This is a genomic window from Nocardia jejuensis NBRC 103114 (assembly GCF_001613145.1).
Classification (GTDB): Bacteria; Actinomycetota; Actinomycetes; order Mycobacteriales; family Mycobacteriaceae; genus Nocardia; species Nocardia jejuensis.
In genome coordinates, this window is the sequence record NZ_BDBU01000018.1 from 111,753 (window position 1) to 168,622 (window position 56,870).

The 56,870-nt window shown below is 67.8% G+C and carries 54 protein-coding genes (2 of these 54 cut by a window edge); 30 read left to right on the forward strand and 24 right to left on the reverse strand.

Going from position 1 to position 56,870, the window contains the following annotated elements; genetic code table 11:
* From NJ1_RS14175 to NJ1_RS14210, 8 genes are all read left to right on the forward strand, one after another.
* Positions 1-697, forward strand: the 3' portion of a protein-coding gene (locus NJ1_RS14175; RefSeq protein WP_067693232.1) for an AAA family ATPase. Its footprint begins 536 nt before the window's first position; only the last 697 of its 1,233 coding nucleotides appear in the window; the start codon falls outside the window, past its left edge; its stop codon occupies positions 695-697.
* Positions 698-729: 32 nt separating this feature from the next.
* On the forward strand, positions 730-1,698 hold the full coding sequence (locus tag NJ1_RS14180; protein WP_067693235.1) for a DUF58 domain-containing protein: 969 nt from the start codon (positions 730-732) through the stop codon (positions 1,696-1,698).
* Positions 1,695-2,699, forward strand: a complete 1,005-nt coding sequence (locus tag NJ1_RS14185; RefSeq protein WP_067693238.1) for a VWA domain-containing protein — start codon at positions 1,695-1,697, stop codon at positions 2,697-2,699. Before NJ1_RS14180 ends, NJ1_RS14185 begins: the two co-directional genes overlap by 4 nt.
* A 49-nt stretch (positions 2,700-2,748) precedes the next feature.
* Complete coding sequence (fabG1, locus tag NJ1_RS14190; protein ID WP_067693240.1) at positions 2,749-3,468, forward strand: 3-oxoacyl-ACP reductase FabG1; 720 nt, start codon at positions 2,749-2,751, stop codon at positions 3,466-3,468.
* Between the two features lie 60 nt (positions 3,469-3,528).
* Positions 3,529-4,365: an NADH-dependent enoyl-ACP reductase InhA gene (inhA, locus tag NJ1_RS14195; protein WP_067693243.1), complete on the forward strand. Its 837-nt coding sequence runs from the start codon at positions 3,529-3,531 to the stop codon at positions 4,363-4,365.
* Between the two features lie 22 nt (positions 4,366-4,387).
* The gene (locus tag NJ1_RS14200; RefSeq protein ID WP_174557080.1) at positions 4,388-5,455 is read left to right on the forward strand and encodes a ferrochelatase; all 1,068 of its coding nucleotides are present in this window, start codon (positions 4,388-4,390) and stop codon (positions 5,453-5,455) included.
* A gap of 146 nt (positions 5,456-5,601) precedes the next feature.
* Positions 5,602-5,850 carry a hypothetical protein gene (locus tag NJ1_RS14205; RefSeq protein WP_157573957.1) on the forward strand — a complete coding sequence of 83 codons (249 nt, stop codon included), beginning with the start codon at positions 5,602-5,604 and terminating at the stop codon, positions 5,848-5,850.
* A gap of 149 nt (positions 5,851-5,999) precedes the next feature.
* Positions 6,000-6,659, forward strand: a complete 660-nt coding sequence (locus tag NJ1_RS14210) for a hypothetical protein (protein WP_067693252.1) — start codon at positions 6,000-6,002, stop codon at positions 6,657-6,659.
* 12 nt (positions 6,660-6,671) lie between these two features.
* Here NJ1_RS14210 and NJ1_RS14215 read toward each other — a convergent pair whose 3' ends face one another.
* On the reverse strand, positions 6,672-7,379 hold the full coding sequence (locus tag NJ1_RS14215) for a DUF1345 domain-containing protein (protein WP_067693255.1): 708 nt from the start codon (positions 7,377-7,379) through the stop codon (positions 6,672-6,674).
* Positions 7,380-7,806: 427 nt separating this feature from the next.
* On the opposite strand from NJ1_RS14215, the gene NJ1_RS14220 reads away from it, so the two are divergent.
* Positions 7,807-8,991: a class I SAM-dependent methyltransferase gene (locus tag NJ1_RS14220; protein WP_067693258.1), complete on the forward strand. Its 1,185-nt coding sequence runs from the start codon at positions 7,807-7,809 to the stop codon at positions 8,989-8,991.
* 379 nt (positions 8,992-9,370) lie between these two features.
* Here the strand turns inward: NJ1_RS14220 and NJ1_RS14225 are convergent, their stop codons facing one another.
* Positions 9,371-14,836, reverse strand: coding sequence for an ATP-binding protein (locus NJ1_RS14225; protein ID WP_067693260.1), 5,466 nt, complete (start codon positions 14,834-14,836; stop codon positions 9,371-9,373).
* A gap of 376 nt (positions 14,837-15,212) precedes the next feature.
* On the opposite strand from NJ1_RS14225, the gene NJ1_RS14230 reads away from it, so the two are divergent.
* Entirely contained in the window at positions 15,213-15,572 is a 360-nt protein-coding gene (locus tag NJ1_RS14230) for a hypothetical protein (RefSeq protein WP_157573958.1), read from the forward strand.
* Positions 15,569-16,342, forward strand: coding sequence for a helical backbone metal receptor (locus NJ1_RS14235; protein WP_067693266.1), 774 nt, complete (start codon positions 15,569-15,571; stop codon positions 16,340-16,342). The genes NJ1_RS14230 and NJ1_RS14235 overlap by 4 nt, the downstream gene beginning before the upstream one ends.
* A 7-nt stretch (positions 16,343-16,349) precedes the next feature.
* On the opposite strand, the gene NJ1_RS14240 is transcribed toward NJ1_RS14235, so the two are convergent.
* From NJ1_RS14240 to NJ1_RS14255, 4 genes are all read right to left on the reverse strand, one after another.
* Positions 16,350-16,757 carry a GtrA family protein gene (locus tag NJ1_RS14240; RefSeq protein WP_339380964.1) on the reverse strand — a complete coding sequence of 136 codons (408 nt, stop codon included), beginning with the start codon at positions 16,755-16,757 and terminating at the stop codon, positions 16,350-16,352.
* A 266-nt stretch (positions 16,758-17,023) separates the two neighbouring features.
* The gene (locus tag NJ1_RS14245; protein WP_067693272.1) at positions 17,024-17,935 is read right to left on the reverse strand and encodes an aminoglycoside phosphotransferase family protein; all 912 of its coding nucleotides are present in this window, start codon (positions 17,933-17,935) and stop codon (positions 17,024-17,026) included.
* A gap of 110 nt (positions 17,936-18,045) precedes the next feature.
* Positions 18,046-18,834 (reverse strand): SDR family NAD(P)-dependent oxidoreductase, encoded by a 789-nt coding sequence (locus NJ1_RS14250; protein ID WP_067693275.1) that lies wholly within the window; start codon positions 18,832-18,834, stop codon positions 18,046-18,048.
* Between the two features lie 126 nt (positions 18,835-18,960).
* A complete protein-coding gene (locus tag NJ1_RS14255; protein WP_067693278.1) occupies positions 18,961-19,170 on the reverse strand; it encodes a hypothetical protein in 210 nt (69 codons plus the stop codon).
* Between the two features lie 192 nt (positions 19,171-19,362).
* On the opposite strand from NJ1_RS14255, the gene NJ1_RS14260 reads away from it, so the two are divergent.
* Complete coding sequence (locus NJ1_RS14260) at positions 19,363-20,565, forward strand: cytochrome P450 (protein WP_067693281.1); 1,203 nt, start codon at positions 19,363-19,365, stop codon at positions 20,563-20,565.
* Positions 20,566-20,582: 17 nt separating this feature from the next.
* Here the strand turns inward: NJ1_RS14260 and NJ1_RS14265 are convergent, their stop codons facing one another.
* Positions 20,583-20,924, reverse strand: a complete 342-nt coding sequence (locus tag NJ1_RS14265; protein ID WP_067693284.1) for a hypothetical protein — start codon at positions 20,922-20,924, stop codon at positions 20,583-20,585.
* 501 nt (positions 20,925-21,425) lie between these two features.
* On the opposite strand from NJ1_RS14265, the gene NJ1_RS14275 reads away from it, so the two are divergent.
* The 3 genes from NJ1_RS14275 (at position 21,426) to rph (ending at position 25,667) form a co-directional block, all read left to right on the forward strand.
* Positions 21,426-21,611: a hypothetical protein gene (locus NJ1_RS14275; protein ID WP_067693291.1), complete on the forward strand. Its 186-nt coding sequence runs from the start codon at positions 21,426-21,428 to the stop codon at positions 21,609-21,611.
* Positions 21,612-21,711: 100 nt separating this feature from the next.
* Positions 21,712-22,899, forward strand: a complete 1,188-nt coding sequence (locus tag NJ1_RS14280) for a cytochrome P450 (protein WP_067693293.1) — start codon at positions 21,712-21,714, stop codon at positions 22,897-22,899.
* A gap of 140 nt (positions 22,900-23,039) precedes the next feature.
* The gene (gene rph / locus NJ1_RS14285; RefSeq protein WP_067693296.1) at positions 23,040-25,667 is read left to right on the forward strand and encodes a rifamycin-inactivating phosphotransferase; all 2,628 of its coding nucleotides are present in this window, start codon (positions 23,040-23,042) and stop codon (positions 25,665-25,667) included.
* 68 nt (positions 25,668-25,735) lie between these two features.
* On the opposite strand, the gene NJ1_RS14290 is transcribed toward rph, so the two are convergent.
* Complete coding sequence (locus NJ1_RS14290; protein ID WP_067693298.1) at positions 25,736-26,719, reverse strand: zinc-binding dehydrogenase; 984 nt, start codon at positions 26,717-26,719, stop codon at positions 25,736-25,738.
* Between the two features lie 182 nt (positions 26,720-26,901).
* Here NJ1_RS14290 and NJ1_RS14295 point away from each other — a divergent pair, with 182 nt between their 5' ends.
* Positions 26,902-27,882 carry an alpha/beta hydrolase gene (locus NJ1_RS14295; RefSeq protein ID WP_218025196.1) on the forward strand — a complete coding sequence of 327 codons (981 nt, stop codon included), beginning with the start codon at positions 26,902-26,904 and terminating at the stop codon, positions 27,880-27,882.
* A 154-nt stretch (positions 27,883-28,036) separates the two neighbouring features.
* On the opposite strand, the gene NJ1_RS14300 is transcribed toward NJ1_RS14295, so the two are convergent.
* On the reverse strand, positions 28,037-28,702 hold the full coding sequence (locus NJ1_RS14300; RefSeq protein WP_067693301.1) for a TetR/AcrR family transcriptional regulator: 666 nt from the start codon (positions 28,700-28,702) through the stop codon (positions 28,037-28,039).
* Between the two features lie 82 nt (positions 28,703-28,784).
* On the opposite strand from NJ1_RS14300, the gene NJ1_RS14305 reads away from it, so the two are divergent.
* The 3 genes from NJ1_RS14305 to NJ1_RS14315 all read left to right on the forward strand — a co-directional run bounded on the left by NJ1_RS14305 (position 28,785) and on the right by NJ1_RS14315 (position 31,890).
* Complete coding sequence (locus tag NJ1_RS14305) at positions 28,785-29,750, forward strand: zinc-binding dehydrogenase (RefSeq protein WP_067693304.1); 966 nt, start codon at positions 28,785-28,787, stop codon at positions 29,748-29,750.
* A gap of 77 nt (positions 29,751-29,827) precedes the next feature.
* Positions 29,828-30,625 (forward strand): alpha/beta fold hydrolase, encoded by a 798-nt coding sequence (locus NJ1_RS14310; protein WP_067693917.1) that lies wholly within the window; start codon positions 29,828-29,830, stop codon positions 30,623-30,625.
* Positions 30,622-31,890 carry a SpoIIE family protein phosphatase gene (locus NJ1_RS14315; protein WP_245717385.1) on the forward strand — a complete coding sequence of 423 codons (1,269 nt, stop codon included), beginning with the start codon at positions 30,622-30,624 and terminating at the stop codon, positions 31,888-31,890. The genes NJ1_RS14310 and NJ1_RS14315 overlap by 4 nt, the downstream gene beginning before the upstream one ends.
* 6 nt (positions 31,891-31,896) lie before the next feature.
* Here the strand turns inward: NJ1_RS14315 and NJ1_RS14320 are convergent, their stop codons facing one another.
* Positions 31,897-33,039, reverse strand: a complete 1,143-nt coding sequence (locus tag NJ1_RS14320; RefSeq protein ID WP_067693923.1) for an acyl-CoA dehydrogenase family protein — start codon at positions 33,037-33,039, stop codon at positions 31,897-31,899.
* A gap of 166 nt (positions 33,040-33,205) precedes the next feature.
* Between NJ1_RS14320 and NJ1_RS14325 the strand changes: the two genes are divergently transcribed.
* The 5 genes from NJ1_RS14325 (at position 33,206) to NJ1_RS14345 (ending at position 38,078) form a co-directional block, all read left to right on the forward strand.
* Complete coding sequence (locus NJ1_RS14325; RefSeq protein WP_067693307.1) at positions 33,206-33,802, forward strand: TetR family transcriptional regulator; 597 nt, start codon at positions 33,206-33,208, stop codon at positions 33,800-33,802.
* Positions 33,803-33,910: 108 nt separating this feature from the next.
* Complete coding sequence (locus NJ1_RS14330; RefSeq protein WP_067693926.1) at positions 33,911-35,389, forward strand: FAD-binding oxidoreductase; 1,479 nt, start codon at positions 33,911-33,913, stop codon at positions 35,387-35,389.
* A gap of 74 nt (positions 35,390-35,463) precedes the next feature.
* Complete coding sequence (locus NJ1_RS14335) at positions 35,464-36,768, forward strand: class I SAM-dependent methyltransferase (RefSeq protein WP_067693310.1); 1,305 nt, start codon at positions 35,464-35,466, stop codon at positions 36,766-36,768.
* A 48-nt stretch (positions 36,769-36,816) separates the two neighbouring features.
* Positions 36,817-37,308: a pyridoxamine 5'-phosphate oxidase family protein gene (locus NJ1_RS14340; protein ID WP_067693313.1), complete on the forward strand. Its 492-nt coding sequence runs from the start codon at positions 36,817-36,819 to the stop codon at positions 37,306-37,308.
* Positions 37,309-37,364: 56 nt separating this feature from the next.
* The gene (locus NJ1_RS14345) at positions 37,365-38,078 is read left to right on the forward strand and encodes a helix-turn-helix domain-containing protein (RefSeq protein WP_067693316.1); all 714 of its coding nucleotides are present in this window, start codon (positions 37,365-37,367) and stop codon (positions 38,076-38,078) included.
* Between the two features lie 5 nt (positions 38,079-38,083).
* On the opposite strand, the gene NJ1_RS14350 is transcribed toward NJ1_RS14345, so the two are convergent.
* The 3 genes from NJ1_RS14350 to NJ1_RS14360 all read right to left on the reverse strand — a co-directional run bounded on the left by NJ1_RS14350 (position 38,084) and on the right by NJ1_RS14360 (position 40,376).
* Positions 38,084-38,476: a VOC family protein gene (locus NJ1_RS14350; protein WP_067693319.1), complete on the reverse strand. Its 393-nt coding sequence runs from the start codon at positions 38,474-38,476 to the stop codon at positions 38,084-38,086.
* A gap of 241 nt (positions 38,477-38,717) precedes the next feature.
* Positions 38,718-39,527, reverse strand: coding sequence for an Rv1486c family protein (locus NJ1_RS14355; RefSeq protein WP_067693321.1), 810 nt, complete (start codon positions 39,525-39,527; stop codon positions 38,718-38,720).
* A 21-nt stretch (positions 39,528-39,548) separates the two neighbouring features.
* Entirely contained in the window at positions 39,549-40,376 is an 828-nt protein-coding gene (locus NJ1_RS14360) for a DUF3097 domain-containing protein (protein ID WP_067693324.1), read from the reverse strand.
* Between the two features lie 102 nt (positions 40,377-40,478).
* Here NJ1_RS14360 and NJ1_RS14365 point away from each other — a divergent pair, with 102 nt between their 5' ends.
* Both NJ1_RS14365 and NJ1_RS14370 read left to right on the forward strand, forming a co-directional pair.
* The gene (locus tag NJ1_RS14365; RefSeq protein ID WP_067693326.1) at positions 40,479-40,910 is read left to right on the forward strand and encodes an NfeD family protein; all 432 of its coding nucleotides are present in this window, start codon (positions 40,479-40,481) and stop codon (positions 40,908-40,910) included.
* Positions 40,910-42,190 carry an SPFH domain-containing protein gene (locus NJ1_RS14370; RefSeq protein ID WP_067693329.1) on the forward strand — a complete coding sequence of 427 codons (1,281 nt, stop codon included), beginning with the start codon at positions 40,910-40,912 and terminating at the stop codon, positions 42,188-42,190. Before NJ1_RS14365 ends, NJ1_RS14370 begins: the two co-directional genes overlap by 1 nt.
* A 125-nt stretch (positions 42,191-42,315) precedes the next feature.
* On the opposite strand, the gene NJ1_RS14375 is transcribed toward NJ1_RS14370, so the two are convergent.
* On the reverse strand, positions 42,316-43,767 hold the full coding sequence (locus NJ1_RS14375) for an amidase (protein ID WP_067693332.1): 1,452 nt from the start codon (positions 43,765-43,767) through the stop codon (positions 42,316-42,318).
* 347 nt (positions 43,768-44,114) lie between these two features.
* Between NJ1_RS14375 and NJ1_RS14380 the strand changes: the two genes are divergently transcribed.
* Positions 44,115-44,531, forward strand: a complete 417-nt coding sequence (locus NJ1_RS14380; RefSeq protein ID WP_067693335.1) for a VOC family protein — start codon at positions 44,115-44,117, stop codon at positions 44,529-44,531.
* Between the two features lie 109 nt (positions 44,532-44,640).
* On the opposite strand, the gene NJ1_RS14385 is transcribed toward NJ1_RS14380, so the two are convergent.
* The 6 genes from NJ1_RS14385 to NJ1_RS14410 form a co-directional block, all read right to left on the reverse strand.
* The gene (locus NJ1_RS14385) at positions 44,641-45,579 is read right to left on the reverse strand and encodes a TauD/TfdA dioxygenase family protein (RefSeq protein ID WP_067693338.1); all 939 of its coding nucleotides are present in this window, start codon (positions 45,577-45,579) and stop codon (positions 44,641-44,643) included.
* Between the two features lie 38 nt (positions 45,580-45,617).
* The gene (locus tag NJ1_RS14390) at positions 45,618-46,964 is read right to left on the reverse strand and encodes an LLM class flavin-dependent oxidoreductase (RefSeq protein ID WP_067693341.1); all 1,347 of its coding nucleotides are present in this window, start codon (positions 46,962-46,964) and stop codon (positions 45,618-45,620) included.
* Between the two features lie 24 nt (positions 46,965-46,988).
* Complete coding sequence (locus NJ1_RS14395; RefSeq protein ID WP_084478193.1) at positions 46,989-48,020, reverse strand: ABC transporter permease subunit; 1,032 nt, start codon at positions 48,018-48,020, stop codon at positions 46,989-46,991.
* The gene (locus NJ1_RS14400; RefSeq protein ID WP_067693344.1) at positions 48,013-48,846 is read right to left on the reverse strand and encodes an ABC transporter ATP-binding protein; all 834 of its coding nucleotides are present in this window, start codon (positions 48,844-48,846) and stop codon (positions 48,013-48,015) included. The genes NJ1_RS14395 and NJ1_RS14400 overlap by 8 nt, the downstream gene beginning before the upstream one ends.
* On the reverse strand, positions 48,843-49,922 hold the full coding sequence (locus NJ1_RS14405) for an ABC transporter substrate-binding protein (protein ID WP_067693347.1): 1,080 nt from the start codon (positions 49,920-49,922) through the stop codon (positions 48,843-48,845). The genes NJ1_RS14400 and NJ1_RS14405 overlap by 4 nt, the downstream gene beginning before the upstream one ends.
* 349 nt (positions 49,923-50,271) lie before the next feature.
* Positions 50,272-51,048, reverse strand: coding sequence for an IclR family transcriptional regulator (locus NJ1_RS14410; protein ID WP_067693349.1), 777 nt, complete (start codon positions 51,046-51,048; stop codon positions 50,272-50,274).
* A gap of 515 nt (positions 51,049-51,563) precedes the next feature.
* On the opposite strand from NJ1_RS14410, the gene NJ1_RS14415 reads away from it, so the two are divergent.
* On the forward strand, positions 51,564-51,896 hold the full coding sequence (locus NJ1_RS14415; RefSeq protein WP_067693351.1) for a transglycosylase family protein: 333 nt from the start codon (positions 51,564-51,566) through the stop codon (positions 51,894-51,896).
* 151 nt (positions 51,897-52,047) lie between these two features.
* On the opposite strand, the gene NJ1_RS14420 is transcribed toward NJ1_RS14415, so the two are convergent.
* A complete protein-coding gene (locus NJ1_RS14420) occupies positions 52,048-53,256 on the reverse strand; it encodes a helix-turn-helix domain-containing protein (protein WP_067693353.1) in 1,209 nt (402 codons plus the stop codon).
* 339 nt (positions 53,257-53,595) lie between these two features.
* Here NJ1_RS14420 and NJ1_RS14425 point away from each other — a divergent pair, with 339 nt between their 5' ends.
* Positions 53,596-53,907 carry an MDR/zinc-dependent alcohol dehydrogenase-like family protein gene (locus tag NJ1_RS14425; protein ID WP_067693932.1) on the forward strand — a complete coding sequence of 104 codons (312 nt, stop codon included), beginning with the start codon at positions 53,596-53,598 and terminating at the stop codon, positions 53,905-53,907.
* 102 nt (positions 53,908-54,009) lie between these two features.
* Positions 54,010-54,363 (forward strand): hypothetical protein, encoded by a 354-nt coding sequence (locus NJ1_RS14430; RefSeq protein ID WP_067693935.1) that lies wholly within the window; start codon positions 54,010-54,012, stop codon positions 54,361-54,363.
* A gap of 71 nt (positions 54,364-54,434) precedes the next feature.
* On the opposite strand, the gene NJ1_RS14435 is transcribed toward NJ1_RS14430, so the two are convergent.
* The 3 genes from NJ1_RS14435 to NJ1_RS14445 form a co-directional block, all read right to left on the reverse strand.
* On the reverse strand, positions 54,435-55,232 hold the full coding sequence (locus NJ1_RS14435) for an ABC transporter ATP-binding protein (RefSeq protein ID WP_067693355.1): 798 nt from the start codon (positions 55,230-55,232) through the stop codon (positions 54,435-54,437).
* The gene (locus NJ1_RS14440) at positions 55,229-56,287 is read right to left on the reverse strand and encodes a taurine ABC transporter substrate-binding protein (RefSeq protein ID WP_067693357.1); all 1,059 of its coding nucleotides are present in this window, start codon (positions 56,285-56,287) and stop codon (positions 55,229-55,231) included. Before NJ1_RS14440 ends, NJ1_RS14435 begins: the two co-directional genes overlap by 4 nt.
* 122 nt (positions 56,288-56,409) lie before the next feature.
* Positions 56,410-56,870: the 3' portion of an ABC transporter permease gene (locus NJ1_RS14445; RefSeq protein ID WP_067693938.1), read on the reverse strand. Its footprint extends 361 nt past the window's final position; only the last 461 of its 822 coding nucleotides appear in the window; its start codon lies beyond the right edge, outside the window — the gene reads right to left on this strand; it ends in the stop codon at positions 56,410-56,412.

Sequence of the window (56,870 nt, forward strand, 5' to 3'; positions counted from 1 at the left end):
CTACCCGCTGCCCGAGGCGCAGCGCGACCGCTTCCTGTTCAAGGTCGTCGTGGACTACCCCTCGGTCGAGGAAGAGCGCGAGATCATCTACCGGATGGGCGTCACCCCGCCGGAGCCCAAGGCGATCCTGGATCCCGTCGAGGTGGTGCGCCTGCAGCAGGTGGCCGCCAACAACTTCGTGCACCACGCGCTGGTGGACTACGTGGTCCGCGTGATCGCCGCGACCCGTAATCCGGCCGAGTTCGGCATGAACGACGTGGCCGGGTGGATCTCCTACGGCGCTTCCCCGCGTGCCAGCCTCGGCATCATCGCCGCGGCCCGCGCGGTGGCGCTGATCCGCGGCCGCGACTACGTGGTCCCGCAGGACGTCGTCGAGGTGGTGCCGGACGTGCTGCGTCACCGCCTGGTGCTGTCCTACGACGCGCTGGCGGACGAGGTGACTCCCGACGACGTGATCCGTCGTGTGCTGCAGACCGTCGGTCTGCCGCAGGTGGCCCCGCAAGCCGTCGCTCCCGGTGCCGCGGCGCCGCAGGCCGCCCCGATGCCCGCGCCCGCCAACCCGGCCATGGGTCCGCACGGCGGTCAGCAGCATCCCGCGCCGCAGGGCATCCCGCAGCCGCCGCATGCGCAGCAGGGTATTCCGCAGCCGCCCAACGGTCAGATGTCCGGAGTGCCCGGCCAGCCGCAGCAGAAGTGAGGCGGGCCTCGGATTCGGTTGCGCCCGTGACGATGTCAACTCCCAGCGGTACTCCACATGCCCCGCCCTCCTTCGAGTCGGGCGACCTGACCGACCCACGGTTGTCGGCGGCGCTCAAGACGCTCGAACTCACCGTGCGCCGCCGCCTGGACGGTGTGCTGCACGGTGATCATCTCGGTCTGATTCCCGGACCGGGTTCCGATGCCGGTGACGCCCGCATGTACCAGCCGGGCGACGATGTGCGCCAGATGGATTGGTCGGTGACCGCGCGCACGACCCATCCGCACGTGCGGATGTCGATCGCGGACCGGGAACTCGAGACCTGGTTGGTGGTGGACCTGTCCGCCAGCCTGGACTTCGGTACCGCCGCCTGCCAGAAGCGTGATCTGGTGGTCGCCGCCGCGGCCGCGGTCACCCATCTGACCAGCGGTGGCGGTAATCGGATCGGCGCGGTGGTCGCCAATGGCGAACAGCTGATCCGTATTCCGGCCCGCAGCGGCCGGGTGCACGCGCAGACCATGCTGCGCAAGATCGCCACCACCCCGCACGCCCGTGACGGCGTGCGCGGGGATCTGAGCGGCGCCATCGAGTCACTGCGGCGGCCACAGCGCAAACGTGGTCTGGCCGTGGTGATCTCGGACTTCCTCGGCGATATCGATTGGCAGCGCAGTCTGCGCGCCATTTCCGGCCGGCACGATCTGCTGGCGGTCGAGGTGCTCGACCCCCTGGATACGGCGCTGCCCGATATCGGGGACGTGGTGCTGCACGATCCGGAAACCGGTCGTACCCGCGAATTCAGCGTGACCCCCACCCTGCGCGCGGACTACGCGAAAGCGTCTCGGCGCCACCGGGAACAGGTCGAGCTGGCGATGCGCAGTTGCGGTGCGCCGGTGATGGAGTTGAGTACCGACCGGGACTGGATCACCGATGTGGTCAAATTCGTATCCACTCGGCGCCACACCTTCGGCGCCTCCAATGCCGGGCGGGTGCCGCGCCAGTGAGCATTTCGCATTTCACCTCCCAGTATTGGCTGGGGTTCCTGTTCGTGGTCGCGCTCATCGCGCTGATCTATGTGCTCGTGCAGCGCCGGCGGCAGAAACACGTCCTGCGTTTCTCGAATATGGAGATGCTGGAAAAGGTCGCGCCGAGTCGGCCCGGCGCGTTCCGGCACGTTCCGATCGCGCTCATGCTGGTCGGCCTGATTCTGCTGACCGTCGCGGCGGCCGGTCCGACCGCGGCCAAGAAGATTCCCCGCAACCGCGCCACGGTGATCCTGGTGATCGACGTATCGCTGTCCATGGAGGCGACCGATGTGCCGCCGACGCGAATTCAGGTGGCCAAGAAGGCCGCCAAGGAATTCGCGGACGGTCTCACCCCCGGTATCAACCTCGGCCTGGTGACCTTCGCCGGTACCGCGTCGGTGCAGATGTCGCCGACCACGAATCGCGAAGCCGTCAAGGCGGCGATCGACAATATGAAACTCGCCGAGCGCACCGCGACCGGTGAGGGCATCCTGACGGCGCTGCAGTCGATCGACACGCTCGCCTCGGTGCTGGGTGGCGCGGAGAAACCGCCGCCGGCGCGCATCGTGCTCATGTCCGACGGCAAGCAGACCGTGCCGGACGACAAGGATGTCGACAATCCTCGCCACGGCTTCACCGCCGCGCGTCTGGCGAAGGAGAAAGGCGTTCCGGTGTCGACCATTTCGTTCGGAACCACCTGGGGCACCGTGGAGATCCCGGACCAGGACGGAACGGGTTCGCAACGAGTGCGGGTGCCGGTGGACGACGATTCGCTGCGCGAGATCGCCAAACTCTCCGGCGGCGACTTCTATACCGCCTCCAGTCTCGAAGAGTTGAACGCCGTCTACGACACGCTGGAACAGCAAATCGGGTACGAGATGACGATGGGCGATGCCAGCCGGCCGTGGCTGCTGCTGGGTCTGTTGGTGACCGCCACCGGCGTTGTTACCGCGTTGCTCTATCGTCAGCGTCTGCCGTAATTCGGTACCGCGCGCCGAGGCCCGAACTCGAACAGATAGGTTTGCTTCTATGTCGAACATCACATCCCGGTCGGTACTGGTGACCGGAGGTAACCGCGGGATCGGCCTCGCGGTTGCTCAGCGCCTGCTCGCCGACGGACACAAGGTCGCCGTCACCCATCGCGGTTCCGGTGTGCCGGAGGGTCTCTTCGGCGTGAAGTGCGATGTCACCGATTCGGCCGCGGTCGATCGGGCGTTCAGCGAGGTCGAGGCGCATCAGGGTCCGGTCGAGGTCGTCGTGGCCAACGCGGGCATCGTGGACAACACGCTGTTCATGCGGATGAGCGAGGACTCCTTCACGAAGGTCATCGACGCGAACCTGACCGGTGCGTGGCGAGTTGCCCAGCGCGCCAACCGCAATATGCTCAAGGGCCGCTGGGGCCGGGTCATCTTCCTGGGCTCGGTGGTCGGGCAGATCGGCGCGCCCGGACAGGTCAACTACGCGGCGGCCAAGGCCGGTCTGGTCGGTATGGCACGTGCCATCACCCGTGAGGTCGGCAAGCGCAACATCACCGCGAACGTGGTGGCGCCGGGCCTGATCGACACGGACATGACCCGCGAGGACATGACCCCGGAGATGCGCAAGGCCGCACTCGAATTCATTCCGGCGGGTCGTATCGGCCAGGCCGAGGACGTCGCCGCGGCGATCAGCTTCCTCGCCTCCGACGACGCCTCCTACATCTCGGGCGCAGTCATTCCCGTCGACGGCGGCATGGGCATGGGCCACTAGTCTCTGCGTTCCAACTCCCTGGCCATTCAGCACTTTTCAACGAGGAGAACCGACCAACCCATGGGTGGATTGCTCGAAGGCAAGACCGTACTCATCACCGGCATCATCACCGACTCGTCCATCGCTTTCCACGCGGCCGCTGTCGCGCAGGAGCAGGGCGCCAAGGTGATCATCACCGGTATTCCGGAGCGGCTGCGGCTGATCGACCGGATCGCCAAGCGGCTGCCGCAGGAGGTTCCCCCCGCCATCGGCCTCGATGTCACCAACGAGGAGAACCTGGCGGAGCTGGCGGACAAGGTCCGCGAGCTGGCCCCCGAGGGCGTCGACGGCGTGCTGCACTCCATCGCGTTCGCACCCCGCACCCTGATGGGTCCGGAAGCCAAGCCGTTCCTGGACGGTCCGGGTCCCGATGCCGCCAAGGCGTTCGAGATCTCGGCCTGGTCGTACGCCTCGCTCGCGCGTGCCGTGCTCCCGGTCATGAACGAGGGCGGCTCCATCGTGGGCATGGACTTCGATCCGCGCACCGCGATGCCGTACTACAACTGGATGGGTGTGGCCAAAGCCGCGCTCGAGTCCGTGAACCGCTACGTGGCGCGGGAGGTGGGCGAGGCCAAGCGGATTCGCTCCAACCTGATCGCCGCCGGTCCCATCAAGACCCTGGCGGCCAAGGCCATCGCGGGCACCGCCACCGATGACGCCAAGCAGCTCACCATGCTGAACACGTACTGGGACGGCGCATCCCCGATCGGCTGGGACGTCGACGACCCGACGGTGGTCGCCAAGTCCATCGTGGCCATGCTGTCCGATTGGCTGCCCGGCACCACCGGTTCGATCATCTACGTGGACGGTGGCGCCAGCCACAACACGTGGTTCCCCGCCGACGGTTTCACCAACTGATTCAGTGAAGGAGGCCGTGGCGGTGGAGTCCACTGCACTCGAGGTGGATGCGCTGCTGCTGCTGTCCTTCGGCGGCCCCGAGCGCCCCGAAGACGTGATGCCGTTCCTGGAGAACGTCACTCGGGGCCGGGGCGTGCCGCCCGAGCGCCTCGCCGAAGTCGCGGAACACTATCTGCACTTCGGCGGGGTCTCGCCGATCAATGCCCTCAATCTCGACATCATCAAGGCGATCGAGGCCGAATTCGCTTCGCGCGGAATCGATCTGCCGGTGTACTTCGGCAATCGCAACTGGCATCCGATGATCGAGGCGACCGTCGAGCGGATGCACGCGGACGGCATCCGTTCCGCCGTGGTGTTTCCCACCTCGGCCTGGGGCGGTTACTCCGGATGCAAGCAGTACCACGAGGACATCGTGCGGGCGCGTGCCGCCGTCACCGATGCCCCCGATCTGATCAAGCTGCGCCAGTACTTCGATCATCCGCTGCTGATCGACTCCTTCGCCGACGCGATTCGCGCGGCCGTGCACGAGCTACCCGGGGACCGGCGTGAGCGCGCCCGGCTGGTCTTCACCGCGCACTCCATTCCGGTCGTCGCCGATACCGCCTCCGGGCCGCCGGACGAACCCGGGCTGTACAGCCGTCAGGTCGCCGAGGCGGCCCGTTTGTGTGCCGCGGCAACCGGTTTCGCCGAGCACGATCTGGTGTGGCAGTCCCGGTCCGGGCCGCCGCAGGTGCCGTGGCTGGACCCCGACATCGTCGATCACCTCGACACGCTCGCCGAGCAGGGCGTGGACGCGGTCGTGGTGTGCCCGGTCGGATTCGTCTCGGACCACCTCGAGGTGATCTGGGACCTGGACAACGAGGCCCGCGAACGTGCCGCCGAACTCGGCATCGCCTTCGCGCGGGCGGCCACTCCCGGCCCCGACCCGCGTTTCGCCCGGATGGTCGCCGATCTCGTGAGTGAACTCGTCGCCGGTGCAAAGCCGTTGGCGCTCAGCGACTTCCCGCGTCTGGGTTGCACCGCGAACGGTGTGGAGTGCGTGCCGGGCTGCTGTGCGATGCCCCCGGCGGGCCGTCGTCCGGCGCGCTGAGACTTCGGTTCCGCTCCTCGCCTCGAACTCTTCTCGGCGGATGTTTTGGGACTGTTGTGCCGAAACGGATCTCGTGACGGCGGGTGCGAACATCGTTGCCTGCCCTGGGTTCTCGCGTGAAGTTCACCGTGGGTATTCTCTCGCCGGTGAACAGTGAGAATAGAGGTCCGGCCCGGCGAGCGCCGGCCGCGGGTTCCGGGGGTTCGCGCAATGGTGGGGCAACAGGGTCCAAGCGCCTACTCGGGCCACCGGATTGGTTCGTCTGGATTCCGATCGTCGGAATCGTGGAGGCGGCCTGGATCTGTGCCACCATCGCCGCCTCCACGCTGGTGGCCGGAGTCCTGATCGCCGTCGGCGTGCTGCTCGTGCTCGTCGACTGCTGGTTCAATCGCTGAGCGAACCCCTCGTTCGCCGGTGCGGGAATCGGGCGTCCGGAGCTGTGCTCCGGGCGCCGAGATTCCATCCTGTGAACATTCGGCGTACCGCTTCGGCGGCGGTGCGGATACCATCGCGGGGCACAATCTTCGAGAGGGGAAGCCCCACCTTGTCCAGGCTCGCCGAAGGCGCCAAGTCACCGCAGCTAGATCTTCAGCCGCAACCGTTTCCACAGCCGCCGCCGTTTCCCGGTCCCCGGAAGCGCTCGGTCAACCCGCTCGTCGCGGCCGCGTCCGCGGCCGGCGCCGTCGCGGTGCTCGGTGTGGCCGCCGCGGCCACCTTCTACATCCAGGCCTCCGACGCGGAGCAGACCGCGGACGATCGCGGCGCCACCATCACCGAACTGCGCCAGCAGGTTTCGGATGCGACCGCGACCGACAAGCGGCGCGCGGCGGCCCTGCGCGCGGCGTCGGAGTTCTCCGTGCAGTTCAGCACCTATGACGTGAACGACCTCGACACCTACGTGAACAAGGTGCTCGACGCGTCCACGGGGAGCTTCAAGCAGGACTTCGCCAACAACTCCGGGGCGATGCGCGACGGCATCAATTTCTGGCAGATGCGGATGCACTCGCTCGAAAACAATTGCGGCCTGACCTCTTTGGACGGCAAGAAGGCGCAGACGGTGGCGATCGTGAAGCAGTCGCTGACCAATATCGACACCCCGGACCCCAACCTGCCGATCGTCACCACCGTGACCATGCTGCTGACCCTGGAGGAGCAGTCGGACGGGTCCTGGAAGGTCAGCGGTATGAAGGCGCCGGCGCTCTGAGGGCCCCGGTCGTCACTTGAGCACGTTCACCGCGCGGGCGATGACCAGGCTCACCGTGATCAGCGAGATCCCGGACTGAGCCATCATCGCCAGCTTGGCCCACCGTGACATCGGCATCACGTCGGTGGGGCTGAAGGCGGTGGCGTTGGTGAAGGACATGTAGAAGTAGTCGACGAAGCCCGGTTCCCATTCCGGGTCGGTCAGTTCGGGATTCTGCATCTGCACGAAAAGGAAATCCGGGTACGGCTCGCGCGCGTGCGCCCGTGCCGCGGGCCCGCCGCGATCCATCTCCCAGTAGCCCAGCGCGAACACCAGCACATTGGTGAGCCACACCTCCACCCCGGAGGTCAGGAGCTCGCGCGGATCGTTGCTGATCGATCCGTCGACCAGGGCGAAGATCAAGTGGTAGACGGACCAGAACATCGCGAAGGCCAGCAGGACCGCGAGGGTGAGGCTGCATCGCCGCAGCCACACCTCCTCGCGGTCCAGCCGCCACGGGCTTCCGATCACGAGCACCCCCAGCAGCACCGCGCCGAGCGCGGGAATCAGCCACGCCGGATTCGGGGTGAACTGGTTCGGCAGGATGAACTGCAGGGCGATGATGCCCGCCACCGCGATCGTCGCGAGCAGCCGTGATTCGCCCGTGGTCCGGCGCGCCCACGCGGGAACCTGATCGTCGTCGTTCGCCGCGTTCGCGGGGGTGCTGTCGGGGCTGCTCACGCCAGCAGTATGCCCCGATCGGCCGCTCGCGTCCGCGACCAACACCGCCGGGACGGGCTCGGGAACGCAGGTCCGGAGCGGTCCGTGATCGGTCGCTCGGCCCGTCCCCGGAGACCGTGTCCACTACGGGCGACAAGGCTCGAGTAGAACTGCCCGTGCAGTTTGCTTCCCGGTCGCACGCCTGGTCGCCGCCCTGTCCAGGGTGCCGGGTGCCGGCGAGCGGGTGGGGGCGTGCGAGCATGGAGTGCTCGTGACGAACGATGTGCACGTGGGCACGGTCTCGGGGATCATCGCTCTCGTGTTCAGGCGCGGGGCATCGCGATGCCGTCGATCTGGTCGCGGGCCGTCGTCGCCGCACTCCATGTCGAAGTGCCGCCGCCACCGCGTCCCGCCGCCACCGCACACCTTCGACCCGCAGGAGTAGTTCATGTCCACGGTTCACTGGACCGAGAATGACGAGACATGTTCCGCTCGTTGGCATTCGGAGAACGGGACCGGCGCGCCGTCGCGGATCGTCGTCGTCGATGACGAGCTGACAGCGAATGCCGCCCATCGGCTGGCGCGAGCGGGCACCGGGATGCTGTGGCGCGGCGATTACCACAACGCGCGGCAGCTGCTGCGTGCGCTGGATCGGCGGGTGCAGCGCGACACCGAGCGGAAGAACACCGAGCGGAAGAACACGGAGCGGAAGAACACGGAGCGGAAGAACACCGAGCGGAAGAACACCGGCGCGGAGAGCTTTTCGGACTATCGGGCGGCGCGCTCCGCGCGTGCCCGGATGCTCGGGATGCTCCTGGTGGAGGTGGAGTCGGACTATTCGCTCGCCCTGCGTCGCGCGCCGGACATCCGGCAGGCGTGCGTGGAAGCCTACGGGGAGCCCGACGGGGCGAGGGTGATCGCGCTGACCGAGCTGCAGGGCGTGCTCAGCGCGCAGCAGTGGCACGAGAAGGGGGTCGAGGTCCCTGCCCTCGGAGCGCGGATTCACGCCTCCTACGGGGTGTTCTCCCCGGTGCGCGGTGAGTACGTCGACCTCGCGGCCGATGCGCCGCTGCCCGGCACCACCCCGCGAGTCGCGTTCGACCTCGGCACCGGGACGGGGGTGCTCGCGGCGGTCCTGGCGCGGCGCGGCGTCGGGCAGGTGGTCGCCACCGATATCAATCCGCGCGCGGTGGAGTGCGCACGGGCGAATATCGCCCGGCTGGGGCTGGGGGAGTCGGTGCGGGTCGTGCGGGCCGATCTGTATCCGGAGGGCACGGCGGATCTCATCGTGTGCAATCCGCCCTGGTTGCCCGCGGATCCGACCTCGGCGCTGGAAGCCGGTGTCTACGACCCGAACTCGGACATGCTGCACCGCTTCCTCGACGGCCTGACCGCGCATCTCACGCCGGGCGGCGAAGGCTGGCTGATCCTGTCGGACCTCGCCGAGCATCTGGAGCTCCGCGCGAGCGGTGAACTCCTGGAGCGGATTTCAGCGGCCGGACTGCGAGTCGTCGACAAATACGACACCGCGCCGAGGCATCCGCGCGCCCGCGACACCACCGACGGCCTGCACGCCGCACGTGGTCGCGAGATCACCTCGCTGTGGCGACTGGCGCCGAAGGACGCCTCCTGACGCGTCTGCGACCATCCTCGAACACCGAGGGGTTCCGGACAGTCGAGTTCCGAGGCGTCCCGCACGGTCCGCGCTTCGGGGCCATTCGGGTGATCCGACCCTCGAGGCATCCTGAACGGCCGAACGACGACGCGTCCCGCCCGGCCTGAATCCTGACGCGTGCCGTCCGGCCTGAATCCTGACGCGTGCCGCCCGGCCTGAACCCTGACGCGTGCCGCCCGGCCCGAACGCGACGCGCCCCGGACGGCCTGAGCCCACGAGGCGTCCCGCACGGCCTGAAACCTGGAGGGCGGCAACCGAACCCCCGAACGCGACTCGGCCGGTCGGGTCCCGATATCGGGACCCGACCGGCCGAGTCTACGAGCGGCGTGCCGGGGGATTACCCGGGCAGACCCGCCTCGATCGCGCTGATGATGCGCGGCCGCATCTCCGCCGCGCTGATGATCGCGTCCACCGACCCGACCTCCACCGCACGCTGGATGTTGTGCACGCGGTCGAACTCCGCGGCCACCTCACCGAGCTTCTCCGCACGCACCGAGGAGCGCACCTCGTCCAGCTCGGCGAGTATCGCGACACGGTCCGCGCCGGTCGCGTTGGACGCGCGGGCCTCGAGGTCGCGCACGCGCTGATCGGCGGCCGTGCGGGTGTTGACGTCGTTGGAGAACACCACCGCCGCGGCGGGGGCGCCACCCAGCACGGAGGCGAACGAGCCCTCCAGTGCCAGCACTGTCATGTTCGGGTTGAGCGCCTTGGAGAACACCACGAACGCACCGCCGTGGTAGCGCGAGATCACGCAGAACACGATGGGGCCCTGGAAGTTCACGATGGCACGCCCGATTTCGGCGCCGTATTCGAGCTGCAGCTTGCGCATCGACTCCGGAGAGCCGTCGAAGCCCGACAGGTTGGCCAGCACCACCAGGGGGCGGTTTCCGCTGGCCGCGTTGATGGCCCGCGCGGCCTTCTTCGACGAGCGGGGGAAAAGCGTTCCCGCCGTGTAGGTGTCGGGTCCGTCGGTGGAGGGGAAGCCGCGGCGCGGCACGCTCCGGGACTCGATGCCCAGCAGGCACACCGGGATTCCGCCCAGTCGCGCGTCCTGCACGACGGCGGTCTCGGCGTCCGCCATGCCCGCCCAGCGCTCCAGCACCGGATGGTCCTGGTCGGACAGCGCGCGCATGACACTGCGAATGTCGAAGGGCTTCTTGCGATCCGGGTTGGCCGTCGCGGAGAAGATCTCCCCGACGGTGCGGAAGTCGCTGTCCGCCAGATCGTGCGGGAAGCTCGACACGTCGCGATCGACGGGATCGGCGGTGTGCGAGCGACGCGGTGACTGCTCACCCGGGGCCACATAGGTGTGGTCGTAGTGCGACATCAGCACGTTGCGCGCGGCGTGCAGGTTCGGCGCCCAGTACTGCGCCTGACCGTTGGGCCCCATGATCCGGTCGTGGCCGCCGATGCCGAAGTTGTCCTCGGCCGAGACACCACCGGAGAAGTCGAGCGACTGCTTGCCGGTCAGCACCATCGCCGAATCCGGGGTCATCACCAGCACGCCCTTGGTGTGCATGAGCATGGTGGCTTCGGCGTTCCAGTACGGCTGCGCACCGACATTGATGCCCGCGACGACGATATTGATCTCGCCGCCGTCCTGGGTGAACTCGACGATCCGCTTGAGCGCGGCCGCGACCCAGTCCATGTTCTCGGTGCCGGACTTCATCGAGATGCGCGCGCCCGAGGACAACGCGTACCACTCCAGCGGCACCTGCATCTGCTGCGCGAGATCCAGCGCCGCGATCACCCGGCGGCACTCCGGCTCCGAGAGCGCGCCGAGGGATTTGGTCGGATCACCCAGCAGCAGAACGCGGGTCACGCCGTCCGGATGCTGCGGTGTCGCGGTGGTGACCACACCGGCCACGATGGCGGCCGAGTTGTGGCCCTTGGGCCGATTCACCGGCACCAGCACGTGGTCGACGTCGAGGTCGTATTCGGTGAAATCGCCGAGCAGACCGGTCAATTCGTAGGGGTACACGGTGTTGCGGGCACTGGCGCGCAGCACCTTCTGGCGGTACTCGTCGAGCGGCTCGACGGCATCGTCGGAACGCTCGTCGATGGTCACCGAGGTGCCGCCGGTGGCGTCGAAGGCCACGCGCACGGCGACCTTCTTCAGCTCACCGGACTTGGGATCACGATGCCGTGCGATGAGCAGGATCTCCTCCAGCCCCGCCCCGGCGGTCGTGGCCGCCACCCGATCCACGATCGTCTGCAGTTCGGCGCGGGTGATGTCCACCGGCGGCCACACGTACATGACGATGCGGTTGGTGTGGAATCGCTTGGCCGAGGGCCGCAGCGACTGCGCCCGGCGGATCGAGTCCAGGCAGGTCGCGATCGTGGTCTCCGCCGTCGGCAGCGCGAGCAGCCGGCCGTCGTGCTCACGCAGCGACGCCAGGTCGCGCACCTGAGCGAACGCGATGAGCCGCTCGTCGGAGGGGTTCTCCTTGGCCACACAGCGGAACAGGTAGATCTCCTCGTCGTCCGAGGAGGACAGGCGGGTGAGATCGAACTTGCGCAGGCGCGTCATCTGCATGCGCTGCGCGATGTACGGGTGCAGACCGCGGATCAGGCGTTCCTCGGCCATCCCGGTGGTGGAGGGCCGGAAGGTGAAGTGGTGGTGCATGACCGCGCCGCCGCTGCCCGCGACCGTCGCGGTGATCCGGTGCACCTGGGTGGGCAGCGGATACGCGCTGAGCGCCTCCTGCAGGGTCAGGGCCATCGCGTCGAAGTCCTCGGGCTGCTCTTCCCAGCTGAGGTAGATATCGGCCTCGATGGAGGCTCCGCCCTTGGCCAGTCCGGCCAGGCCGCGCACCATGGCATCGAGTGCGTCGAAGCGCACCGCGGCCGAAACCAGGCTCACCCCACGGCGTTCCGCGATCACGAAGGTGCAGCCGCCGACATCCTGGGTGTGGACATCGGACAGGTCCTTGTTGCCGTAGTAGCGGCGGGTCAGGACCTCGAGCATGGCGGTGTTGTCCGCGCTGCCGCGCTCGAGGCGCTGACCGAGCAGACGCACCAGCGGCTCGGTGCTGCGCACCATGTCCGAGATGCGCTCGACGCGATCGGGCGCCTGCGGGTTGGCGTCGAGGTGGCGCAGCTGCTTGCGGACGTTGGTGTAGACGCGAGCGCGGTTGCGCCGCAGCAGCGGCAGGCCGTACCAGGCGTACACCACGCCGCGGGTCAGGTCGGCGACCGCGGGGAATCGCACCTGCGTCGCGGCCACCAGACGCTCGAGCGTCAGGCCGACCGGCTCGCGCAGCGCGCGCTCGGGCACCGGCTCGCGCAGCCACTCACGCAGCAGGGTCGTGATGATCGTGACGGTGTCCGCCGGGCGCTGCTGTGCGAGGAAGATCCGGAACACCGCGGCTTCGAGCTCCGGGGTGCGCTCCAGATCGGTGACGCCGTAATGCCCGAGCGCCTTGGTGAGCTTGGCCTGGTACGCCGCCGGCAGACCGGCCCGCTCCACATCCAGGCTCTGCAGGTAGGTGTGGAAGTACTCGCGGGCACTGTGGACGTGGCTCTGACCGCCGTCCTCCTCCCACGAGCGGTTATGGCTCAGCTCGGCGAGATCGGCGAAGACCTCGAGCAGGCTGAGTTCCTCCGCGAGCGGGCGGCGGTTGTCGGCGACGGCGTCGCGGCGGATGGCGAGGTAGTCCTCGACCACGCGGCGGTCGTCGTGCGGGTCGACGTCGAAGCCGAGCAGCAGGCTGCGCAGATCCTGCTGGCCGCGCGCGATGCGAATGTGCGCCTGCACGGGCGCGACCTCGTCGGCCAGGTCCAGCTCGACCGCTCCGGCCGCCGCGTCCTCGGTGTCCGCGCCGTCCTCGACGATCGGTTCCAGGCGCATCAGCGGTGCGCCGGTCTCGACCTGGGTGCCGACCGAGACGCCGCATTCCTTCAGACGAGCCCGGAACGGTGCGCGCAGAACGGTTTCCATCTTCATGCTCTCGAGCACGAGCACCGGTGCGCCGGCCTCGACCTCGTCGCCGACCTGCAGCGGGGTCGCCACGACCAGCGCGGGCGCGGGGGAGCGCACGACGCCACCCTCGTCACGGCTGATGCGGTGCGTGACGCCGTCGACGTCGACCACGTGCATGGCGCCGTGGGTGCCGGTGATCAGGCGGTAGCGCGCGCCGTTGACGACGATCTGACCGGCATGCCGGTCGAAACGCTCGAGATCGACGTCCGCGGTGCGGATATCGCCGCCCGCCTCGACCCCGACGCGGAAGCGGTGCGCGCCGATGCGGGCCACGCGCACGCGGTAGCCGACGCCGCGCAGTTTCAGATCGCGCGGGCGGCCGCTCTCGTGCTGCACCTGCGGGCGGCCACCGGCGGCGGTGGAGAGCAGCCGGTGTCGTTCGACGCTCTCCTCTTCCTCGTACGCGTCGATGGCGGCGGCGGCCAGCGCGATGGTGGAGTGCTTGTGCGAGACCAGCCGGCCCTCGCCGCGCACGCGGTCGATCCAGCCGGTGTCGGCGCTGGCGTCGAGCACCTCGGGCTGGATCAGCAGGTCGAGCACGAAGCTCTTGTTGGTCGCGCCACCCTCGATCACCACGCGGGTCTCGGTCATGGCGCGACGCAAACGGCCGAGGGCCTCTTCACGATTGCGGCCGTAGGCGATGATCTTGGCGATCATGGAGTCGAAGTCGGCGGGGATGGTGTCACCCTCGCTGACGCCGGTGTCGACGCGAATGCCCGGGCCCGCGGGCAGATCCAGGCGCGCGATGCGACCCGGGGCGGGTGCGAAGTCGCGGTCCGGATCCTCGGCGTTGAGGCGGGCCTCGATGGCGTGGCCGCGCTCGACCGGGGGCGTGCCCTCGAGCCGGCCGCCCTCGGCCACGTGCAGCTGCGCGCGAACCAGGTCGAAACCGGTGGTGGACTCGGTGATCGGATGCTCGACCTGCAGGCGGGTGTTCACCTCGAGGAAGGCGAACTGCTTGTCACCCGGGTGGTAGAGGAATTCCACGGTGGCCGCGCCGCGGTAATCGACCGCGATCGCGAGCCGCTCGGCCGAGGCCTTGAGATCCGCGGACTGCTCGGCGGACAGCACCGGCGACGCGGATTCCTCGATGACCTTCTGATTGCGGCGCTGCACCGAGCAGTCGCGCACGCCGAGCGCCCACGCGGTGCCCTGACCGTCCGCGATCACCTGGACCTCGACGTGGCGCGCGCCCGTGACCAGGCGCTCGAGGAAGACCACGCCACTGCCGAAGGCGCGGGCGGCTTCCTGGCGGGTGCGCTCGTAGGCATCGACGAGGTCGGCCTCGTTGCTGACCATGCGAATGCCGCGTCCGCCGCCGCCGGCGGTCGCCTTGAGCATCAGGGGGTAGCCGATCGAGGCGGCCGACTCGATGGCCTCCTCCACGGTCTCGACGCCGCCGCGGCTCCAGGGCGCGACCGGGACGCCGACCTCTTCGGCGATCAGCTTCGCGCCGATCTTGTCACCCAGCTTGCGCATGGCATCCGGGCTCGGGCCGATGAAGGTGACGCCGATCTGCGCGCAGAGTTCGGCGAACGCCGGATCCTCCGCGACGAATCCCCAACCGACCCAGGCGGAGTCGGCCTCGGTCTCGAGCAGGGCTTTTTCGAGAAGTTTGAGATCCAGATACGGACGTGCGGACGCCGCACCGAGGTCGTAGGCGATATCGGCCTCGCGCACGAACGTCGCGTTCCGATCGACATCGGTATAGAGGGCGACGGTTTCAATCGTGCGACCGGTTTCCGCTGCCAGATCTCGGGCTGCGTGGATGAGGCGCATGGCGGCCTCACCCCGGTTCACGATGGCGATGCGGCTCAACACTCGCCGGCTCCTTCCACTGCACTGGGCCCGGTAGGGCAGGGTTGTGACAACGCGTTGCGCGTAGTCTGCACCTCTATCGCGCGCGGGTACACAGCGTTCCGGGGTTACTGGCACGTATCGTGGGAAATACCTCACGTGTGGGTTGACAATGGTGCGAGAATTCCCCGTTCGTTCGGCTGCTCGTGGTCCGACGGTGCGTCGAGGAAGGTAGTCCGAACGCGGCGGGGGCCTCTGTCGTTGCCCGGCGCTTGCCGGATACATTGACCCGCAAGGTTTCTCTTGTACTCCAGGCTCGTCACGGCGAGCCGTGTCCGATTCGGCGGGGATGTTCGAGCTTCTCCCGGATGCTCACGCCGCAGTGTGGGAGGTGATCTGTGTGCCTGACATTCTCGAAGTACTGCACGCTCGTTGCGCCGAGATCGCGGGCGACGCGATCCTCTCGGGTGAGGAGCACCCGAACCTCACACTGACCACTCACGAGGTCGAGGATCTGCTGAATCTGATCGCCGATCTGCATCACCGGTACGGAGAACTGGACCTGGGCTACCACGATCTCGACGATCGGTACGAGACTCTGCGGCAGGCGGCGGGCAAGGCGGCGCTGTCACTGGAACGCATACGCGCCGCGCTGGAGCAGCGGTCGGCGCATCCGGAAGCCACCGCGCGGCAGGCATTGACGATCGCACGGTACGCGGCGGAGAACCTGGCGGACGCCGGGGTGATCGCGGAGGGATGAATTCGTTCGACGATCTCGGTGCGGCCGTTGCCCTTCCACGGCCGGTGCGCCGGGTCGTATCCCTGGTGCCGTCACTGACCGAGGCGATCGCGATGAGTTGCCCGGGTGTGCTGGTCGGTGCGACGCAATGGTGCACGCACCCCGGTGATCTGGAGGTTGCTCGCGTGCGCGGCACCAAGAATCCGAATTGTCGGGAAATCGTCTCGATCGCACCGGATCTGGTGGTGTGCAACGAGGAGGAGAATCGGCGGATCGACGTCGAGCGGCTGCGGGATGCGGGAATCGCGGTGTGGGTGACCAGGATCCGCACCCTGGACGAGGCGTTCGCGTCCATGACCAGGTTGTTCACCGTGGCGCTGAACGTCCCGGCACCGGAGTGGTTGCGGCAGGCCGAGATCGAATGGGAGGCGCCGCCGTCCGCACCGATGATCGATGCGGTGATTCCGATTTGGCGCGATCCGTGGATGGTCGTCGGACGAGACACGTTCACCGGTGACCTCGCGCGCCGTCTCGGCCTGCGGCTGGTTCATCTGGACCGGCCCGGCCGCTACCCGACGGTGTCGCTGGAAGAACTCACGGAAGGGGTCTCGCTCGCCGTTCTCCCCGACGAGCCGTATCGCTTCACCGAAACCGATGGGCCCGAGTCGTTCCCGGGCCTACCGGTCGCCCTGGTCGAAGGTCGCGGCCTCACCTGGTACGGACCTTCGCTCCGTACCTCACGCGGTGTACTGACCCGTCAACTGTCGCGAGCGTTGGGCAACTCCGGGTAGCTGCGTCTCAGCGCCGGAACACGATCCACCGCATCGCGCTGTACATATAGACGCCCTCACCGAGTCCGCCGAGAATCCGGGCCAGGTGATATTCGACGCCGAGCGCGGACAGGCCGCTGGTCACACCGAGAATGAAGATCAGATAGTTCACCGCGACCACCACCACGTAGATCGCGACCTGCGGTCCCACCGGTGCGTGCGACGCGAAATTCAGCGTCCGATTCAACAGATACGCCAGCCCGAACGCGATCACGTAGGCGACGGTGATCGCGACCGGCAACGCCACTCGCAACACCGTGTGCAGCAGGGTCAGCATCAGCAGATCCGCCGCGAACGTCACCGAACTGACCAGCAGATACCCCACCACGGTCGCCGGCGCCACCCGATCCAACCCGAACGGCAGTCGTGCGGTCACCCCTTCGCACAACGCATGGAACCACCGAACCAGGTGAATTCGTTCAGCCCTCGCAACCTCCCGCACCCCTCGAGGGTCGCATCGAAAAGTGGCATGTAGGTGATCAGTGGGCGAACGATCGTTCGTGAGGTGCCGGGAGTGTGCCGGCGGCTCCGAACCGGCCTGAACCTCCACTCCGAGGACGATTTCGGCGGGAAACCGTCGGTAGGTGCGCGAAAATGGAGCAGGAGGCCGGGTGGCACCTCCCGCACAACGGACACTCCGCACTAGGCACCACCCACAAGCCGTTGCAACGACGCACACCCCGGAGGTCCCCAGGTCGCCTTACCCCCGGGGAGGCCGTGAACCCCCGCGTCACCGATGAGCATCCCCGCAAGTGCGCGCAGGACGGCGTTTCCGCGAGCGCGGCGCAGGGTCGCGGCATCTGCGGTTGGCTGGTAGGCGTCCTGGAAATGATCGTCCGGTCCGTTCGGCAGGAGGATCCAGGCGGAGGCGAGGTCGCAGGCCGGATCACCGGCGCAGAGATCGCCGAAATCGATCACGCCGCTGATGGTGCCCGCGGTGGTGAGGACGTTGGCCGGGTGCAGGTCGCCGTGCAGCCAGATGGGCGGACCGTCCCAGACCGGTGCTGCCACAGCGTCTTCCCAGACCGCGCGAACCGCGTCCGGGGCGGGGACGAGCCCCTTGCCGGTAGTCGAGGCGAGCAGTTTCTCGAAACCGCTCGAATACCGCGCCAACGGTCCGCCGCGGTCCCTGCCTGCGGGTGCTTCGCCGGTGGCCGGTTGGTGCAGCGCGGTCAAGAACGTGGCCAGGATGGCGGCCGACTCGGACCCGTTCGTCACCGGGGCGCGATCGGCGGGTGTGCCCGGCACCCACGTCGTGACGATCCACGGGCGCGGGAACCTCTCGGACGGTTCGCCCAGGCGCTGTGGCACCGGGATCGGGAGCGGAAGCCGCGGTGCGATCCCGGGGACCAGGTCATATTCCTTGTGCAGCAACGCATCCGCGGATTCGGTCGCCCACGGTAGCCGCACGGCGAGCTCATCGCCGACCCGCCAGATCTGGTTGTCCCACCCTCGCGCTCCGAGTCGCACGGTGAGCCCGGCCAGGTCGGGATGCTGCTCTCGCAACAGATCCCGCACCAACTCCGCAGTGACCTCGATATCGGCGTGTGTCATGAGAACCAACGTAATCAGGGCACCGTTACCAGCGGCTCACTCATAGACGCGCTCGATCGCCGGAAGTGCTTGTCGCGATGCGGGTTCGGACGGGGCGGTCGTGGAAGTCGTTACGGAAGGATCGAGTCGACGTAGCCGCCGTCGACGCGCAGGGCGCCCCCGGTGGTGGCGGAGGCGAAGGAAGAACTGAGATAGACCACCATATTGGCGATTTCTTCCGGTTCGATCAAGCGCTGGATCAGCGATTGCGGGCGGTGCGTGCGCATGAATTCGCGCTGAGCCTGATCCCAGGGGAGGGTGCGGTCCACGAGTTGGTAGACGAAGTCCTCGACACCGGCGGTGTGGGTCGGGCCCGCGATGACGGAGTTGACCGTGACCCCGGTTCCGGCGGCGGCCTTGGCGAAGCCGCGGGACACCGAGAGCAGGGCGGTCTTGGAGACTCCGTAGTGGATCATCTCCTCGGGAATCACCACGGCCGAGTCACTGGCGATCTGAATCGCGCGCCCCCAGCCCCGCTCGATCATGCCGGGCAGGTAGGCGCGCAGCAATCGCGTCGCCGCGAGCACATTGACCTCGAGCATCGTGCTCCACTGCTCGTCGGTGATCTCGAATGCGGGCACCGCCCCGAAGATTCCGAGGTTGTTCACCAGAACATCCACGGCGGGAAGCTCTTTCACCAGCCGATCGACTCCGGCGGCGGAGGCGACATCGGCCGTCAGCCCGGAGGCGTCCGCCCCGGTCGCCCGCAGTTCCGCCACCGCCTTCTCGACGCGGTCGGGCGTGCGCCCGTTCACCACGACCCGAGCTCCGCTGCCCGCCAGCCCCGCGGCGATGGCCAGCCCGATGCCCTGGGTGGAGCCGGTGACGAGTGCGGTCTTGCCGGTCAGATCGATCTTCACGAGCGTGACTCCCTCGCAGTTGGGGGACCGCACGGGTGCACGGCGGGTGTGTCCATCGCCGCCGAGTCTATTGTCGCGGCCGGATCAGCTCCCGGATGTGATCCGCGAACCGCACCGCGAGTCTCGCTACAGCAGTTCGACCTCGTCGAATCCGACCGTCAGCTGATGCCGTCGCTCTCGCAGCACGTTGCCCTCGCGATGGGTGAGGCCCTCGCTGAAGTCGATGCGCAGCTCGGCGTTTCGGATGTCGACTTCGCGGACGACGCCGCAGACTCCGACGAAGGGGCCCTCCGGGAAGTGGATGACATCGCCGGGCGCGTATTCGGTGGATCCCACGCGGCCACTGTAATCGACCCGCATTGCCGTGGATGCGCTGTCGCGCGGAAGCGCCGGGTTTCCTGCGTCGACGCGAATTGCCCAGCCGGGTAGACGAATTCGCTCGTTGACGCGCCTGTCTAAGCGGTTTAGCTTAGCTAGAGAAACGATTCACCCGTGAGGGGCCCGCTCGACACCTGAGGGGAGAGCGCGATGACCACCGACTTCGAGGTGCGGAACTATCCATTCGGCGCACCGGTTCGTCTCGACATCCATCCGCTGCTGGCGCGGCTGCGGCGTGAGGAACCGGTAGCGCGGATCCGCCTGCCCTACGGTGGGGACGGCTGGCTGATCACCCGCTACGACGACGTCCGCCAGGTGCTGGCCGATCCGCGTTTCAGCCGGGCGAGGGCAGTCGGTCGGGAGGATGTTCCCCGTGCGACACCCGAACCGCCACGTCCGGATTCGCTGCTCAGCATGGATCCGCCGGAACACACTCGATTGCGCAAACTGGTCGCCAAAGCCTTCACCGGCCGGCGGGTCCAGCAATTGCGTCCGCGCGCCCAGCAGATAGTGGACGAGCGGCTGGACGCGATCGAGAGGGCCGGTGCGCCCGCGGATATCGTGCGGGACTTCGCATTACCGCTGCCTGTCACCGTGATCTGCGAAATGCTCGGCGTGCCCGCCGACGAGCAGCATCGCTTCCGGGATTTCTCGGATGCGATTCTGTCGACCACCGCCTACACCCGCGAGCAGATCACCGCCGCTCGCGCCGAGCTGGAAAAGTATCTGGCGGAGTTGGTCGCGCACCGCCGCGTCGAACCCACCGGTGATCTGCTGGGCGCTCTCGTCGAGGCGCGCGACAACGGCGACCGCCTCAGCGAAACCGAACTCGTCAACCTCGGCATCGGAATCCTCATCGCGGGACACGAGACCACGGCCAACCAGATCGCCAACTTCACCTACGTGCTTCTCACCGAGCCCGAGCAGTGGGATCTGTTGCGGCGCAATCTCGATCTACTGCCGTCCGCCCTCGAGGAGCTACTCCGCCACGTTCAGCTCGGCTCCGGCGGCGCGTTCGCCCGAATAGCCACCGAGGACGTGGAACTCAGCGGCATCACGATCCGAGCCGGCGAGGCGGTGTTCGTCAACACCCAGTCCGCCAACCGCGACGACTCCGTCTTCACCGATCCCGAACATCTCGACCTGACCCGAATCGACAACCCCCACATGGCATTCGGCCACGGCGCCCACCACTGCCTCGGCGCCCAACTCGCCCGCCTCGAACTCCAGGTGGCGATGGGTACCCTGCTGCGCCGCTTCCCGACCCTGCGGCTGGCGATACCGGTCGACGAGGTGCCCTGGAAGACGGGCCTACTCGTTCGCGGTCCCGAGGCGCTGCCTGTCGCCTGGTAGGGCGCAGGGGAGAAGCATCACGTGGCCGGGAGGGCGTCTCCCGGAAAGCCGTGACACGGATGCACCTCGACGGTCATCATCGCGGCTCGCACGCAAGGATCCTCGCTCATGATCTCCGCGGCCGCGTCGGCCGACACCGTCATGATCGCCACGCCCGCCACCGAGTCCGAGGCGACCGGGCACAGCACGGCGATCACTCCGTCCGCACGCAATGACACCATTCGTCGCTGGTGTTCGAGTTCGATCGAGTCCGCGTCGGACCTTCCGCGTTCCGGACCCCACCGCAGCAGCGCCAGACTGAACGGTTTCGCGGTCGCCGCCAGAGCCTGAATCTGCTCATCGGTCACCGTCGTGCCCATCGATACCTCCCGGGATCTGGATGCGCCGGCCCTCGGCAGGCGGTGCCGACCTCCTGGACGGGCCGGTCGAACGCACTGTACTTCCGAGTCGTCCTTCCGGTGCCGAAGCCGATCCTCGGCAGCCTCAGGTTCTCTGGTTCGGCACGGTTGCCGGAACCGGATCCGTCGACCGGGCCCCAGGATTCGGTACGGCCGAATCAGTGCAACTCCTCGCGGATTCGGGTCATCTCGCCGTTGATATTGCGGTCGCGGGCCTCGATGTCTGATGGGTTGCCGGTCGGCTGCGCGCGGGCGATTTGGCCACTTCCACCCCAGCAAACCGGTCTTTTCGGACATTAGCTGGGATGTCGATGTTTTCGTGGTTAGAGTGATCGTCGATCTTGCGTTGGTGGGCTGGCGTCCAGATCGGTCGAGGGGTGGAGGTCCGGGAGTCTTTCGGGTGAAACCGGGCCTCCCTCAACCTCTTCGCAGGGATGAGCCGTGAGAACAGGTGGGGAATCGATGTCGGACATAGAGAAGCTGCTGACCGAAGTCCAGGCCCGATACGGCTCCGTCGACGCGTTCTGCGCGCGACTGCACGCCCTGGTCGAGGACCCCACCATCGAACTGCCCGTGGTCGACCCGTCGTCGACGACCTCGGCTCCGGGGCGGCACCGGCGCATCGACGAGCATCCGGAAGCCGCCTGAGCGCCATTGCCGAGGCGACTACGTGCGAAACGTGAGCGGCGGTGTGGGCGAGTCGCTGAATCCATCCGGTTGTGCGAACCGGCTGTGAAAAGAGAATTCCATGAGGCCGTCCGATCTTCCCCGTGATTCCCGCTTCTACTGCGCGACCGAGCCGTTCCAGGAACAGGGGATACTGCATTTCACTCGTATGTCGGATGTGGTGGAGATCTTCCGACTGGAGAAGAAGGGCGCGTTCACAACGGATTTCAGCTATCTACTCGACTTCGTCGGGGGATTGGGCATGCCGACGCCCGCGCGGCCGCATCTCAATATGCTCTTTCCGTGGACTCAGGGCGATCAGCGGGTGGATGGGTCGCCCGGCAGGCATGCGGTCCTGCACGGGCTGCTCGCTGACTATTTCGGCAGGCGATCCATCGCGGATCTGGAGACGACCGTCCGCGAGCTGACCACGCGGGGCGTGCGCGAAGGTCTCGAGAACGGTTCCGGTGAGTTCGATCTGGTGGAATTCTCCTCGACGCTGTCGTCGCGAGTCGTCTCCTCGCTGCTGGGTTTGCCGCTCGACGTGGCGGCGATCGTCCGGGAGGAGGTGCAGGCCTATGAACGGCGACCGGGGTTCGAGGCGCTCGAGCCGGAGTCGCCCGCGCTGCGAGCGTTCTTCCAGAGGCTGTTCGACCAGGAGCCGGACAGTGGTCTGCTGAGCGATCTTTCGGCCGCCTGCGCCGCGGGGACCATCGATCGGGACGAGCGCGACGCATTGGTGTGGGGCTGCTGGGCGGCCGGGCTGAGCACCACGGCGACGGCCATCTGCCTGCTGCTCGGCCTCGCGGTCGAGTTCGATGTGCTCCACACGGCCGCTGCCGCCGACGATCGCTGGCTCGACGCGGTCGCACACGAGACCCTGCGCTACGCAACCCCTTTCACGCTGGTGCCGATGTACGCCACCCGTGCGGTCACCCTCACCGGTGGTACCGCGCTCAGCGCCGGTCAGCCGATCCACCTCGCGCTGGGCGCGGCCAATCGCGATCCGGCGGTGTTCGGCCTCGACGCCGACACGTTCGAGCCCGCGCGAGCGAACGCCGGCGGGCACATCGCATTCGGTGTGGGGATGCATCGGTGTCTGGGGGACAGCCTGGCTCGTCTCGAGATGCGGACCGCGCTGAGGGAACTCGCACGGAATCTCGGACCGGCGAGAGTGGGTGAATGGCGGCGCGACGCCGGACTGCTTGACCGGGTCGCGGTCGCGCGGCTCGATTTGCGGCCGGGCCACGTCGGCAACGCCGTGGAGTGATGAGGCACGCGTGACTGCGTATGAGCCTGCTGTTCCCCATCCCCTTTTCATTTTATACACGATCCGGGGGCCTCATGAGGAAGCGGGTTGTGGTTCATAATCGCTCGCGAACGCCGAAACCACCAGGTGAGGAGTAGCGAATGAGCTATGTGCTCGGCTTCGAGGAGATCGACCGGACGCGGGTCGCGGTGGTCGGGGGGAAGGGTGCGAATCTCGGTGAATTGTCACGCGTAGAGGGTGTGGAGGTGCCCGAGGGGTTCTGCGTGACAACGGATGCTTTCGTGCGGTTCATGGAGGGCGCACCGGCGATCGAGGGGCGGATCGACGCGCTGTCGCGGGTGGAGCCGGACGATCGGGACGCGATTCGGGTGTCGAGTGCGGAGATCCGGGACGCGATCGAGGAACTCGCGATCCCCGAGGAGGTGGCGGCCGCGATCGTCGGGGCGCATGCGCGCCTCGGTGTGGACGGCGCCTATGCGGTCCGGTCCAGTGCGACGGCCGAGGATCTGCCCACCGCGTCGTTCGCCGGGCAGCAGGACACCTATCTGAATGTGGTGGGACCGGAGGCGATTCTCGAGCATGTCCGGCGGTGCTGGGGCTCGCTGTTCACCGAGCGCGCGGTCACCTATCGGTTGCGAAACGGGTTCGGCCACTCGATGATTCGGATGGGTGTGGTCGTGCAGCGGATGGTGTTCCCGCGTGCGGCCGGCATCGCGGTCACCGCGGATCCCGTCACCTCCGACCGGACGGTCGTCTCCATCGACGCGGGCTTCGGCCTCGGCGAGGCGCTGGTATCGGGCCTCGTGAACGCGGACGTCTACCGGGTGCGCGACGGTGACATCGTCGACAGAACGGTCGCGACCAAGAAACTCCTGATCGAACCGGTGCCGACCGGCGGAACTCGGGTGCGGGAGATCGAGTCGGCCCGTCGCGACGAACCGGTGCTGTCGGATGCGGAGGTGCTCGGACTCGCGCGATCGGCGCGCCGCATCGAAGCGCATTTCGGCAGCCCGCAGGACATCGAATGGTGTCTCGACGGCCCGAATTTCCGCATCGTGCAGAGCCGGCCGATCACCACGCTGTTCCCGATTCCGGTCGCCGCCGATCGCGGGAATCGCGTCTATGTCTCGGTCGGACATCAGCAGATGATGACCGATGCGATGAAGCCGCTGGGGATTTCGGTGTGGCAGCTCACGAGCCGCGCGCCGATGCGCGAGGCGGGCGGCCGACTGTTCGTGGATGTCACCGACATGCTGTCGTCGGCGAAGACCCGCACCGCTCTGGTCGAGGGGCTCGGCACATCCGATCCGCTGATGGGCGACGCACTGCGAATCGTGCTCGATGATGCCGACTTCATTCCTGCTGCGACACAGGAAGACTCGGCCGTCGCCCCCGCCGCGCTGGCCGCTTCCGCCGCCGAGCCGCTCGCGGCCGATCCCGAGATCGTCGCCGAACTCACCGCCGCCGCCGAAGCCTCCATCGCCGCGCTGACACGAGACATCCGGACCGTGTCCGGTCCGGACCTGCTCGATTTCATTCACGCCGATATCCAGCACTTGCAGCGGGTGCTGTTCACTCCGCGCAGTCTGCAGGTGATCACGACCGCGATGAACGCCTCGACGTGGCTCAACGACCGGCTGCGAGAATGGCTGGGGGAGAAGAACTCCGCCGACGCGCTCACCCAATCGGTCCCCGGGAACGTGACCTCGGAGATGGGGCTGGCGCTGCTGGATGTCGCCGATGCCATCCGGCCCCATCCGGCCGTGGTCGCGCACCTGCGGCAGATCGAACAGCACGGTGCGACCGACCACGACTTCCTGGACGAGCTGGCCGGATATCCCGGCGGCGACGAGGCGCGAGCCGCGTTCGACGGCTTCCTCGAGAAGTTCGGCATGCGCTGCGCCGGCGAGATCGACATCACCAGGCCGCGCTGGAGCGAAAACCCGGCCACGCTCGTGCCCACGATTCTCGGCAATATCAAGAACTTCGGGCCCGGAGCGGGCCCGCAGCGCTTCCAGGACGGTCTGCGCGACGCCGAGCAGAACAAGGCGCGGATCCTCGAATGCCTGCGCGCGCTGCCGGACGGGGAGCGAAAAGCTGAGGAGACCGAGCAGATGATCGATCGGGTGCGGACGTTCTCCGGCTATCGGGAGTATCCGAAGTACGCCATGATCGTCCGCTACTTCCTCTACAAACAGGCCCTCATGGGCGAGGCCGGCCGTCTGGTGGCGGCGGACGTTTTGCGCGATCCCGAGGACATCTTCTACCTGCGATTCGACGAGCTGCGCGAGGTGGTCCGCACCCGCAGCGTGAGCGCGGAGCTCATCACCGAACGGAAGGCGGCATTTCGCTCGTACCAGGCACTCACCGCGCCGCGAGTGCTCACCTCCGACGGCCGAGCCCTCACCGGCGCGTATCGCCACCAGGACCTGCCCGCGGGCGCGCTGCCCGGGATGGCGGTGTCCGCCGGAACGATCGAAGGTCGCGCCCGCGTTATCTCGGACATCGCGCAGGCCGATCTCGACCCGGGCGACATTCTGGTCACCGCGTACACCGACCCGAGCTGGACCCCGCTGTTCGTCGCGATCGCGGGCCTGGTGACCGAGGTCGGCGGCCTGATGACGCATGGTGCGGTCATCGCCCGCGAATACGGCCTGCCCGCCGTCGTCGGCGTGGAACACGCCACCAGCCTGATCCGTGACGGCCAGCGCATCCGGGTCGACGGCACGGAGGGATACGTGCAAATCCTGTCACAGCCGGACGAATGAGGCGCACCGTGTGCGCGTGATGAAAGCCGAACCGCTGCCGAACCTTTCGGGTTCGGCAGCGGTCACGGTCATCGTCCCGCGGTGAGCACCACCTTGGCGTTGCGCCCGGGCCGCTCGCTGGCAGCGGCCGCCTCCGCCGCCGATTCCAGCGGGTACGCGGTCTCGACCTCGAGCCGCAGCACACCGCGCGCTGCCATGCCGAGCAGTTCGCCGATCAGGCGTCGTCGCTCGGTGGCGCCGATCTCCTCGATCCGCTTCGAACCCCAGAATCCCTTCACCACAGCCTGTTTGAAGATCATCGTGCCGGTGTTGAGCGTGAGCGGCTGCCCGGACAGCGCCCCGAAGGACACGAGCTCGCCGTGCGGCGCGAGCAGCGAGAGCAGGTCGTCGGCCGCGCGGCCGCCCACCTGGTCCACCGCCCGCACGATCGGCTCGCCACCGCTCATCGCGGCTGCCCGCTCCAGCCAGCCCACCGACCCGGTGTCCACGACCGGCTCGAAACCTATGTCCTGCAACGCTTTCACGGCCTCGGGGCTGCGAACCAGATTGAGCACGTGCAGGCCGCGTTCGCGCGCGAGGGTGTTCAACAACCGCCCCACCGCACCGTTGGCGGCGTTGATCGCCACCCATCGACCGGGTTCCACCGCCAGGTCCTCCAGCAGCATCAAAGTGCTCAACGGCATGGCGAGCAGCTGCCCGGCGGTCTCGTCGGGCACCGCGTCGGGCACCGGCACCACCTGCGTCGCCTTGGCGAGAAACTGCTCGGCCCAGGTGCCGTTCACTCCCGAGACGGTCACCCGCTGACCGGCCTCGAGCCCGGTCACGCCGGATCCGACGGCATCGATCCTGCCGACGGCCTCGGTGCCCGGTATCGCGGGCAGCTCGGGCCGGTAGCCGTACACGCCGCGCACGATGGCCAGGTCGTGATTGTGGATCGGGGACAGGATCATCGCGATCCGAACCTCGTCCGGGCCGGGCTCGGGCACCGCCCGGTCCGCCGCCACCAGCACATCCTCCGGCTCGCCGAACCGATCGATCACAACCGCTCGCATTCGTCCTCCTCAGCCTGCCTCGGATCGGATCGGAACTCAGCCTATCGGTCACGGTGTCCGTCCCGGCGTGACCCGCGCTCGCCGCACGCGCCGATCGGTGTCTGGACAGATGTCTGTCATCGGTTCGGGCCCGTGATAGCGTCGCCCAGAGTTTCGGGAGGTTTGTGTTGCATACCGGCGACATGACGATGGACCAGCAATTGCGGCGCACCGGTGGATGGATTCGCCGACTGATGTCCTCGCCGGACGAACGGCGATTGCGCCGCATCGCATCGCTCGTCGACGCGGTCGTTCCCCTGGCGCGCCTCGGTGTATCGCGAACGATGCGGGTGCGGCGGTTCCGCATCGAGCGGGGCGACGGCACCCGGCTGCGGATACTCGTCTACTCGCCGCGGCAACCGGTTTCCGACGCCACCGGCGTGCTGTGGCTGCACGGTGGCGGCTATTTTCTGGGCCGGCCCGAACAGGATGTCGCGGTGTATCGCCGAATGGTCCGCGAGACCGGATGCGTCATCCTCGCCCCCGACTATCGGCGAAGCGTCGACGAGCCGTACCCCGCGGCGCTCGATGATTGCTACACCGCGCTGATCTGGATGCGCGACAACGCATCCGGGCTCGGTCTTCGTCTCGACCAACTGGTCGTCGCGGGTGAGAGCGCCGGCGGCGGACTCACGGCCGCGCTGACACTGCTCGCGCGCGACCGCGGTGAAGTGAACATCGCCTTCCAGATGCCGATCTACCCGATGATCGACGATCGGGTGTGCACGGCGTCCTCTCGTGACAATGACGCGCCCCTGCTCGACACTGCCACCTTGGTGGCCGCCTGGAAGATGTACCTTCGCGATCTGCACGGGACACAGCGTGTTCCGATATACGCCGCACCGGCCCGCGCGGTCGACCTGCGCGGCCTGCCGCCGACATTCACCTATGTCGGCGAACTGGAACCTTTCCGGGACGAGACGCTCGCCTACGTGGATGGATTGCGCGCCTGCGGCGTACCGGTGGACTTCGAGATCTATCCGGGCTGCTGGCACGGATTCGACCGTCTGGTGCCGCGCGCGGAGGTGAGCAGGCGAGCCCTGCGGTCGCGGGAACGCTGGTTCCGGCACGCGGCCGCCACCTATTTCGCCCCGCAACCCGACCAGGACCGAAATCGCGCCTGAGCGGGCCGGTCGACGGACCGTCCGGCGCGGCGTGATCCGGTTCGGACGATGACGGGGGGACTCGCGAGCGCGGTCAGCGGCTGATCCGAGGTCGCGCGCGCGGACTCCCTCGGCCGTTCGATGATGACACCGGCGTTCCCGGGCCGCTCCCAGGTCAGGGCCGAGGGATCGTGCTGCACAACGGGTTCGGCCCGGGCGGCAACAATGCGGGTATCAGGTGTGCCACGGGCGGCAGGGGTGAGGGATCGGGGGAGGTGCGGAAGGCATTGATCATGAGCGCCGCGAAGCGGCGGGACGCGGCTATCCGGGCCGACCGGCTGGGGGCGTGAATGCCGTTGTTGGCCATGATCATCAGGACGAAATCGTCGGCGGCGATGTCGGCGCGGAGGTGGCCGCTGGTTTTGGCGCGCCGGATGAGTTCGGCGGCGGCGGTCAGGGATGAGGAGCGGATCGCGGTGAAATCCACCGCGCGGGGATAGGTGGCCATGAAGGCTGCGGTGAAGCCCTGGTCGCCTGCCTGCAGTTCGCAGAGTTTCTCGACGGTGCCGCAGAACCCGCGCCATGGATCGGGATCGGCCAGCCCTTCCTCGATGATCGAGCGGCAGGCGTGCATCTGCTCGGTGAAGGCCTCGGCGACGAGTAGTTCCTTGGTGGGGAAGTGGCGGTAGAGGGTGGCGGGGCCGACGTCGGCGCGGCGGGCTATCTCGCGCATCGGAACCTCCAGGCCGGCGGTGACGAACACCTCGCGCGCCGCGTCGAGGATGCGTTCGCGGTTGTCGCGGGCATCCGAACGCTGGGTGTGAGGCAAACGGGTGGTCATCGCTCTCACTTTAGCTAAACGGACGGGGGTGTCCGTTACGGTCCGCTGATCGATTCCGTTCGCAAACACCATGGAGGCAGCAGTGCGGGCAGTGATGAATCAGGCGTTCGGTGGGCCCGAGGTGCTCGCGGTGGTCGAGCTCCCGGATCCGGTTCCGGCGCCCGGGCAGGTGTTGATCCGGACCGAGGCGATCGGCGTGGGTGGGGTGGATTCCCTGATCCGCAGTGGCGTCCTCGCCGCCTACGGCGTCACGCCGGGCCGGATTCCGGGCAGCGAGGTCGCGGGAACGGTGGTCGAGGTGGGGGAGGGCGCCGACACCGCGTGGATCGGTCGGCGGGTGTGGGCGTTCACCGGCGAGAGCGGGGGCTACGCCGAACTCGCCGTCGCCCCCGCGGCGACGATCGTCGCGCTTCCGCCGAACGTGGCCCCGGCCGACGCGGTGACCCTCGGCAGTTCCGCGATGGTGGCCCACTTCGCTTTGCGCCATGGGCATTTCGTTCGCGGTGAGTCGGTGCTGGTGCGCGGCGCGGCCGGCGGAATCGGCGTCGCGGCGGTTCAGCTCGCGGCGCGCGCCGGCGCCGGTTCGGTGACGGTCACGACCTCCTCATCCGCGCGCGGCGAGCGTCTGCGCCGGCTCGGCGCCACGCATGTGCTCGATCGTGCCGGTGAGGGAGCGCGGAGCGCGGCCTACGACGTCATCATCGATATCGTCGCGGGTCCTGATCTGCCGTCCTTCCTCGGCAGACTCGAGCCGAACGGCCGCATGGTGGTCGTCGGCGTGATGGCGGGCCCGCCGCCGGCGGACTTCGGCACGGCGATGATCGCGGCGTTTCGCCAATCGCTGTCGTTCGCGACGTTCAGCGCCGATACCGTGCCCGCGCTCGATCGCCGCGCCGCGACCGCCGACCTGTTCGCCGCCGCGAGCCGCGGTGAGCTGAAAGCGGTTGTGCACGAAGTACTTTCCTTGGTCCAGGCCGTCCTGGCGCATCGAAAGATGGAGGCCGGCGAGGTGTTCGGCAGGATCGTGCTCACCCCCTCGGGGGCATGACCGGCCTCCGGAGGCCGTTGCGGGAACGGCGGCCGAGCATCGGCCGCCGGAATCCCCGTGGTGGCAGTATGGGGTCGGTGAGTGTGAAGGAGAAGAACAATGTCGTGATCTCCGGCGTTGCGGGTGCGCCGACAGTGGTGCTGGCACATGGGTTCGGGTGTGATCAGCACCTGTGGCGGCTGGTCGCTCCGGTTCTTGCCGAACGGTTCCGGGTGGTGCTGTTCGACCATGTGGGCGCGGGTGGCTCGGACACCTCGGCGTGGACCTGGGAACGGTACTCCGATCTGGGGGCCTACGCGCAGGACATTCTCGATCTGTGCGCGGAGTTGGACCTGCGCGAGGTGGTGCTGGTCGGGCATTCGGTCGCGGCGATGATGGCGGTGCTGGCCGCCAACCGATCGCCCGAACGATTCGCGAAGCTGGTGCTGCTGACGCCCTCGCCCCGCTACATCGACGACGGCGCGTACCGGGGCGGTTTCAGCCGCGCCGATATCGACGAACTGCTCGACTCCCTCGATTCCAATTACCTGGGCTGGTCCGCGACGATGGCGCCGGTGATCATGGGCAACCCCGAGCGTCCCGAGCTCGGCGGGGAACTGACCGAGAGCTTCTGCCGCACCGATCCGCAGATCGCGCGCGTCTTCGCGCGCACGACGTTCCTGTCCGACAACCGCGAGGACCTGACCGACGTCTCCGTGCCCACTCTGATCATCCAGACCGCCCACGATGCCATCGCACCCGTGGAAGTCGGTGCGTTCGTTCACGACCGGATCCGAGGCAGTGAGCTGGTCACCTTGGCCGCGACCGGGCATTGCCCGCAGCTCAGCGCGCCCGAACTCACCGCCGCGACGATCGCGGAGTTCGCCGGCCGATGATGGCCCCGACCGGAGACGAGGTGAGCGGCGAGATCGGCGACGCCTATCACGAGCCGCTGCCCGGCGGCCCCGCGAGCCCGGAGTTCTCGGCGCTGCTGGAGGACAGTGCCGAGGACCTGTACGAGAACGCGCCGTGCGGATACCTGTCCACCCTGATGGACGGCACCATCGCCAAGGTCAACGCGAGGTTGCTGGAGTGGCTCGGCTACCGCCGCGAGGATTTGGTCGGTCGCCGCAGATTCAGCGATCTGCTTACCGTGGGCGGGCGGATGTATTACGAAACCCATATCGCGCCCATGCTGGCCATGCACGGTCAGGTCGGTGGCCTGGCCCTGGAATTGCGGCGAGCGGACCGATCCCGACTACCGATCCTGGTGACCTCGGTGGTGAAATCCGGTCCCGACGGCACCGCGCAGCTCATTCGCACCACTATCTTCGATGCCAGTGACCGCCGCGCCTACGAGCAGGAATTGTTGCGCGCCCGCCGTACCGCGGAACTCGAGCGCGAGCGAGTACAGAAATTCGCGTCGACCCTGCAGCGCACCCTGTTGCCTCCCACCCTGCCGGTCGTCCCGGGGGTGGACGTCGCGGCCTATTTCCATCCGGCCTCCCGCGACGAAGTCGGCGGGGACTTCTACGATCTGTTCCCCCTCACCGGGCAGACGTGGGGATTGTTCCTGGGCGACGTCTCGGGCAAAGGGCCCGAGGCCGCCGCGGTGACCTCCCTGACCCGCTACACCCTGCGCGCGGCGGCGGTCTACGACCCGGACCCGGTCGAAGTGCTGCACAACCTCAACACCGTGCTCAATCAGGAATATCACGGCAGCGACCCTCGGTTCTGCACCGTCATCTACGGCTCCCTGACCCCCGACGCCTCCGGTGCCACCCTCACCCTCGCCAGCGGTGGCCACCCGCCCGCGCTGCTGATTCGCGCCGATGGCACGACACGATTCGTCGAGACGCCCGGCGGGATGCTGGTCGGACCCATCCCTGAGGCTGTATTCGCCAGCGCCGAAATACATCTGGGCCCCGGAGACACGCTGCTGTTCTACACCGACGGCCTCACCGAAGCCCGCGTCAACGGCCGGGAACGGTTCGACGAGGACCAGCTCATGGATATCCTCGCCGCGGCCGGCCCGACCGACGCGGCGACCCTGATCGCGGCACTGGTCGAACTGCTGCGCGGATTCGGGGACGGCGTCGAGGACGATACGGCCCTGCTCGCCCTCAGCGTCCCGGTGACAACCGGCGACCGGCACACCTGAGGCGGCTCAGTTGTTCGCCAGGGATCGCGCGATCACCAGACGCTGAATCTGGTTGGTGCCCTCGAAGATCTGGGTGATCTTGGCTTCGCGCATGTAGCGCTCCACGGGGAAGTCCTGGGTGTAGCCGTAGCCGCCGAAGACCTGGACCGCATCGGTGGTCACCTTCATGGCGGCATCGGTGGCGACGAGTTTGGCGACGCTGGCCTGGCGGGAATAGGGCAGGGCGGCGTCCCGGCGGCGGGCGGCGTCGAGATAGGTGGCCCGGGCGGAGTCGACGGCGGCGGCCATATCGGCGAGCAGGAAGCCCAGGCCCTGGTGATCGATGATGGGGTGGCCGAACGCCTCTCGCGATTTCGCGTAGGCGACGGCGTCGTCGAGGGCGCGCTGGGCGATGCCGGTGGCCACCGCGGCGATGCCCAGGCGTCCGGAATCCAGGGCGCTGAAGGCGATGGACAGGCCCTGGCCGGGAGCGCCGATGAGGCGGTCGGCGGGCAGGAAGGCGTCGTCGTACGCGGCGGTGGTGGTGGGGACGGCGCGCAGACCCATCTTCTCCTCGGGCTTGCCGAAGGACAGCCCCGCGGTGTCGGCGGGCACCAGGAAGCTGGAGATGCCGCGCGAGCCCTCGCCGGTACGGGCGAACAGGGTGTAGTAATCGGCCTTGCCGCCGTTGGTGATCCACGCCTTCTGGCCGGTGATGCGGAAGCCGCCGTCGACCTCGACGGCCCGGCAGCGCAGGGCCGCGGCATCGGAACCCGCGTGCGCCTCCGAGAGGCTGTACGCGCCGATCAGGTTGCCGGACAACATGTCCGGAAGCCACTTCGCGCGCTGCTCATCGCTGCCGTAGGCGAAGAGCGGATGGCACGAGAGGCTGTGCACGCTCACCGCGACGGCCACCGCGGCCCAGCGCGCGGCGAGTTCCTCCAGCACCTGCAGGTACACCTCGTACGGTTGACCGCCGCCGCCGAACTCCTCCGGATACGGCAGGCTCAGCAACCCGGCCGCGCCCAGCGCGCGAAACGCCTCCTCGGGATAGCGCTCCTGCTTCTCGAATTCGACGACATTCGGCTCCAGCACCTTGTCGGCGATGTCGCGGGTCAGCTCGAGCAGATCGCGGGCCTCGGACGTGGGCAGCAGGCGGTCGACAGGCATGGCTTCCATTCTCCGGTGAGCGGGCGCGGCAGGGCGTGCGGCGTCGGCCGGTGGTCTCGCGGCCGTCGAGCGGTCCCTGCCTGTCGCGGGTGCACGTCACATTACGTGTTGCATCCAATTGCGTGCAAGGCAGCACGCAATTATCGGCGGCAGATACACTGACCGGGTGGTATCGGACCTACCCCCGAACAAGCATCAGGAGAAGAGCCTGCGCACGCGGGCCCTGCTGCTGGACGCCGCCATCGACAGCCTCGCGGAGGTGGGGTACGCCAGCGCGTCGATCGCCGACATCACCGCGCGGGCGGGTGTCACCCGGGGCGCGCAGCTGCACCACTTCCACACGCGGCAGGAACTTTTCGCGCAGACCATCGAACATCTCACCCAGCGTCAGCGAGAAGCGCTGGCGCGGCGCACCAAGACGTTGTCCGCCACGGCGTCCGCGGGCGAGGTGCTGGTCGAATGCGTGACCGCGCCGTTCGCCGGAAAACTCGGCAAGGCCTCGGTGGAGCTGTACGTGGGCATCGCCAACGACCGCGAACTGCGCCGCAATATGCTTCGCGTGCAACATGATCTGACGATCGAGATCATGGACGCCTGCGGCCTCCTGGTCGAGGTGCCCAGGGAGCGCCTGGAAACGGCGTTCTGGCTCACCATCAACCTGGTCCGCGGCGCGACCCTCGACGAGATGGTCGGCCGAGACCGCCTGCGCCGCAAGCAGGTTCTCGCCGACTGGACTCGATTGGCCGACGGAATTCTCGGCTGAGTCGAAACGCCCTTGCCGGACAACGCGATACAGGACCATAAGAGTTCGTATCTGCGCCCGGCCACCGCGTACCGCACCGGTCGGCGCAGCCTCGGGGGAGGCATTGCGATGGCTGTTTCTCGGCGACATGTCCTGCGGGCGGCCGGGCTGGGGGCCGGCTGCGCGGCGCTCGGCGTGTCCTGGCGGATGAGTGGACCCTCGGCAGAACCGGTTGGGGCAGAAGTGGATTGGGGCGCGCTGCGGCAGCGGCTGACCGGCGCGCTGACTCTGCCCGCCGATCCCGGCTACGCCGTCGCGAAACTGGCCTACAACCCGATGTTCGACACCCGGCAACCGGCCGGGGTGGTGCGCTGCGCGAACGTCTCGGACGTGCAGGCGTGCATCGAGGCCGCCGCGACCCGAATTCCGCTGGCGGCGCGCGGCGGCGGACACAGCTACGCGGGCTACTCGACCCCGGACGGCGGCTTGATCGCCGATATGGGCGAGCTGAAATCAGTCGAGGTCCGCGCGGACGGCACCGCCGTGATCGGCGCCGGCGCCCGGCTGATCGACGTGTACGCCGGACTCGCGCAGCAGGGCCGATGCCTGCCCGGCGGGTCGTGCCCGACCGTGGGCATCACCGGACTCACCCTCGGCGGCGGCATCGGTGTCCTGGCCGGAAAGTACGGATTGACCTGTGACAGCCTGCTTTCGGCCGAGATCGTGACCGCCGACGGTGTGATCCGCACCGCCTGCGCCGACTCCGAACCCGACCTGTACTGGGCGCTGCGCGGTGGCGGCGGCGGAAACTTCGGCATCGTCACCTCGTTGACCTTCCGCACAGTTCCGGCGCAGCGACTGGCCGTATTCCAGATCCGATTCCCCGCCGGATCGCTGAGCGCGGTGCTGGGCGCGTGGCAGTCCTTCATTGCGAACGCCCCGGACGAATTCTGGTCCACCCTGGGCATTTCCGCCGGATCGCCACCGACCTGCCGGATCAACGGCTGTTTCGTCGGCGCCGAAGCCGAGATGAACACCCAGATCGACCGGCTGATCGCCGCGACCGGAGCCACGACCACCGCCCGCTACACCGACACCCTGGACTATCTGCCCGCCATGCGCTATTTCGGCGGATGCGCGAATTACTCGGTGGCCCAGTGCCGACCGAGCTGGAACGACACCGGAGTGCTCGGCCGCGAATCGTTCATGGCCTCGTCCCGAATGCTGACCGGACCGATCGCGGATCCGGACCGATTCACCGCGCTGCTCACCGGACGCACGGGGCTGGATGTACTGCTCGACAGCCTGATGGGCGCTCCGGCCCGAGTCCCGGCCGCCGACACGGCTTTCGCCTACCGGGGCGCGCTGGCCTCGGCGCAGATCTACGTCGGCGCGACCACCCCGCAGGCGCGTGCGGCGGTGAGCGACGTGCGGGACGGGCTGGGGGATCTGGTCGGCGGCACCGGGGTGGTGAACTACATCGACACCACCATGTCGAACTGGCCGAGCGCGTACTACGGCGGCAACGCACAGCGACTGTCCGAGATCTCCCGGCACTACGACCCGGACGGCGTATTCACCTTCGCCCAATCGGTGTCGAAGATCTGAGCACCGGTCGGGCACGGCCGACATCCGAGCGTCAACTCCACGGAATCGACCTGGGATCGGTTCATAGTGGACAAATGGGAAACGAGGCATCTGTCGCCGACGCGTTCCGGCCGCTCCTGCGCGCCGCGCTCGGTCCTGCACCCGCCATCGCCTTCGAGTTCTGGGACGGCAGCTCCATCAAGCCCGACGGTGATTATCCGGGCACCATGCGACTGCGGTCGAAGGAGGCGCTGGGCCATCTGGTCTGGGCGCCAGGGGAACTCGGCCTGGGCCGGGCGTTCGTGTCCGGCACTGTGGATCTGGACGGCAATATCTTCCAGATGTTGCGCGCACTGCAATCGACCGCGCCGCGCGATGCCCGCCTCGGGGTAGGCGCGGCGTGGCACGCCCTGGGCGCGGCCAGGCAGCTGGGTGCGCTCGGTCGCCGCCCCGAGCTCCCGCCCGAAGAGGCACGGCCGCAACGACAATTGCACACCCGGCGCACCGACGCCGCCGCGATCAGCCACCACTACGACGTCGGCAACGATTTCTATCGCCTCGTGCTCGGCCCGAGCATGACCTACTCCTGCGCCCGATTCGTCGCGCCCGAGGATAGGGGCGGCGCCCCGAACCCGAGCCTCACCCTGCAGGACGCGCAACGCGAGAAGCACGACCTGATCTGCCGCAAACTCGGGCTGGCGCAGCAGCCGGGCATGCGGCTGCTGGACGTCGGGTGCGGATGGGGCTCGATGGCACTGCATGCGGCATCGACCTACGGTGCACAGGTGGTCGGGGTGACCATCAGCCGGGAGCAGGCCGAACTGGCCCGGCAGCGGGTGGCCGCGGCCGGAATGTCCGGCCAGGTCGAGATCCGGCTGTCGGATTACCGGGATCTGCGCGGGGAGCGGTTCGACGCCATCTCCTCGATCGGCATGTTCGAGCACGTCGGCACCAAGCGGGCCGCCGAGTATTTCCGGACGCTGCGCGCGCTGCTGCGGCCCGAGGGGCGACTGCTCAATCACGCGATCTCCTCGGTCGGCGGATCCACGATGACCTCACGCGGCTTCGTGGGCCGCTACGTGTTCCCGGACGGAGAACTCGTCGACGTGGGTGAGGTCCTGCTGGCCATGGAGCGCGCGGGATTCGAAGTGCGCGATGTGGAGGCGCTGCGCGAGCACTACGCGCTCACCCTGCGGCAGTGGGTCGCCAATCTCGAGGACGGGTGGGAGCAGGCGGTCGCGCTGGTCGGGGAAGGGCGGGCTCGGATCTGGCGCATCTACATGGCGGCGTCCGCGCTCGGATTCGAGGACGGCGGACTGGGATTGCATCAGGTGCTGGGAGTGGTTCCCGACCCGGAGGGCGCCACCGGCATGCCCGCGAATCGGCGCCTGTGGGGCTGAGGATCCCACGACGGGACCGTGTCACACCCCGGGAGTACCGTCGCCTGCATGACCACGTGGACGGAGTTCGTGCAAGGGGCGCCGCACATCGCCGAGATCTTCCTCCGGCGACACGCGGCCACCGGCAACCTGTGCATGCTCGGCACGCTGAGGTCCGACGGCTTCCCGCGGATCAGTCCGATCGAGCCGCGCATCTTCGACGGTGAGCTGGTGGTGGCCGGGATGCCCGGCACCACCAAGTTCAACGACCTGGCCCGCGATCCGCGGTTCTGCCTGCACACCGCCACGGTCGACACGAACGTCGGGGACGGGGACGTCAAGCTCTTCGGCGAGGTGCGCGACCTACAGGACCCGGCGCTGCATCAGCGATTCGCCGACGCGCTGTTCGCCGAGACCGGGCTCGATCTGCGCGGGCGGGAGTTCCGGCCGTTCTATGTGGCGGACCTGTCCAGCGCGTCGTCGGTGGAGGTCATCGACGGGCATATGGACGTCACCATCTGGAAGCCCGGCGAGGCGGAACGTGTGGTGCGCAAGCACTGATGGCCGCGATGACGACCGGGCGGACCGTGCAATCGTGCAGCGAGTGCACTGATGCAATGCCTGCGAACAGCGCTCCGCCACAGGGATATCGGGAGCGGCCCGCCCTGGTGAGCGGCGCGGTGCTGTGGACCCGCACGATGGCCGGCGACTCCGATACCCCTGTGCTGCCGGACGGTTCGATGGATCTGCTCTGGATCGACGGTGAACTGTTCGTCGCCGGACCCGACACCACGGCGCACCATCCGAGCGCCGCGCCGCACGCGCGGATCGCGGGCATTCGCTTCTACCCCGGCAGCGCTCCGGCGCTGCTCGGTTTCCCGGCGCACGAAATCCGCGACCGCCGCGTGGAACTCGCCGATATGTGGTCCGCGGCCGATACCCGCCGCGCCGCCGAGATCGTCGCGACCGCGTCGAGTCCGGCGATCGGGCTCGAACAGGTCGCCCGATGGCGAAGTGCCGTCACCGATCCCGGTGACCCGATCCTGCGCCGTATCGTGACGGAACTGCGCGCGGGTTCCGCGGTGTCCGCGCTCGCCGACTCCCTCGAACTGGGTCCGCGCCGATTGCACCGAATGTCGCTCTCGGCGTTCGGGTACGGACCCAAGACGCTCGCGCGGGTCCTGCGCATGCAGCGCGCGCTCGCCCTGGCGCGGGCGGGTGTCCCGTTCGCGGACACCGCCGCTCGCACCGGCTACTCCGATCAAGCGCATCTGGCCCGGGACATCCGCGATCTGAGCGGCATGCCCCTGAGCCGATTGCTGCGTGCCTGAGGCGATCAGCTCAGCGCGGCATACAGATCCACGCCGTTCCCGTCCGGATCCTGCACGGCCGCGTATCGCTGGCCCCAGAACGCGTCGAACGGCTTCAGCTCGCCGTGGTGGCCCGCGGTGGTCAGGGCCTCGAACGCGGCATCGACGGCGGCGGGCGACTCGCATTCGACCGCCAGACCGATCCGGCCCGCACCCGCCACCGCCGTCCACTCCGGGTGGAACGAGCGAATGGTCTCCTCGGTGTCGAGCGTCAAGCGCACTCCGCCCCCGAGCGCCGCCTCCGCATGCCGCTCCTGCTCGGCCCCGGGTGCGAACTCGACCCCGAGCAGTCGGTAGAACGCGACGGACGCGGCCATATCGGCCACGATCAGGCCCACAACATTCAATCGAAAAGTCATACATCGACCGTAGGCCGCGCCGGGCTCCACGGTCTTGAAGAAATCGGACAGCGCGCTCGTTTCGGCGGAACACCCGAGTCCCTACCGAGTGCGCGGTAGCGACCACAGACCGGTCTTCCAGCGATTCGGCCGTTCCGTGGGGCGGGCGGGTGAACCGAATCAGGAGACCGGCGAGGCAACGAAGCCGATCGTTCACCTCTCCCGCACGAAGCGACCGCCGAGCGAGCCACTGACATCCGCGTCAGCGGGCGTGTACCGCGGCCAATCTGGCGGCGCGGATCGCGTTCCACAGCGGGCGCAGCAGGGATTCCTGTGCGGCGGCCGCGGTGGCGGAGCTGGGAGCGGAGGCGGGTTCGCGCTCGGCGACGGTGAGGATGGCCGCGACCTGATCGGCGGTATCGAGGATTCGGCGGGCGCGCAGGGGCATCGAATCGGGGTACTGATGTCGGGAATGGGCTTCGAGTTCGTCCTCGACCAGATCGCGCGGGGAAGGGCCGCCGGAGTCCAGTCGGGTGGTGTGCAGTTGTTGCAGCGCGTCCGCGGCTTCGCGCACGGCCTCGCGCATGGTGAACTCGGCCTCGCCCAGTGGCATATCGGGTTCGGTGCCGAAGGGGACCGCAGTCGAGTAGACGCGCCACTGCAGGCTCTCGTCATCGGTCCAGATCGGGACGAGTCCGACACCGGTTCGCCCTGGACTTCCGACCAGCAGGCCCTCGCTCGCTTCGGTTGCGGCAGCGGCGAATTCGGTGCCCACCGGCAGTCCCCGGACATCGCCCGAGACCGGCAACACCAGTCGCAACTGCGCGTCGGGACCCTCCAGGGTCTCCCGGATCAGCTTGAGCAGCACCATGATTCCCGCGCCGCGCGTGATGTCGGCGGTCTCGTCGTCCGCCCACGGCAACCCGGTGTGACCACCGGTCACCGGGTCTCCGGCCGCCACGGTCTGCTGCGGAGCCCAGGTGCGCAGGGCATCCAGCACATCATCGGGGGCGCTGCGGCCGGCCAGCCAAGAGCCGGCCCACACCGTCAGCGTGGCACTGGGGGAACTCATGATTAGAGAATAACTGGCCGACTACTGTGGTTCGGTGACGAAGTCGATCAGGCGCTCCACCGCACCGATGAGGGGGGTTTCCAGATCGCGGTAGGACTCGACGGCGTTGTAGACCCGGCGCCAGCCCTCTTGCGGTGTGCCCCAGCGCAAACGGCGGCAGATTCCGCTCTTCCAGTCCTCGCCGCGTGGTACCTCGGGCCATGCGGCGATACCGACCGCGGACGGTCGCACCGCCTGCCAGACATCGATGTACGGATGCCCGGTGACCAGCACATGCTCACCGAGTCCGGTGGTGAGGCTGGTCTCCTTGGACCCGGTGACCAGGTGATCGACCAGCACGCCGACGCGGCGGCCGGGACCGGGCCGGAATTCACCGAGGCGGACCGCGAGATGGTCGAGGCCCTCGAGCTGTTCGACCACGACGCCTTCGACGCGCAGATCGTGCCCCCACACGCGTTCCACGAGAGCGGCGTCGTGCACGCCTTCGACCCAGATCCGGCTGGCCTTGGCGACCTGCGCTCTGAGGCCCCCGACACGCGTCGAACCGGAGGCGGAGCGCACGGGTTCGCGCGGTGGCGCGGCCGCGGTGGGCCGGACCAGGGTGACCGGCTGACCGTCGATGAGAAACGCGGCTTCGCGCAGTGCGAAGAGGCGCACACGCCCCTTGCCGTCTTCGAGTTTCACGAATTCGCCGTCGTAACTTCGGTCGAAACCGACTACGGCGCCGCAGAATCCGGTGGCCGCGTCCTCGGCGACCAGATCGCGTTCGGCGACCACGCGGGGCACCTGTCTCGGCTGTTTTCTGGCGTGCCCGGAGAAGATGTCGCCGTACCCTTGGTGCCCACTCACGGCCTCGAGGGTACCGGCGTCACCGGCGAAACTCTCTCGCGCCGCGCGGCAACATGATCACGACCGGCCGCTTCGGGGCCTCGATACGACTAGTGTTGTGGCGTGGCCGCAATCATTTGGCTGGTCGCGGGATTGCTCCTCGCGGCGGCAGAGATGCTCACCGGTGATCTGACGCTGCTCATGCTCGGTTCCGCGGCGGTCATCACCGCGGGGGTGAGCGGTCTGGCCGGTACCTCGCCGGTCATCGACGCCGTCGTCTTCGCCATCACCGCTATTTCGCTCATGCTGCTCGTGCGCCCATTCCTGTTGCGGCGCTACGCTGTTCCGCCGGCGCATCAAACCGGGGTGGAGGCTTTGCCCGGTAAGACGGCGCGCGTGCTCGAGACGGTGGACGAGCACGGCGGGCAGGTGAAGCTGGACGGCGAAGTCTGGAGCGCACGTCCCTTCGATCCGGCGGAGTCCTATGCCACCGGCTCGACCGTCTACATCATGAAGATCGACGGCGCCCACGCCGTCGTCTGGAAAGGGCCGTGATGGCTGTACTCATCGTCGCCATCGTTCTCGTGCTGCTGGTGGTCGTGGTGGTCTTCAAGTCGGTGGCCCTGGTGCCGCAGGCCGAAGCCGCCGTCATCGAGCGGCTGGGACGATACTCCCGCACCGTGTCCGGGCAGTTGACGTTCCTGGTTCCCTTCGCGGATCGCATACGCGCCAAGGTGGATCTGCGCGAGCGGGTGGTGTCGTTCCCGCCGCAGCCGGTGATCACCCAGGACAACCTGACGGTGCAGATCGACTCGGTGGTCTACTTCCAGGTCACCAGTCCGCAGGCCGCGGTGTACGAGATCAGCAATTACATTGCGGCAGTAGAACAGTTGACCATCACCACGCTGCGCAACGTGGTCGGCGGCATGACGCTGGAGGAGACGCTGACCTCCCGCGATCAGATCAACCATCAGCTGCGCGGGGTGCTGGACGAGGCCACCGGGCGCTGGGGTCTGCGGGTCTCGCGCGTGGAGCTCAAGGCCATCGATCCGCCCGCCTCGATTCAGGAATCGATGGAGAAGCAGATGAAGGCGGATCGCGAGAAGCGCGCCATCATCCTCACCGCCGAGGGTCAGCGCGAGGCCGCGATCAAGACCGCCGAAGGTCAGAAGCAGGCCCAGATCCTCTCGGCCGAAGGTTCCAAGCAGGCCTCGATCCTGTCCGCCGAGGGTGAGCGGCAGTCGCGCATCCTGCGGGCGCAGGGTGAACGTGCCGCCGCGTATCTGCAGGCACAGGGCCAGGCCAAGGCCATCGAGAAGGTGTTCGCCGCGATCAAGAGCGGGAAGCCGACTCCGGAACTGCTTGCCTACCAGTATCTTCAGACCCTGCCCGAGGTCGCCAAGGGCGACGCCAACAAGGTGTGGCTGGTGCCCAGCGATTTCGGCAAGGCGCTGGAAGGGTTCGCCCGCAACTTCGCCAGCAAGGGCGAGGACGGCACCTTCCGCTACGAGCCCACACCCGACAGTGAGGCCGCCGAGCGCCCCGAGGACGACTCCGACGAGGTCGCCGACTGGTTCGACACGGCCACCGACCCCGCCGCCGAACGCGCGGTCCGCGCCGCCGAAGCCGACGCCCGCACCCCGGTCGAACCCACCGGCCTGCCCCCGAGTGCCCGTTCCCGGCAGGACTCGCTCCCGCCCGTCCAGGAGCATCAGGCCCCGCTCACGAAGCAGTCGCAGCCCCCGCAGCAGTCGCAGCCGCCGCGCCAGGACCCGCCCGGCACCGACCCACGCTGGCAACAACCCCCGCAACCCCCACGCCCCCTGGGGCGTTGATCCCGAGGCGCCGGCAACGATCGTTGCCGGCGCCTTCTCGTATCCACCTCGATCGCAGTCGGCGGATCACCCGAAGCGAGCGCCCTCGATCGGACGTGACAGTGGAATCCGCGCGCCTGTCACGGTCACGCCGGGGGCTGGAAGCCGCCGATCTTCTGTTCCAGGAGTTCGGCCAGCCGCAGTGGGGTTCGGTCCTCGAACATCGGGCCGATGAGCTGCACTCCCACCGGCAGGCCCTCCGGGGACAAGCCCGTCGGGATCGCGGTGGCGGGCAGGCCGGGCAGGGTCGCCACCCCGGCCCAGACGAGTTGGTCGAAGTACGGGTAGTCGACGCCGTCGATGTCGATGTGCCGGTTCTCGAGCCCTCCGTCGTGATTGTGCGGGAAGGCGGGGGTGGGCGTGATGGGGCAGACCACGGCGTCGAATTCGGCGAAGAGGTGTCGCCAGTCCCGGCGGTGGAGTTCGCGGCGGTTGTTCGTCTCGACCCACTCGCGGTGGCTGAGCACCATGGCGCGCAGTCGGGTGGCATCGAGACTTCTATCGTCCGCGCTCAGGTCGGCGGCGCGGGCGCGCAGCTGTTCGTATACGTCCAGGGGAAGGTTCGCCGCGGCGTTGGAGAGCATCAGCAGCATGTAGAGCGTCGCGGCCTCGGTGAGATCCGGCAGCAGCGGACTGTGCCGTGCGACGCTCGCGCCCTCGTCGACGAGCGCCTGTGCGACCCGGTTCACCCCCGCGCGCACCGCCGATCCGGTCGCGATGAGCGGATGGTCCTCGATGATCAGGACGCGGAAGTCCGAGAGTCGCTCGTGGCGCGCGGGCGGCAGTGCGAGTTCGTAGGCACGGCCGTGGGTGAGCGGGTCCGGTCCGGCCATGATGTCCAGCAGCAGGGTGAGGTCGCGGGCGGTGCGTGCCATCGGGCCGACGACGGCGAGGTCGAGGTCGATCGGCAGGGCCGGGGCGGGCGGCGCGACCATGCCGCGGGTCGGAGCCAGCCCGAGTGTCGGCTTGTGCGCGTAGATGCCGCAGAAATGCGCGGGGGTGCGCAGCGAACCGGCCAGATCCGAGCCGATGGACAGCGCACCGAATCCTGATGCCAGCGCGGCCGCCGAACCGCCCGACGACCCGCCCGAAGTGCGCGCGTGATCCCATGGATTGTTGGTGGTGCCGTAGATCTCGTTGAAGCTCTGGATATCTCGCAGCGTCATCGGCACATTGGTCTTACCGAGTATCACCGCGCCCGCCGCCTTCAACCGTGACACCTGCAGCGCGTCGTGCTCGGGTACGTAGTTGGCGTACTGCGGCATGCCCCAGGTCGTGGGCAGCCCGGCCATGTCGTAGGACTCCTTGACGGTGACCGGAATGCCGAGCAGCGGCCCGTCCTCACCGCGGGCGCGCGCCGCGTCCGCACGGCGCGCATCGTCCCGTGCCCGGTCGAAGTCCGGCACACAGACTGCGTTGATCGTCTTGTCTTCGAGTTCGATTCGTGTGATCGCCTGGTCGGTCAGTTCCACCGAGGTCACCTCACCGGCACGCAATGCGGAGGCGAGTTCTTCGGCCGAGTGAAAAGTCCATTCCATGAATGCGACGCTAACCACGTGCCGTGGAAGCCATCAAAAGTTGTTTTCCGCAACGGGTGAATTCGAATCAGCCACCTCCACCGGCGAACGTGCGCGCGAATTCCACCATCGAGGCTGGATCAGCCCAGGTCACAGTGTCGGTGGTGGTCCACATCCCGCGGCGTGAGCCATGAAATGCCGCGCCGCGCAACGGGATGGATGTCTCAGATCCGAGCGCGTACGGCAGCTCCATATCGCCTGTCGGAACCCGACGCCGGAAATGCGGACGGCGTCCGCACGCGAGCGACGGCGGGTACGGCACTGCCGATCTGTGGCCCGTGGCCGTCCGGCGTGGCAGCATGCGGGGTATGGCGATCGCTGCAACATCTTTCGATCATGTCCGGCTGACGGTGTCGGATATCGAGAGGTCTCGGAAGTTCTACGACCTGGTTTTCGGGTGGCCGGTGTATCTGGAGGTGCCCGCCGGGGCCGACGAGGCGACCCGGGAGAAGCTGTGGTTCCTGTTCGGGGGAGTGCTGTACCGCGTGAGCGATACACAGTTGCTGGGATTGCGACCCGTCGCCGAGGACGGATTTCACGAAGACCGTTGCGGGCTCGATCATCTGGCGTTCACGCTGCCCGATCGTGCTGCCCTAGACGCGGCCGTCGCGCTGCTCGACGAGCACGGGATCGAGCACGAACCGATCAAGGATCTCGGGGTGATGGCGATTCTGGAGTTCCGCGATCCGGACAATATCGCGCTGGAACTGGTCGTTCACGCCTGATCGCACGGGTATGAACCTCCCGCCGTCCGGGGTGCGGAACTCGGCGGGCGGAGCCGGTACGAAAGAAGGCCCGCGAGGGACTCGCGGGCCTTCTTTCCTACAGCGGGTGTCAGTCGCGGGAGCCGGTGAAGCGCTCGCCGCTGATCGAGGTGGACTCCTGGCCGTCCACGCCGACCGGCACATCACCTTCGAGGGTGGTGCGGTAGAGCACCCGCGTCACGTCGAGATGATCGAGATCGCTGGGGGCCAGGTGAGCGGTCGCCCGGTTGTCCCAGAACGCGAGACTGCCCTTCTCCCAGCGGAATCGGACCGTGTACGCCGGGTCGGCGAGCTCGGCGTAGAGCAGTGCCAGCAGCGCGTCGCTCTGGCGCGGGCTCAGGCCGACGATGCGGGTGGTGAAGCCCGGGTTCACGAAAAGGATGCGCTCACCGGTCACCGGATGCACCCGCACCACCGGATGCTCGGTGACCAGGGGAGCGGCCGCGACCTTCTTGGCGTAGTCGCTGTTCTCGTTCCACTGCGGCTGCTTGCCGCCGAAGCGGTGCTCGGCACGCAGGCCGTCCAGGAACGACTTGAGCGAATCCGGCAGCCCCTGGTACGCCGCGGCGAGATTGGTCCAGTGGGTGTCCCCACCGCGCTCGGGCGCGATCTCGGCCCGCAGCAGCGAGGCCGCCGGGGGATTGATCAGCGGCGAGACATCGGTGTGCCAGTGATTGGTGTAGCTGAACTTCCGCTTGCCGAAACGCTTTTCGTACAGCCGACTGTCCACCGCGAGGATTTCCGGGAACTCGGTGGGCGCGTCGTCGTCATAAGGATGTGATTTGGTGACCGCACCGAACCGCCGCGAGAACGCGATCTGCTCCGCGTGCCCGATGTCCTGTCCCCGGAAGAACAACACTTTGTACTCGTGCAGCGCGGCGGTCAATTCGGTGACCTGCTCATCGGTGAGTTCGGTGCGCAGATCGATATCGGAGATCTCGGCGCCGATATGCCCGGCGACCGGAGTGATTCGGACGGTGGAAGTGCGGTTTTCGGCTACAGCGGTCATGATTTCTTCCTTATCTTTCTCGATTACCTCGAAAGCGTTCAGGCGGTGGCCTGGATCTCGACCGGCGCGAACTGGCTCTCGACCGGGTCCAGGCCGTAGTGCCCGCGCAGCGTGGTGGCGGTGTAGTCCTCGCGGAACAGCCCGCGCTCCTGCAGGATCGGCACCACGCGGTCCACGAAGTCCTCGAGTCCGCCCGGCAGGTACGGCGGCATGATGTTGAAGCCGTCGGCCGCGCCCGCCTCGAACCAGGTCTGCAGCTCATCGGCGATCTGCACCGGCGTGCCCGCGAAGCTGCGGTGCCCGCGGCCGCCGCCGAGCTTGCCGATCAGCTGGCGCACGGTCAGCTGCTCCTTCTCGGCGAGTTCCTTCACCAGCGTGAAGCGGCTCTTGCCGCCCTGGATCTCGCTCTCGGCGGGCAGCGGCGGCAGCGGCGCGTCGAGAGCGTGTTCGGTCAGATCCACACCCAGCAGCGAAGAGAGTTGCCGCAGTGCGTAATCCGGGGAGATGAGGTCGGTGAACTCCTGCTCGAGCGCTTTGGCCTCCGCCTCGGTGTCGGCGATGAACGGCACCAGGCCCGGCAGCACCTTGAGTTCGTCGGCGGAACGGCCGTACTTGGGCAGGCGCGACTTGAGATCGCGGTAGAACGCCTGACCTTCCTCGAGCGTGCGCTGCGCGGTGAAGACCGCCTCGGCGTAGTGCGCCGCGAATTCCTTACCGCTCTCGGAGGATCCGGCCTGCACCAGCAGCGGCCGCCCCTGCGGGGTGCGCGGGGAGTTCAGCGGTCCGCGCACCCGGAAGCGCTCGCCGTCGTAATCGATGGTGTGCACCTTGTCCGGATCGGCGAACACACCCTCCTCGGGATCCAGGACGATCGCGCCCGATTCCCAGCTGTCCCACAGCCGCACCGCGACATCCACGAACTCCTCGGCCCGCTCGTAGCGCCGGGCGTGCTCGGGGATCGCGTCGTACCCGAAGTTGAACGCCTCGTCCTCGTTACCCGAGGTGACGATGTTCCAGCCCGCGCGCCCGCCGCTGATGTGATCGAGCGAGGCGAACTTGCGCGCCAGGTTGAACGGCTCGTTGTAAGTGGTGGACGCGGTGGCGATCAGGCCCACGTGCTGGGTCGCGGTGGCGATGGCGGCCAGCAGCGTGACCGGTTCGAACACCGCGAGGGTATTGCGCTTGATGCGCGGTCCGACCGCGAGCCCGTCGGCGAAGAACACCGAGTCCAGCTTGCCGCGCTCGGCGATCCGGCCGAGTTCCTGGAAGTGCCCGACGTCCAGCACCCGGTGTTCCTGGGTGCGCGGGTGCCGCCAGGCGGCCTCGTGGTGACCGACGCCCATCAGGAAGGCATTGAGGTGAAAAGTCTTGCGCGAGTTCGACATGAAGAGCGGGGCCTTTCGGGGGAGCTAGTGCGTGGACTGGGTGCGCCACCGGGACAGGCGGCGTTCGACGGCGACCAGGATGCTGTTGAACAGCAGCCCGACCAGCGAGATGGCGATGATTCCCGCGTACATGTCCGGGATGGCGAAGTTCTGCTGCGCGGCGGTGATCAGATAGCCGAGACCCGCACGGGCGCCGAACATCTCGGCCGCGATCAGGACCAGGATCGAGGCGGAGGCGGCCATGCGCAGGCCGGTGAAGATGGACGGGATGGCCGCCGGAAGCACGACCTTGCGGAACAGTTGCAGTGGCGAGAAGCCGAGTGAGACAGCCGATTTGATCAGCAGGGGATCCACGGTGCGGACACCGGTGATGGTGTTGAGCAGGATCGGGAAGAACCCGGCGTACACCACCAGGGCGATCTTGGAGGTCTCGCCGATGCCGAGGATCAGGATGAACACCGGCAGCAGGGCCAGCGCGGCGGTGTTGCGGAACAGCTCCAGGATCGGATTCAGGAAATCCGCGACCGGTCGATACCAGGCGATGGCGACGCCGACCGGTACCGCGAGCACCAGGGCCAGGGAGAACCCGACCAGGGAGCGGGTGAGGCTGGCCGAGACGTTGTCCCACAGCTGACCGTTGCGGATCAATTCGATCGTCGCATCGACCACGGTGGAGAACGGCGGCAGGAAGATCTCGTCGACCAGGCCCAGGCGCGGCGCGGATTCCCACAGCAGCAGGAACAGCGCGATCACCAAGGTGGGCTTGAAGAGTCGCCAGGCGACGCGGCCGGCGGCACGGGCCACGCGCAGCGCGAGGCTCGGTTCGGAGGTGACCCGGGCGGGCTCGGTGGACGGCGTGGTCGATGCGCCGGGTTCGGCGGGCGTGCTGCCGGATTCCTCCGGGGCGCGGGTATCCGTCACGGCCGACACCTCGGGGGCCGACACCGCCCCGGAGACCGTGGCATCGGCGGCTGCCCGGCCGGTCTCGGCCGGGGTTGTCGCGGTATCGGACTCGAGCAACTTCGGCGTGCCCGCGACCTGCAATGCACTAGACATGGGTGGACCTCCTGTCGGCGGAGAGAGCGGCCTGTTCCAGGCCCTGGGCGCGTGCCACCTCGTCGTGCAGCAGCGTCCAGATGTGGTGTCGCAGTTCGCGGAAGCGCTCACTCGAGCGCACGTCCGGATCGCCCTCGCGATCGAGGTCGATATCGACCACGGCCTTGACCCGGCCCGGTCGTGAGGTCAGCACCGCGACGCGCTGTCCCAGGTACACGGCCTCGTCGATGCCGTGGGTGATGAACAGGATGGTCTTGCCGGTCGCCTTCCAGATGCGCAGCAGTTCGTCCTGCAGCGATTCACGAGTCTGGGCGTCCAGGGCCGCGAACGGCTCGTCCATCAGCAGTACTTCGGGATCGAAGGCGAGGCTGCGCGCGATGGCGACCCGCTGCTTCATTCCGCCGGACAGTTCGTGCGGATAGCGATCGCCGAATCCGCTCAGCCCGACGAGATCGAGGTATTCGTCCGCGATCCGGCGTCGTTCGCGGCGGCGAATTCCCTTGGCTTCCAAGCCGAATTCGATATTCGTGCGCGCGGTGCGCCACGGCAACAGCGCGTACTGCTGAAAGACCACGCCGCGATCGAGTCCGGGTCCGGCCACCGGGGAGCCGTCCAGGAGAATCTGCCCGGAGGTGGGCTTGTCCAGACCGCCGAGCAGATCCAGCAGAGTGGATTTGCCGGAACCGCTGGGGCCGACCAGGACCAGGAATTCCCCGGCCCGCACATCCACGGTGATGTCGTCGAGTGCCGTGAACGCTTCGCGCTCACCGCGTACCCGGAATTCCTTGCGTACGCCGCTGAGGGCGAGTTTCACCGGTGCGCTCATTTCGCGACCGCCTCTCCGCTCGGCCCGCTGGTCGCGGGGTAGGTGCCGTTCGAGTACGGGTTGTCCTTGTTGGTGAACAGGTCGGTGGCCTTCAACTTGCCCTCGGGCAGATCGCCGTTGCGCACCAGCCAGTCGATCCAGATCTGCAATTCGCGCTCGGCGACCACGCCGCCCGGCACCGGAATTCCCGAACTCTTGTAGTACTGCAGGAGATTGGTGTTCTCGTTGCGTCCGCGCTTGTTGATGATCTCGGCGAACTTGGCCACCACCTCGTCGCGCGGGGTCACCTGCAGCCAGCGGGTGGCGCGAGCGGTGCCCTTCACGAAGTCGGCGACCGCGTCGGAATGCTGCTTGATGTAGTCGTTGCGGAAAACGTATGTGCCGTAGTCGAATTGACCGAAAAGATCCTTGTCGGTGTACAGCGTGTGCAGTCCGCCGCGCTGTATCGCGGTGTCGCGGAAGACCGAGCCGAGAGCCGCCACGTCGATCTGCCCGTTGCGCAGCGCCTCCTCGGTATTGGCCGGCGGCAGCACGACCAACTGGACCTGCTTGATCTCCGCTTCGCTCAGACCCTGCTGATGCAGCCATTCCCGGGTGATGAACTCGTGGTGCGCGCCGAGCGTGTTCACCCCGACCTTCTTGCCGATCAGATCCCGCGCGGATTTGATCGCGGAATCGTCGCGAACGAAATAGCCGGTGTAATTGAGTTCGTCCGCGCCGTACGAACTCAGCACCGAAGTGACCTGTGCGCCACCGGCGATCAGTTTCACCACCGCGCCGTTGAACGCGCTGCCGAATTCGATCTGCTTGGTCGCGGCGGCCTGCACGTTCGCCGGGCCGCTGGTGGTGTCACCCTCCCAGTGCAGCTGGATCTTGTCGAAGTAGCCGAGTTCGGCGGCGAGTTCGTACGGCGTGACCAGGCCGGTCTGGCCCTGGTAGCGCACGACGGTCTTCCCGTCGGAGGTGGTGCCGGCATCGGTCTTGCTGCAGCCGCTGACGACCACGAGTGCGGTGGAGAGGGCGAGCGCGGTGGCGATCGCACGCCGCCATCGGCGCGGTCGGGTGGAATTGAACATGCCTAGTCCTTCGATGAATATGTCCGTCGCACTGCGGGATACGAGAATCCGGGCAGTGGAAGGGAATCGTGATGCGAGCACGGGTCGACTACAGGCGAGCCGACGAAGCTCCCTGCCGCGGGGCGTGACACCGCGTGTGCGGTGGCGAGATCAGGCTCGACAGATGCCGGGCGGGACGCGCATCAGGTCGAGCGCGCGCCGTCGCGTGAGGACGGTGAAGGGGCTCATGGGAAGACCTTTGCGGGACGTGCCGAAACGGCGGTGATCTGGTTCTTTGTCCATCGTGCTGGGATCAGGGGCTGCGGGCAACCGCCATTTCACGATGTGGAAATCAGCGTGATTGCAACTCTCAGACAGCGGAATCCATTGGCCCGGAGGCAGTTTGGAATAGGGGTGCGATACGCCCGGCGGCGGTGCGCATGGCCGGGAGAATGCGCCGGACCAATTCGTCGTCGAGTCGAGCCGAGCGAGCCTGTACGGCCAGCGCGCCGCGCACCTGACGATTGGGTCCGACGATGGGGACCGCGACCGAACGGATCGGATCATCGGTCGGGATCAGCTCGCTGGCGAAGCCGCTGCGGCGCACCCGATCGAGGTGGCTGTGCAGGCCGCCGGGACGCACCGGCCGGGGATCGCGCTGGTCGGCGTGTTCCTCGACGATGGTCGAGGTGGGGGAGAAGGCCAGCAGGGCATGTCCCACGGCGCTGGCGCGCAGTGGCTGCCGGGCCCGGGGCACCTGATTCGGGCAGAACCACTCCGGGGGCCGGGCCTGGAAGACGGTGAGGGCGTCGCGCTGTTCGACCACGCCCACGCTGACCGTGATCCGGATCCCGGCGGCCAGCGCGTACAGATGGGGCGCGGCCGAATCGAGGCCGAGCCGGGTGAGCGCGGGCCGGGCCAGCGAGGCGAGCCCGTGCCCGATGCGGTAGCGGTCGTTCGAGGAGTCCTGCTCGAGCAGTCTGCCGCGCACGAGGGCCTGGGCCAGCCGGTGCGTGGTGCTGACGGGCAGACCGGCCATGTGCGCGAGCTCGCTGAGCGAGAGCTCCGGATCGTCACCGTCGAAGCAGTTGAGTACCTCGATCGCGCGATCGACGGCGCGTGCACCGGAACGCGGTTCGTCTGTCATGAGTCCTCCTGCGGGAATCGACGTTGCCGGAACTATCGCGATCCCGGGGGCGTCCGGCAATGATTCGGCGCAGCGCGATCCGATTCGCCCGGTCAACGGCGCATTTCGACGGAATTTCGCACGAGTTTGTCGTCTATTCTCGGTGATCGGCGCATTTCGGCTGCTGATCGCTTTGTCCGACCTTTGTATTACGCGATCCGGATCACTAAATTCGAGTGACCTCCGTCACAAAATGTTTGGGTAATTCCGCATTTGTAATTAAGGCGACATCGGATGTCAGCTGCGAAAACGGAAAGAGTGCGGCCGAGACCGTTTTGTCAACCCACCGTGATCTCCGCGTGATTACTCGTGATTGTTCCGTTACCGTCGCTCTCGGCTCGGATCAGACCGAGTCCCAACTCGAATCGTCGAACACCCGCAATCCCGTCCCGCGGTTCGAGAGCAATCGACATCCCTGGGGACGGGGACCCGGAGACGACACCCCGGGCCGGCAGGGCGCAGGCAGGGAATCCCATATGCATCGCAATCGCAAGTTCAGCACCCGCATGATCGTCGCCACCGCCGCTTTCGGCGCTGTCGCCTCCGTCCCGTTCGCGCTGTCCACCGCGACCGCCTCGGCGGCCGGGAACTGGGACGCCGTCGCGCAGTGCGAGAGCGGTGGTAACTGGAGCATCAACACCGGCAACGGCTACTACGGTGGCCTCCAGTTCACCCCGAGCACCTGGGCCGCCAACGGCGGTACCGGCAGCCCGGCCAACGCGAGCCGCGAAGAGCAGATCCGCGTCGCCGAGAACGTCCTGGCCACCCAGGGCCCCGGCGCCTGGCCGGTCTGCGGCGCCAACCTCTGAGGCTGAACACCTCCACGAGGCGCAGCACCACGAACACGTAACGATGGCCCTGTCCCGCAATGACGCGGGACAGGGCCATCGTCGTGCGCGGGGACGCCCGGTGCTGGCGGTCGAGGACAGTCCGCATCTGCCTGGCGTGGTCACCAGCTTGTCAGATGGTGCCCTTCACGCCGCACCAGGCGGCGAAGCCGCGGACGCTTTCGCTGGAGCGGGCGTCTTCGCGGGCCAGGACACGGACGGTCTCGTGGACCATCGGGTGGTAGCGCGTCAGGGATGGCGCGATGGCCTTCGCGGTCTGGAGGGAGTCGAGGACGCGGGCTCGGTTGCCATGCAGGAGCCATGCTCTGGCCAGGTCGATGTGGTGGTGGCCCGAGCGTGAGCGGGGAGTCCCGGGTGGGATGACGAAGGAATCGGCGCGGCTGAGCGCTTCGGTGCCGTTCATCATCTCCACGGCCAGCGCCACGGACCAGATGCCGACGTTCGTCGGGCCGAAGACCAGCACCGGATCGCGATCGTGGCCGACGCGCGCTGCGGTCTCGGCCGCTGCGGCGAGGTGTGTATCGGCCGAATCGCGGTCGCCGGAGCGCGCCGCCGCCAGGCCGGATTGCAGGTGCAGGCCGCCCCAGGCGATGAGATCGTGCTCGGCTCCCACTCCGAGCCGGACTTCGAGTTCGGTCCGGCAGCGTTCGAGGAAGGCCAGCGCGGACTTCCAGTCACCGCCGCTGGACAGCAGGGTCGCACGATGGAACTGTCCCGCTGCGATCCAGAGTGGATCGCCGGATTCGTCTGCGGCCCAAGCCATCCGGTCCACGGCCAGCGCGGCCAGATCGAGATAGCCGAGTTTGTGCGCCAGACTTCGTGCGTTGTAGTACATCTCGCACAGCAGCGAACTCGCGAGTTCGCGTTCACGGCCGGTGGCGCGGTGGACGAGGGCGCGGGTCTCGGTCAGCAGCGGCGGGACCGTGGCTGCGAGCTTCGGGGCAGAGGCGTCACGGCGGAAACGCCGGATCTCGAGGACTCGCCCGGTGACTTCCGCGATGGAGCGAACTTTCAGGTCCGGGGCATCGAGATCGTAGGCGGCCAGCTCGTTTCGAATGAGTGCGATAGCCGCGTGGACCTCACGGTCCACACTCGTCGTCTGCGGAAACGGTTGCCCCAGTAGCTCGGTCACCCCGACCCGCAACGCCTTCGCGCACGCGGCGACGAACGCGGGAGATGCCGCCCGTCTGCCCTGCTCGACAGCCCGCACCAGCGACGGGGATTGGTTGGCTTCCATGGCGAGACGAGCTTGCGTCCACCCGATCAGCTTGCGCGCCTGGGCGACTCTCGTGCCGACGCCGGCGGGTTCTCCAGCCACCATGTCCCCATTCCACTTCGTCTCGCGTATCGGGGCTGCCACAAATTGTAGTAGTTCACGTGCGCGCCGGACGTCACTCTGACCTCTACGTTCAGCGCTCAGGCGGGCTTCGGCTCACCTCGTTCGAGGCACTGGCCGTTCGAATGGCAGCGGAAAACCGGGAGGTTGCGAGATGGAAGTCCTCTTTTTCGTACTGGTGCTGGGCATCGTGCCGCTAGCTGCGAGGGAATTGGGCAGAACCGGTGTGGCGCGACATCGCCGCGGCATGTCGGTGGCCGACATACGGCATCGGCCGGCAGGCGAAACGTGTCGGGTGGCGGCGCCGATGAGCGGGTGGTGACGATGCTCGAGATTCCGACGGCTATCGGGTTTTTGCAGAGCGACATATCGGGAGTTCGGCAGCAGTGGGATGAGATCCAGATCCGCAGTCTCGCTAAGCGACTCGGATACGACTTGCGTAAGACGGTGGTGTTCAACGCAACTACGGACCGGCCGGTTCAAAGACTGCGGGTGCTGGTGGACAGACTCGGCGTGGATGCCGTGATCGTGCCGAGTGCAGCGCATTTCGACGGCGCGGAGGTGCCGACGGACCTGGTGGCGGTGGCCGATGTGGTCACCGTGGACCCGCAGGACACCTTCGCTCGCTGGGGCTGATTTCCCGCCCCTGGCAAGACGGGTCGGCCTCGAGCCGATAAGCTGGCCCGCCTGGGCCACTCCGGTACCGACTCCGGACTTCGGCCTCAGGAGGTGGTGACGATGCTCGAGCTTCCCGCAGCCTTGGGGTTCCTGCGTAGCGATGTGTCCGGCACACACCAGCAGTGGGACGAGATCCAGATCCGCAGCCTGGCCAAGCGTCTGGGCTACGACCTTCGAAAAACGGTGGTGTTCAACGCGACTACGGACCGGCCGGTCCAACGCCTGTGCACGCTGCTCGTCGCACTCGGCGTGGATGCCCTGATCGTCCCGAGCGCAGCGCATTTCGAGGGCGAGGAGGTCCCGGCCGACCTGGTCACCGTCGCGAACATCTGCACGGTCAAACCGGAGAGCACCTTCCCGAGGCGGGGGGATCCGCCCGATCCCCCTCGCTCCGATGCCCAACAGCGTCTTTGATCGACCACCCGGACACCGCCGGGAATTTCCGAGGTCGAAGCCGAGACCAGTACGCGGCCACAGCCCCTATCTCACCGGTGTGCGTCGTAGATAGCCTGTGCCAGTTCGGATTTGATCAGCTGGAACTCCGGAGTCGCGGTGACGGCGAGGTCCCGGACGCCGTCGTCGGCGTCCCCGGGCAACTCGATCCGCCGATCCACGATGACCCGGCCGGGCCGCGCGCTCATCACCAGCACCCGGGTGGACAGGAACACCGCCTCCTCCACCGAATGCGTCACGAAGACGACGGTCTTGCCGGCCTGCCGCCACAACCGTGACAGCTCGACCTGCAAACGCTCACGAGTGAGCTGATCCAGCGCCCCGAACGGCTCGTCCATGAGCACGATGCGCGGATCGTTGACCAGCACCCGCGCGATCTGCGCACGCTGCTGCATACCGCCGGACAACTCGTACGGTCGCTGGTCCCCGACATCGCCGAGACCGACGAGCCGCAGCAGCCGATCGGCCTCCGCGCGGCGCGTCTTGCGATCCACGCCACGGCATTTGGGGCCGAACTCGATATTGCCGCGCACCGTGAGCCACGGATACAGGGTGGGGGCCTGGAACACCACACCGCGTTCGGGACTCGGCCCGTCGATCCGATCGGGCCCGACCAGCAGCGCGCCGGTGGTCGGGGTCAGAAAACCGGCGAGCAATTGCAGCAGCGTGGTCTTGCCGCAGCCCGAGGGCCCGACGATGCTCACGAATTCGCCGGGCTCGATCACCAGATCGGTCGGAGAGAGTGCGACGGTGGGCCCGGCCGCGCTCTGGTAGGTCATCGAGACATCGCTCAGCACGACCCGATCGCGCAGGTCGAGTGCCGAACTCACTTGGCGCTCACGGTGCTCGCCGCATCGGCGTAGACGGCTCCGGCGTACTTCTCCGGCGCCGCCAGACCCTGAATCTCACCCTGGCTGAGCAGGAATTGCGCCGAGCCCTGCAGATCGGTCCCGAGCTGCTTGCCCAGATACGGCTGCCCCGCCTGGGTGGCGGCGTCGAGGTAGACGTACCCTGCCAGCTGCTTGCGCACCTCCTCGACGGCGATCCCCAACTGCGCGGCGATCCGCGTGGCCGCACCCTGCGGATCGGCGCTGATCTGCTGGACCGCCCAGTTCTGCACGGCGGTCCACACCGCGAGGACCTTCGGATTGGCGGCCACGAATTCCGCGCGCGCACCCTCGAGATCGAAGGTCGGCTTGCCCGCCTTCGCGGTCTCGGCGGCGGTGGTCACCGTATGCCCGTTCTTCAGCAGCTCCGACAGCGTCGGATCCCAGACGAACGCGGCATCCACACCACTGTCGCGCCACGCGCCGAGGATGGCGTCGGGCTGCAGATTCACCAGTGTCACATCACGTTCGATGCCGGCCGCGGTGAGCGCGGCGAGCAGGCTGTAGTGCGAGGTGCTGGCGAACGGCACCGCGATCTTCTTGCCCTTCAATCCCGCCACCGAGGTGATCGCGGGGTCCTTCACCGCCAGCGATTCGGCCGAGCCGATGACGTCATGGATCCAGACCGTCTTGACATCGAGGTTCAGCGGAGCCGAAATCGCCCGCGCCACAGCGGCACTGCCGAGCAGGCCGAGATCGATGGAATTGGCGCCGAACGCCTGGATCACCGTGGCGCCCGAGGCGAACTTGGACCAGGTGATCGTGGCCTTGGGTAGGCAGGTCTGCAACAGCCCGCTGTCCTTCACGATCAGATCGCCGTTGGGAATGTCCTGATAGCCGAGCCGAACTGTGCCGGTGAAGGATTCGTCGACCGCGACCGGGCAGGCGATCTTCGCCTCGTCGCCGCGCGAGGAGTCGGTTCGGTTCGACTCCACGCAGCCGGTCAGCGTCACGGTGAGCGCGCCGGCCAGTGCCAGCGCCGCGAGGGTGCGGTTCATGTGGTGTGCGGCGCGGTGCGCGGGGTGCGCACGCGCCGTCCTCCGTTCTTCGTCGATTGGTGCGAATGGTGCGAATGGTGGAAATCCTGGCGCGGAATCCCGTGCGCTCGAACAGGAGAGCGTTACGCCTTGCCTTTCCAGGGAACGGCCACCGCGGCTGTCTGCTTGATGAGCGCGTCCAGCGTCAGGGCGGTGAGTCCGATGACGATGATGCAGGCGACGGTGAGCGGAGTGTTGAGCTGCTGACCGGCCAGATAGGCGAGTCCGCCGATCCCGGGAATGCCGTTGTTCAGCTCGGCCGCGACCACCGTGGTCCAGGCGAAACCGATCGCCACCCGAATGCCGCCGATCACTTCGGGCAGGGTGGCGGGAAGCAGTACGCGGGTGATCACCTGCCGCCGGTTCGCGCCCAGGGAGCGGGCGGCGTTGACGCGATCGGCCGACACGCCCTGCACCCCGGCGATGGTGGCGATCACGATGGGCGGGAACGCGGCCAGGAACAGCAGCCAGTCCTTGGAGGTGTCACCGATGCCGAACCACACGATCAGCAGGCCGATGTAGCCCAGCGGCGGGAGCATGCGCA

Excerpts from the sequence above, each read along its gene's own strand:
- NJ1_RS14280 (WP_067693293.1), top strand. The coding sequence starts at position 21,712 with ATGAGGCCGTCCGATCTTCCCCGTGATTCCCGCTTCTACTGCGCGACC.
- NJ1_RS14180 (WP_067693235.1), top strand. The coding sequence starts at position 730 with ATGTCAACTCCCAGCGGTACTCCACATGCCCCGCCCTCCTTCGAGTCG.
- NJ1_RS14295 (WP_218025196.1), top strand. The coding sequence starts at position 26,902 with ATGACGATGGACCAGCAATTGCGGCGCACCGGTGGATGGATTCGCCGA.
- NJ1_RS14355 (WP_067693321.1), bottom strand. The coding sequence starts at position 39,527 with ATGAGTTCCCCCAGTGCCACGCTGACGGTGTGGGCCGGCTCTTGGCTG.
- NJ1_RS14260 (WP_067693281.1), top strand. The coding sequence starts at position 19,363 with ATGACCACCGACTTCGAGGTGCGGAACTATCCATTCGGCGCACCGGTT.
- NJ1_RS14420 (WP_067693353.1), bottom strand. The coding sequence starts at position 53,256 with ATGGTGGCTGGAGAACCCGCCGGCGTCGGCACGAGAGTCGCCCAGGCG.
- NJ1_RS14315 (WP_245717385.1), top strand. The coding sequence starts at position 30,622 with ATGATGGCCCCGACCGGAGACGAGGTGAGCGGCGAGATCGGCGACGCC.
- NJ1_RS14300 (WP_067693301.1), bottom strand. The coding sequence starts at position 28,702 with ATGACCACCCGTTTGCCTCACACCCAGCGTTCGGATGCCCGCGACAAC.
- NJ1_RS14395 (WP_084478193.1), bottom strand. The coding sequence starts at position 48,020 with ATGTCTAGTGCATTGCAGGTCGCGGGCACGCCGAAGTTGCTCGAGTCC.
- NJ1_RS14390 (WP_067693341.1), bottom strand. The coding sequence starts at position 46,964 with ATGTCGAACTCGCGCAAGACTTTTCACCTCAATGCCTTCCTGATGGGC.
- NJ1_RS14330 (WP_067693926.1), top strand. The coding sequence starts at position 33,911 with ATGGCTGTTTCTCGGCGACATGTCCTGCGGGCGGCCGGGCTGGGGGCC.
- NJ1_RS14375 (WP_067693332.1), bottom strand. The coding sequence starts at position 43,767 with ATGGAATGGACTTTTCACTCGGCCGAAGAACTCGCCTCCGCATTGCGT.
- inhA (WP_067693243.1), top strand. The coding sequence starts at position 3,529 with ATGGGTGGATTGCTCGAAGGCAAGACCGTACTCATCACCGGCATCATC.
- NJ1_RS14415 (WP_067693351.1), top strand. The coding sequence starts at position 51,564 with ATGCATCGCAATCGCAAGTTCAGCACCCGCATGATCGTCGCCACCGCC.
- NJ1_RS14350 (WP_067693319.1), bottom strand. The coding sequence starts at position 38,476 with ATGACTTTTCGATTGAATGTTGTGGGCCTGATCGTGGCCGATATGGCC.
- fabG1 (WP_067693240.1), top strand. The coding sequence starts at position 2,749 with ATGTCGAACATCACATCCCGGTCGGTACTGGTGACCGGAGGTAACCGC.
- NJ1_RS14430 (WP_067693935.1), top strand. The coding sequence starts at position 54,010 with ATGCTCGAGCTTCCCGCAGCCTTGGGGTTCCTGCGTAGCGATGTGTCC.
- NJ1_RS14275 (WP_067693291.1), top strand. The coding sequence starts at position 21,426 with ATGTCGGACATAGAGAAGCTGCTGACCGAAGTCCAGGCCCGATACGGC.
- NJ1_RS14405 (WP_067693347.1), bottom strand. The coding sequence starts at position 49,922 with ATGTTCAATTCCACCCGACCGCGCCGATGGCGGCGTGCGATCGCCACC.
- NJ1_RS14400 (WP_067693344.1), bottom strand. The coding sequence starts at position 48,846 with ATGAGCGCACCGGTGAAACTCGCCCTCAGCGGCGTACGCAAGGAATTC.
- rph (WP_067693296.1), top strand. The coding sequence starts at position 23,040 with ATGAGCTATGTGCTCGGCTTCGAGGAGATCGACCGGACGCGGGTCGCG.
- NJ1_RS14380 (WP_067693335.1), top strand. The coding sequence starts at position 44,115 with ATGGCGATCGCTGCAACATCTTTCGATCATGTCCGGCTGACGGTGTCG.
- NJ1_RS14220 (WP_067693258.1), top strand. The coding sequence starts at position 7,807 with ATGTCCACGGTTCACTGGACCGAGAATGACGAGACATGTTCCGCTCGT.
- NJ1_RS14440 (WP_067693357.1), bottom strand. The coding sequence starts at position 56,287 with ATGAACCGCACCCTCGCGGCGCTGGCACTGGCCGGCGCGCTCACCGTG.
- NJ1_RS14335 (WP_067693310.1), top strand. The coding sequence starts at position 35,464 with ATGGGAAACGAGGCATCTGTCGCCGACGCGTTCCGGCCGCTCCTGCGC.
- NJ1_RS14290 (WP_067693298.1), bottom strand. The coding sequence starts at position 26,719 with ATGCGAGCGGTTGTGATCGATCGGTTCGGCGAGCCGGAGGATGTGCTG.
- NJ1_RS14370 (WP_067693329.1), top strand. The coding sequence starts at position 40,910 with ATGGCTGTACTCATCGTCGCCATCGTTCTCGTGCTGCTGGTGGTCGTG.
- NJ1_RS14320 (WP_067693923.1), bottom strand. The coding sequence starts at position 33,039 with ATGCCTGTCGACCGCCTGCTGCCCACGTCCGAGGCCCGCGATCTGCTC.
- NJ1_RS14410 (WP_067693349.1), bottom strand. The coding sequence starts at position 51,048 with ATGACAGACGAACCGCGTTCCGGTGCACGCGCCGTCGATCGCGCGATC.
- NJ1_RS14385 (WP_067693338.1), bottom strand. The coding sequence starts at position 45,579 with ATGACCGCTGTAGCCGAAAACCGCACTTCCACCGTCCGAATCACTCCG.
- NJ1_RS14245 (WP_067693272.1), bottom strand. The coding sequence starts at position 17,935 with ATGACACACGCCGATATCGAGGTCACTGCGGAGTTGGTGCGGGATCTG.
- NJ1_RS14425 (WP_067693932.1), top strand. The coding sequence starts at position 53,596 with ATGCTCGAGATTCCGACGGCTATCGGGTTTTTGCAGAGCGACATATCG.
- NJ1_RS14340 (WP_067693313.1), top strand. The coding sequence starts at position 36,817 with ATGACCACGTGGACGGAGTTCGTGCAAGGGGCGCCGCACATCGCCGAG.
- NJ1_RS14235 (WP_067693266.1), top strand. The coding sequence starts at position 15,569 with ATGAATTCGTTCGACGATCTCGGTGCGGCCGTTGCCCTTCCACGGCCG.
- NJ1_RS14345 (WP_067693316.1), top strand. The coding sequence starts at position 37,365 with ATGCCTGCGAACAGCGCTCCGCCACAGGGATATCGGGAGCGGCCCGCC.
- NJ1_RS14265 (WP_067693284.1), bottom strand. The coding sequence starts at position 20,924 with ATGGGCACGACGGTGACCGATGAGCAGATTCAGGCTCTGGCGGCGACC.